The organism is Nocardia sp. NPDC051463 (genome assembly GCF_040681975.1).
In the GTDB taxonomy this organism is placed as follows: domain Bacteria; phylum Actinomycetota; class Actinomycetes; order Mycobacteriales; family Mycobacteriaceae; genus Nocardia.
Genome location: NZ_JBFBAB010000005.1, coordinates 1 through 57,671, shown reverse-complemented (window position 1 = coordinate 57,671; position 57,671 = coordinate 1). Strand labels below are relative to the sequence as shown.

47 protein-coding genes (1 of these 47 running past the window's edge) are annotated in these 57,671 nt (G+C 66.2%); 28 read left to right on the top strand and 19 right to left on the bottom strand.

The genetic code is table 11. The features are described 5' to 3' along the window. Positions 1 to 1,590: the 5' portion of an acyl-CoA dehydrogenase gene (locus tag AB0M74_RS10155; protein ID WP_364904272.1), read on the bottom strand. The gene continues 369 nt to the left of window position 1, outside the view; the window shows 1,590 of its 1,959 coding nt (coding positions 1–1,590); its start codon is at positions 1,588 to 1,590; the stop codon falls past the left edge of the window. Positions 1,591 to 1,700: 110 nt separating this feature from the next. On the opposite strand from AB0M74_RS10155, the gene AB0M74_RS10150 reads away from it, so the two are divergent. From AB0M74_RS10150 to AB0M74_RS10135, 4 genes are all read left to right on the top strand, one after another. Continuing rightward, positions 1,701 to 2,351 (top strand): TetR family transcriptional regulator, encoded by a 651-nt coding sequence (locus AB0M74_RS10150; protein ID WP_364904270.1) that lies wholly within the window; start codon positions 1,701 to 1,703, stop codon positions 2,349 to 2,351. Continuing rightward, on the top strand, positions 2,351 to 3,286 hold the full coding sequence (locus tag AB0M74_RS10145) for an ABC transporter ATP-binding protein (RefSeq protein WP_364904267.1): 936 nt from the start codon (positions 2,351 to 2,353) through the stop codon (positions 3,284 to 3,286). Before AB0M74_RS10150 ends, AB0M74_RS10145 begins: the two co-directional genes overlap by 1 nt. Then, on the top strand, positions 3,283 to 4,917 hold the full coding sequence (locus tag AB0M74_RS10140; protein ID WP_364904264.1) for an ABC transporter permease: 1,635 nt from the start codon (positions 3,283 to 3,285) through the stop codon (positions 4,915 to 4,917). The genes AB0M74_RS10145 and AB0M74_RS10140 overlap by 4 nt, the downstream gene beginning before the upstream one ends. Positions 4,918 to 5,099: 182 nt before the next feature. Further along, complete coding sequence (locus AB0M74_RS10135) at positions 5,100 to 7,022, top strand: VWA domain-containing protein (RefSeq protein WP_364904261.1); 1,923 nt, start codon at positions 5,100 to 5,102, stop codon at positions 7,020 to 7,022. Positions 7,023 to 7,092: 70 nt separating this feature from the next. On the opposite strand, the gene AB0M74_RS10130 is transcribed toward AB0M74_RS10135, so the two are convergent. Next, positions 7,093 to 7,947 carry a TIGR03619 family F420-dependent LLM class oxidoreductase gene (locus AB0M74_RS10130; protein ID WP_364904794.1) on the bottom strand — a complete coding sequence of 285 codons (855 nt, stop codon included), beginning with the start codon at positions 7,945 to 7,947 and terminating at the stop codon, positions 7,093 to 7,095. Between the two features lie 148 nt (positions 7,948 to 8,095). Between AB0M74_RS10130 and AB0M74_RS10125 the strand changes: the two genes are divergently transcribed. Together AB0M74_RS10125 and AB0M74_RS10120 are read left to right on the top strand one after the other, a co-directional pair. Further along, on the top strand, positions 8,096 to 9,670 hold the full coding sequence (locus AB0M74_RS10125; protein WP_364904258.1) for a threonine/serine exporter family protein: 1,575 nt from the start codon (positions 8,096 to 8,098) through the stop codon (positions 9,668 to 9,670). Positions 9,671 to 9,721: 51 nt separating this feature from the next. Next, positions 9,722 to 10,384, top strand: coding sequence for a biliverdin-producing heme oxygenase (locus tag AB0M74_RS10120; RefSeq protein WP_364904256.1), 663 nt, complete (start codon positions 9,722 to 9,724; stop codon positions 10,382 to 10,384). Positions 10,385 to 10,394: 10 nt separating this feature from the next. Here the strand turns inward: AB0M74_RS10120 and AB0M74_RS10115 are convergent, their stop codons facing one another. Continuing rightward, positions 10,395 to 11,906 (bottom strand): sugar transferase, encoded by a 1,512-nt coding sequence (locus AB0M74_RS10115; RefSeq protein ID WP_364904253.1) that lies wholly within the window; start codon positions 11,904 to 11,906, stop codon positions 10,395 to 10,397. 491 nt (positions 11,907 to 12,397) lie between these two features. Here AB0M74_RS10115 and AB0M74_RS10110 point away from each other — a divergent pair, with 491 nt between their 5' ends. Genes AB0M74_RS10110 through AB0M74_RS10095 form a run of 4 tightly spaced genes read left to right on the top strand, consistent with a single transcriptional unit; the run spans position 12,398 to position 16,144 of the window. Further along, complete coding sequence (locus AB0M74_RS10110; RefSeq protein ID WP_364904251.1) at positions 12,398 to 13,672, top strand: class I SAM-dependent methyltransferase; 1,275 nt, start codon at positions 12,398 to 12,400, stop codon at positions 13,670 to 13,672. Further along, positions 13,669 to 14,451: a glucose-1-phosphate cytidylyltransferase gene (locus tag AB0M74_RS10105; RefSeq protein ID WP_364904248.1), complete on the top strand. Its 783-nt coding sequence runs from the start codon at positions 13,669 to 13,671 to the stop codon at positions 14,449 to 14,451. Before AB0M74_RS10110 ends, AB0M74_RS10105 begins: the two co-directional genes overlap by 4 nt. Next, positions 14,448 to 15,098, top strand: coding sequence for a PIG-L family deacetylase (locus tag AB0M74_RS10100; protein WP_364904246.1), 651 nt, complete (start codon positions 14,448 to 14,450; stop codon positions 15,096 to 15,098). Before AB0M74_RS10105 ends, AB0M74_RS10100 begins: the two co-directional genes overlap by 4 nt. Positions 15,099 to 15,100: 2 nt before the next feature. Then, complete coding sequence (locus tag AB0M74_RS10095; protein ID WP_364904792.1) at positions 15,101 to 16,144, top strand: SDR family oxidoreductase; 1,044 nt, start codon at positions 15,101 to 15,103, stop codon at positions 16,142 to 16,144. Here AB0M74_RS10095 and rfbC read toward each other — a convergent pair. Next, entirely contained in the window at positions 16,128 to 16,682 is a 555-nt protein-coding gene (gene rfbC, locus AB0M74_RS10090; RefSeq protein ID WP_364904244.1) for a dTDP-4-dehydrorhamnose 3,5-epimerase, read from the bottom strand. The two genes, AB0M74_RS10095 and rfbC, sit on opposite strands and share 17 nt — an antisense overlap. Positions 16,683 to 16,711: 29 nt before the next feature. Between rfbC and AB0M74_RS10085 the strand changes: the two genes are divergently transcribed. Beyond that, positions 16,712 to 17,815 carry a methyltransferase domain-containing protein gene (locus AB0M74_RS10085; RefSeq protein ID WP_364904241.1) on the top strand — a complete coding sequence of 368 codons (1,104 nt, stop codon included), beginning with the start codon at positions 16,712 to 16,714 and terminating at the stop codon, positions 17,813 to 17,815. Positions 17,816 to 18,013: 198 nt separating this feature from the next. After that, a complete protein-coding gene (locus AB0M74_RS10080) occupies positions 18,014 to 18,652 on the top strand; it encodes an MspA family porin (RefSeq protein ID WP_364904239.1) in 639 nt (212 codons plus the stop codon). An 85-nt stretch (positions 18,653 to 18,737) separates the two neighbouring features. Here AB0M74_RS10080 and AB0M74_RS10075 read toward each other — a convergent pair whose 3' ends face one another. The 3 genes from AB0M74_RS10075 to AB0M74_RS10065 all read right to left on the bottom strand — a co-directional run bounded on the left by AB0M74_RS10075 (position 18,738) and on the right by AB0M74_RS10065 (position 21,766). Next, entirely contained in the window at positions 18,738 to 19,571 is an 834-nt protein-coding gene (locus tag AB0M74_RS10075) for a glycosyltransferase (RefSeq protein ID WP_364904236.1), read from the bottom strand. A 12-nt stretch (positions 19,572 to 19,583) separates the two neighbouring features. Next, positions 19,584 to 20,945, bottom strand: a complete 1,362-nt coding sequence (locus AB0M74_RS10070; protein ID WP_364904234.1) for a polysaccharide pyruvyl transferase family protein — start codon at positions 20,943 to 20,945, stop codon at positions 19,584 to 19,586. A gap of 125 nt (positions 20,946 to 21,070) precedes the next feature. Further along, positions 21,071 to 21,766, bottom strand: coding sequence for a TetR/AcrR family transcriptional regulator (locus AB0M74_RS10065; protein WP_364904231.1), 696 nt, complete (start codon positions 21,764 to 21,766; stop codon positions 21,071 to 21,073). A gap of 103 nt (positions 21,767 to 21,869) precedes the next feature. Here AB0M74_RS10065 and AB0M74_RS10060 point away from each other — a divergent pair, with 103 nt between their 5' ends. The 11 genes from AB0M74_RS10060 (at position 21,870) to AB0M74_RS10010 (ending at position 36,825) form a co-directional block, all read left to right on the top strand. Next, positions 21,870 to 23,705 (top strand): FAD-dependent oxidoreductase, encoded by a 1,836-nt coding sequence (locus AB0M74_RS10060; protein WP_364904229.1) that lies wholly within the window; start codon positions 21,870 to 21,872, stop codon positions 23,703 to 23,705. A gap of 247 nt (positions 23,706 to 23,952) precedes the next feature. Beyond that, entirely contained in the window at positions 23,953 to 25,050 is a 1,098-nt protein-coding gene (locus AB0M74_RS10055; RefSeq protein ID WP_364904227.1) for a glycosyltransferase family 4 protein, read from the top strand. After that, positions 25,047 to 26,270: a glycosyltransferase family 4 protein gene (locus AB0M74_RS10050; protein WP_364904225.1), complete on the top strand. Its 1,224-nt coding sequence runs from the start codon at positions 25,047 to 25,049 to the stop codon at positions 26,268 to 26,270. Before AB0M74_RS10055 ends, AB0M74_RS10050 begins: the two co-directional genes overlap by 4 nt. Further along, positions 26,263 to 27,666 (top strand): lipopolysaccharide biosynthesis protein, encoded by a 1,404-nt coding sequence (locus tag AB0M74_RS10045; protein WP_364904223.1) that lies wholly within the window; start codon positions 26,263 to 26,265, stop codon positions 27,664 to 27,666. Before AB0M74_RS10050 ends, AB0M74_RS10045 begins: the two co-directional genes overlap by 8 nt. Further along, on the top strand, positions 27,663 to 28,763 hold the full coding sequence (locus AB0M74_RS10040) for a glycosyltransferase (protein ID WP_364904220.1): 1,101 nt from the start codon (positions 27,663 to 27,665) through the stop codon (positions 28,761 to 28,763). The genes AB0M74_RS10045 and AB0M74_RS10040 overlap by 4 nt, the downstream gene beginning before the upstream one ends. Continuing rightward, positions 28,760 to 30,157 carry a hypothetical protein gene (locus AB0M74_RS10035; RefSeq protein ID WP_364904218.1) on the top strand — a complete coding sequence of 466 codons (1,398 nt, stop codon included), beginning with the start codon at positions 28,760 to 28,762 and terminating at the stop codon, positions 30,155 to 30,157. The genes AB0M74_RS10040 and AB0M74_RS10035 overlap by 4 nt, the downstream gene beginning before the upstream one ends. Next, complete coding sequence (locus AB0M74_RS10030) at positions 30,148 to 31,425, top strand: protein tyrosine kinase (RefSeq protein ID WP_364904216.1); 1,278 nt, start codon at positions 30,148 to 30,150, stop codon at positions 31,423 to 31,425. Before AB0M74_RS10035 ends, AB0M74_RS10030 begins: the two co-directional genes overlap by 10 nt. A gap of 2 nt (positions 31,426 to 31,427) precedes the next feature. After that, positions 31,428 to 32,783 (top strand): glycosyl hydrolase family 28-related protein, encoded by a 1,356-nt coding sequence (locus AB0M74_RS10025; protein WP_364904213.1) that lies wholly within the window; start codon positions 31,428 to 31,430, stop codon positions 32,781 to 32,783. Positions 32,784 to 32,786: 3 nt separating this feature from the next. After that, positions 32,787 to 34,148, top strand: a complete 1,362-nt coding sequence (locus AB0M74_RS10020) for a GNAT family protein (protein WP_364904211.1) — start codon at positions 32,787 to 32,789, stop codon at positions 34,146 to 34,148. A gap of 81 nt (positions 34,149 to 34,229) precedes the next feature. Then, on the top strand, positions 34,230 to 35,597 hold the full coding sequence (locus AB0M74_RS10015) for a glutamate-1-semialdehyde 2,1-aminomutase (protein ID WP_364904209.1): 1,368 nt from the start codon (positions 34,230 to 34,232) through the stop codon (positions 35,595 to 35,597). A gap of 112 nt (positions 35,598 to 35,709) precedes the next feature. Further along, on the top strand, positions 35,710 to 36,825 hold the full coding sequence (locus AB0M74_RS10010; protein WP_364904789.1) for a glycosyltransferase: 1,116 nt from the start codon (positions 35,710 to 35,712) through the stop codon (positions 36,823 to 36,825). A gap of 22 nt (positions 36,826 to 36,847) precedes the next feature. On the opposite strand, the gene AB0M74_RS10005 is transcribed toward AB0M74_RS10010, so the two are convergent. From AB0M74_RS10005 to AB0M74_RS09985, 5 genes are all read right to left on the bottom strand, one after another. Further along, positions 36,848 to 37,387 carry a sigma-70 family RNA polymerase sigma factor gene (locus AB0M74_RS10005; protein ID WP_364904787.1) on the bottom strand — a complete coding sequence of 180 codons (540 nt, stop codon included), beginning with the start codon at positions 37,385 to 37,387 and terminating at the stop codon, positions 36,848 to 36,850. A 209-nt stretch (positions 37,388 to 37,596) separates the two neighbouring features. Further along, complete coding sequence (locus AB0M74_RS10000) at positions 37,597 to 38,295, bottom strand: GAF and ANTAR domain-containing protein (RefSeq protein ID WP_364904206.1); 699 nt, start codon at positions 38,293 to 38,295, stop codon at positions 37,597 to 37,599. Between the two features lie 699 nt (positions 38,296 to 38,994). Continuing rightward, the gene (locus AB0M74_RS09995; RefSeq protein ID WP_364904204.1) at positions 38,995 to 39,711 is read right to left on the bottom strand and encodes a GAF and ANTAR domain-containing protein; all 717 of its coding nucleotides are present in this window, start codon (positions 39,709 to 39,711) and stop codon (positions 38,995 to 38,997) included. 169 nt (positions 39,712 to 39,880) lie between these two features. Continuing rightward, on the bottom strand, positions 39,881 to 40,288 hold the full coding sequence (locus tag AB0M74_RS09990) for a hypothetical protein (protein WP_364904202.1): 408 nt from the start codon (positions 40,286 to 40,288) through the stop codon (positions 39,881 to 39,883). Further along, positions 40,285 to 40,557 carry a hypothetical protein gene (locus AB0M74_RS09985; protein WP_328400034.1) on the bottom strand — a complete coding sequence of 91 codons (273 nt, stop codon included), beginning with the start codon at positions 40,555 to 40,557 and terminating at the stop codon, positions 40,285 to 40,287. Before AB0M74_RS09985 ends, AB0M74_RS09990 begins: the two co-directional genes overlap by 4 nt. 73 nt (positions 40,558 to 40,630) lie before the next feature. Here AB0M74_RS09985 and AB0M74_RS09980 point away from each other — a divergent pair, with 73 nt between their 5' ends. Both AB0M74_RS09980 and AB0M74_RS09975 read left to right on the top strand, forming a co-directional pair. Continuing rightward, entirely contained in the window at positions 40,631 to 42,337 is a 1,707-nt protein-coding gene (locus AB0M74_RS09980) for a bifunctional metallophosphatase/5'-nucleotidase (RefSeq protein WP_364904199.1), read from the top strand. A gap of 340 nt (positions 42,338 to 42,677) precedes the next feature. Then, positions 42,678 to 44,726, top strand: a complete 2,049-nt coding sequence (locus tag AB0M74_RS09975) for an SDR family oxidoreductase (RefSeq protein WP_364904197.1) — start codon at positions 42,678 to 42,680, stop codon at positions 44,724 to 44,726. An 84-nt stretch (positions 44,727 to 44,810) separates the two neighbouring features. Here AB0M74_RS09975 and AB0M74_RS09970 read toward each other — a convergent pair whose 3' ends face one another. From AB0M74_RS09970 to AB0M74_RS09960, 3 genes are all read right to left on the bottom strand, one after another. Then, positions 44,811 to 45,473, bottom strand: a complete 663-nt coding sequence (locus AB0M74_RS09970; protein ID WP_364904195.1) for a cutinase family protein — start codon at positions 45,471 to 45,473, stop codon at positions 44,811 to 44,813. Between the two features lie 644 nt (positions 45,474 to 46,117). Further along, positions 46,118 to 46,780: a cutinase family protein gene (locus tag AB0M74_RS09965; RefSeq protein ID WP_364904193.1), complete on the bottom strand. Its 663-nt coding sequence runs from the start codon at positions 46,778 to 46,780 to the stop codon at positions 46,118 to 46,120. Between the two features lie 224 nt (positions 46,781 to 47,004). After that, positions 47,005 to 48,018, bottom strand: a complete 1,014-nt coding sequence (locus AB0M74_RS09960) for a zinc-binding alcohol dehydrogenase family protein (RefSeq protein WP_364904784.1) — start codon at positions 48,016 to 48,018, stop codon at positions 47,005 to 47,007. Between the two features lie 216 nt (positions 48,019 to 48,234). Here AB0M74_RS09960 and AB0M74_RS09955 point away from each other — a divergent pair, with 216 nt between their 5' ends. Together AB0M74_RS09955 and AB0M74_RS09950 are read left to right on the top strand one after the other, a co-directional pair. After that, complete coding sequence (locus AB0M74_RS09955; protein ID WP_364904192.1) at positions 48,235 to 48,894, top strand: TetR/AcrR family transcriptional regulator; 660 nt, start codon at positions 48,235 to 48,237, stop codon at positions 48,892 to 48,894. Further along, the gene (locus tag AB0M74_RS09950) at positions 48,891 to 50,582 is read left to right on the top strand and encodes an FAD-binding dehydrogenase (RefSeq protein ID WP_364904190.1); all 1,692 of its coding nucleotides are present in this window, start codon (positions 48,891 to 48,893) and stop codon (positions 50,580 to 50,582) included. The genes AB0M74_RS09955 and AB0M74_RS09950 overlap by 4 nt, the downstream gene beginning before the upstream one ends. A 19-nt stretch (positions 50,583 to 50,601) precedes the next feature. On the opposite strand, the gene AB0M74_RS09945 is transcribed toward AB0M74_RS09950, so the two are convergent. From AB0M74_RS09945 to AB0M74_RS09930, 4 genes are all read right to left on the bottom strand, one after another. Then, positions 50,602 to 51,537, bottom strand: coding sequence for an expansin EXLX1 family cellulose-binding protein (locus tag AB0M74_RS09945; protein WP_364904188.1), 936 nt, complete (start codon positions 51,535 to 51,537; stop codon positions 50,602 to 50,604). Between the two features lie 174 nt (positions 51,538 to 51,711). Continuing rightward, a complete protein-coding gene (locus AB0M74_RS09940) occupies positions 51,712 to 52,965 on the bottom strand; it encodes a bifunctional 3,4-dihydroxy-2-butanone-4-phosphate synthase/GTP cyclohydrolase II (RefSeq protein WP_364904186.1) in 1,254 nt (417 codons plus the stop codon). 73 nt (positions 52,966 to 53,038) lie between these two features. Then, a complete protein-coding gene (locus tag AB0M74_RS09935) occupies positions 53,039 to 53,674 on the bottom strand; it encodes a PadR family transcriptional regulator (RefSeq protein ID WP_364904184.1) in 636 nt (211 codons plus the stop codon). A 342-nt stretch (positions 53,675 to 54,016) separates the two neighbouring features. Then, entirely contained in the window at positions 54,017 to 54,421 is a 405-nt protein-coding gene (locus AB0M74_RS09930) for a hypothetical protein (RefSeq protein WP_364904181.1), read from the bottom strand. A gap of 54 nt (positions 54,422 to 54,475) precedes the next feature. Here AB0M74_RS09930 and AB0M74_RS09925 point away from each other — a divergent pair, with 54 nt between their 5' ends. Then, positions 54,476 to 56,110, top strand: a complete 1,635-nt coding sequence (locus AB0M74_RS09925; RefSeq protein ID WP_364904179.1) for an MFS transporter — start codon at positions 54,476 to 54,478, stop codon at positions 56,108 to 56,110. Positions 56,111 to 57,671 lie beyond the last annotated feature (1,561 nt).

Below are 57,671 nucleotides of genomic sequence, written 5' to 3'. Positions count from 1 at the left end.
GTTGTTGAAGGCCTCGAACGGTCCGGTCTCCCCGGCGCGGGCGCGCAGCCGGTGGCCTGCGGTGCGAACCAGGTAGTCCTCGCGATCGGCGAACAGTTGCAGCTGCACCTCGCGCCGGGACAGGTCGCCCTCGTCGAACGAATCGTCGTTGCGATCACGCAGGGTCTGAATCAGTTGGCGCACGCCGGATCGCTTGCGCACCACGTCACCGGCCATGGTCGCCGCGAAGCGCACCCAGCCCAACGCGTCCAGGTCGCGGATCTCGTCGGAGTACGCGGTGAGCAGCTCCTTGGCAACCAATTGGGTGAGCACCACATTGTCGCCCTCGAAGGTGGTGAACACGTCGGTGTCGGCCTTGAGCGTGACGATCCGGTTCTCGGTGAGATAGCCTGCGCCGCCGCAGGCTTCGCGACATTCCTGGATGGCCCGGGTGGCGTGCCGGGTCTGGGCGACCTTCAGACCGGCCGCCCGCTTCTCCAGCGCCCGCTGCGCGCCGGGATCGAGGTCTTGGCCTGTCTGCACCAGATGCATCCGGCGCACCAGATCGTTCTGCGCAAAGGCGAGGGCGTAGGAGCGGGCGATGAGCGGCAGCAGCCTGCGCTGATGGCTGCGATAATCCAGCAGCAGCGTTTCGCTGCCGTCGTCCGGGTCAGCGAACTGGCGGCGCTTCAAGGCATAGCGCGTGGCGATGCTCAACGCGACCCGCGCACCTGCCGCCGCGGCGCCGCCCACGCTGACCCGTCCACGCACCAGGGTGCCGAGGGTGGTGAAGAACCGGCGGCTCGGGTTCTCGATATCGGAGCTGTAGGTACCGTCCGGTGCGACGTCGGCGTAGCGGTTCAGCAGGTTCTCGCGCGGAATCCGGACGTTGTCGAACACGATGCGGCCGTTGTCGACACCGAGCAGACCACCTTTGAGCCCGTCGTCGAAGGTGGTCACGCCGGGCAGATCGACGCCGTGCTCGTCACGGATGGGCACCAGCAGGCAATGCACACCCTGGCTTTCGCCCTCGGTGATCAGCTGTGCGAACACCGCCGCCATCCTGGCATGTTCGGCGGCGCCGCCGATGTAGTCCTTGCGCGCCGACGGCGTCGGACTGTGCACCACGAATTCCTGGGTTTCCGGGTCGTAGGTGGCGGTGGTTTCCAGATTCGCGACATCGCTGCCGTGCCCGGATTCGGTCATCGCGAAGCAACCGAGCAGGTCCAGGGAGATCAGCTGCTTGATCACCTCCCGATGGCGTTCGGTGCCGAGGTTCTCCACCGCGCCGCCGAACAAACCCCATTGCACACCCGATTTCACCCACAACGACAGGTCTGCGTAGGCCAGCATCTCCAGCCCCACAACGGCCGCACCCGGCTCGCCGGTACCGCCGTGCTCTCGCCGAAATCCGCGCTCCGCGTACCCCATCGTCGCGATCTTGCGCATCTGGTCGAGGACCCGCGCCCGCGCGGCCTGGTAGTCGAGGGCGGGATTACCGGTGAACTCGACACCGGCCAGTTGGATTCGAGCCTCTTGCCGGACGGTCTCCCAGGGTCCGTCCAGCGCCGTACGTAGGTGATCTGCCGTCGTCGAGCTGCCGGTAGTCATGCCTCGACCATAGCCCGCCTGCCCGGTGCCACCGGGCGACAAACCCACGACACGACATTCCTCACCCAAGCCTTGCTGGACATTGAACGCTCGTTTAGTATATTGAACATGTGTTTAGCCAACAGCCCGTACCGCAAGGATCCTCCGCGGATCTGAACACGGCAGCCCGCATCCGGGACTCCGCTATCGATGTTTTCGGTGAGCACGGATTCCAGGTCGGCGTCCGCGCTATTGCCGCTGCCGCCGGCGTCTCCCCGGGATTGGTCAACCATCACTTCGGCTCCAAGGACGGCCTGCGCGCCGCCTGCGACGAACGCGTGCTGGAAATCATCCGGATCGAAAAAGCCAAGACAATCGCCGAACCCGGACCGGGCGGGATGCTCACCGCGCTCGCCGAAATCGAGGTGTACGCACCAGTGGTCGGCTACATGCTGCGCAGCTTTCAGGCCGGCGGACAGCTCGCCGAGGACCTGCTCGAACACATGATCTCCGATGCGGTGGTCTACACCCAGGCCGCCGTCGACGCGGGCCGAGCAAAGCCGAGCCGCGATCCGGAGGCCAGAGCCCGCTACATCACGCTCTGCCACGTCGGAGCCATGAATCTGTATCTGCAGATGCGCATGCACCACGAGAAGAAGATCGACTACCGCAAGGCAATTCGCGAAATTTCCGACCTGACGACCCTCCCGGCGCTCGAGCTCTTCACCCAGGGGCTACTGACCGACTCGACTCTGCTGGACGCACTCGAAGAGGAGAAGTGATGACCACCGTCATCGAAACCCATGACCTGCGTAAAACTTTCGGCCATGTGGCTGCACTCGACGGACTGAACCTGTCGGTGGCCGATGGCGAAATCCACGGCTTCCTGGGCCCCAACGGTGCAGGCAAGTCGACAACTATCCGGATTCTGCTCGGCATCCTGCGCGCCACCTCGGGACAGGTGCGACTGCTCGGCCGCGATCCATGGACCGACGCGGTCGCGCTGCATCACGACATCGCCTATGTACCCGGCGATGTCACGCTGTGGCCTTCCCTGTCGGGCGGCGAGACCATCGACCTGCTCGCCAGAATGCGCGGCAGCATCAACGAGCGGCGGCGCACCGAGCTGATCGAACGGTTCGACCTCGATCCGCGCAAGAAGGCACGCACCTATTCGAAGGGCAACCGGCAGAAGGTCGCGCTGATCTCCGCGCTGGCCTCCGACGTGCGGCTGTTGCTGCTCGACGAACCGACCTCCGGCCTGGATCCATTGATGGAACAGGTATTCCGCGAATGCGTGGCGGAGGCCAACCAGCGCGGCACCACAGTCCTGTTGTCGAGCCACATCCTCTCGGAGGTGGAGGCGCTGTGCGATCGGGTGACCATCATCCGGGCCGGACGCACGGTGGAGAGCGGCTCGCTGGTGGACATGCGACACCTCTCCCGCACCTCCATCACTGCCGAATTGATCGGCAACCCAGGCGATCTCACCCGCATCCCCGGTGTCGAGGACGTCGAACTCGACGGTTCGACACTGCGCTGTCAGGTCGAGGGCGAGCACCTCGGCGAGTTGATCCGAGTGCTCGGTGACACCGGAGTGCGCAGCCTCACCAGCGCGCCGCCGACGCTGGAAGAACTGTTCATGCGGCACTACCACGTCGACGGCAACGGCGCTCAGCCCGCCACCACGCATTCCGGAGAGAAGGTGCGGGCATGACCACCGCCATCGCGGGCAGGCACCACGCGGCCCCTGCCGTGCGCGGCTCGGCCGACTTCGCGGGTACCGTCCAGCTGCTTCGTCTCTACCTGCGCAGGGACCGAATCGTGTTGCCGCTGTGGGTACTCGCGTTCGGCTTGCTGCCCGCCTCCTACGTCGCGAGCACCAAGGGCGTCTACGACACGCAGGCCGAGCTCGACAACTACGCCAAGTCCATCACCGACAGTCCGGCCCTCGTCGCCATGTACGGGCCGGTGTTCAGCACCGAACTCGGCTCGATTGCCCTGTGGAAGGCCGGACCATATTTCGCGATCATCGCGATCGCGACGATCCTCACGATCATCCGGCACACCAGGGTCGAAGAGGAAACCGGACGCGCCGAGCTGGTCGGCGCGACCAGCATCGGTCGCTACGCCGGACTCACCGCGGCCATGCTGATGACCGCCGCAGGCTGCCTGGTCGCCGGCCTCCTGTGCGCACTGCTGCTCACCGCCAACGACCTGCCGGCCACCGGTTCGCTGGCCTTCGGGTCGGCGCTGGCCGCATCGGGTCTGGCCTGGGCCGGTGTCGCCGCGGTCGCAGCCCAGGTCAGCACCGGCGCGCGAATCGCACGCGGCATCGCGTTCGGCGCGCTCGGCGCCGCGTTCGCGCTGCGCGCGGTCGGCGATGCGGGAAACGGTGTGCTGTCCTGGTTTTCACCGCTCGGCTGGTGCATCCAGATGCGGCCGTTCGCGGATGAACGGTGGTGGGTGCTGATTCCGCTCGTGGCGGTTGCGGTGGTCACCACTGCGGCCGCCTATGTGCTGCTGAGCCGTCGCGACACCGGCTCGGGGTTGCTTGCGGAGCGCCCCGGCCCGCCGGTTGCGGCGCCGACGCTGTCCGGACCGACCGGGCTGGCATGGCGGCTGCAGCGCGGCTCACTGCTGGCCTGGTCCATCGGCTTCCTCCTCTACGGCATGTTGATGGGTGGCGCGCTCGACTCCGTCGGCAAGATGCTCGACGAGAGCAGGCAGCTGCGCGACATGCTCGCCCGAGTTGGCGGCACGGACGTCCTGCAGAACTCCTTCATCACCTTCGCCGTCGCCATGCTCGCCGTCGCGGCGGCCGCCTACTCCATTTCCGCGGTGCTGCGCCTGCACGAGGAGGAATCCAGTCAACGTGCCGAAGCGACCCTGGCCGGGTCGGTGAGCAGGGTGCGGTACGCGGTGAGCCACATCGGTTTCGCACTGCTCGGTCCGGCGGTCGTCCTGATGATCGCCGGGGCGGCGATCGGCCTCGTCTACGGCGCGATGGACGGCGACCTGGTCGCCACACTGGGCGACGGCCTCGGCGCGGCGGCGGTTCAGCTGCCCGCGGTATGGGTGGTGACCGGGATCGCGGTGGCCATCTACGGCATCGCGCCACGATTCACGCCGGTCGCCTGGGGCGTGCTGAGCGTCATGCTGGTGATCTTCTTCCTCGGCTCGCTCGACGGGCTGCCGCAGTGGTTGGTCGATCTGGTGCCGTTCGTCCATCCGCCGAAGCTGCCCGGCGCGCCCTTCCAGGCGGCCCCGGTGCTGTGGCTGCTCGGGATCGCAGGCGTGTTGCTGACGGCAGGCATCGTCGCCTTCCGGCGCCGCGACCTGCGCTGAGCGCGAGGCGACCCGCCGGGAGTTCCCGCTCCTGGCGGGTCGTCGCATGCGCCGAACTGGTGCGATAACCAGCAGCAATGGACGATTGTCATGCCGATCAGCTTGTGAACACGGGAACCGACTGGTTGCCGTCTGTAATGTCCGACTCGCAATACCGCAGGCGACACAAGCAGACGAGGACCATGTCCAGAGTTACCAAGCGACTGACCGAGTTCACCGCGGCGATAGCCATCGGGCTGACAAGCCTTTCCGTTGCCGCGCTACCCGCACACGCCGAGGAGAGCCCCGAGGCCCCTCGATACGCGCCGACCATGCTCATCCTGGACGCATCAGGTTCCATGCAGCGCCCCGACCCGGCGGGCACCATGATGGACGCGGCCAAGAATGCCGTGCGGACCTTCGTGGCCTCCGCGCCCGCCGAGTCCAAGGTAGGGCTGACTGTTTACGGCACAAGCACCGGCAACGCCGAGGCCGACAAGCCGGCCGGGTGCCGGGATGTGCAGGTGCTACACAAGCCGGACACGCTCGACAAGGCGGCACTGACCAGCGCGGTCGACGGCATCAAGGCGAGCGGCTGGACACCGATGGGCACCGCTCTGCGCCAAGCCGCAGCGACGTTGCCCAAGTCGGGACCGCGCTCGATCGTGCTGGTCTCCGACGGCGACGACACCTGTTCCCCGCCCGACCCGTGTGAGGTCGCAAGGGAATTGAAGCAACAGGGCCTCGACCTGGTGATGCACGCGATCGGTTTCGCCGTGGACGCCAAGGCCCGCGCCCAGCTGACCTGCATGGCACAGGCCACCGGCGGCACTTACACCGACGCGGCCGACGGCCCCACGCTGGAACGGACGCTGCCACGAGTCAGCGCGGCCGCGCTGCGCAACTATCAGGCGGCGGGGGTGCCGATTACCGGCACCGGCAGCTACGACACCGCACCGGTTGCCGCACCGGGTCAGTATCTGGACACCATCGGGCAGAAGGAAAAGCGCTACTGGGCGGTCGATGTCCCGACGGGTGCCACCGCCTACTTCAGCGGCACACTGTCGTTCCCGCGGCTGCCGAATATCTCCTCCACCGACGACATCAACACCCTTCACATGCGCGTCTACGGCGCAGACGGCCAGGACTGCAACGTCTTCGAATCCGAGATGACGACCAGCTCGAGCGACGGTGAAGCACTCACCGTCGCCAAAGCTTTCGACGGTGCGACCAAGGAACGTAAGGACGGCGGCAGCTCCGATAAATGCAAAGGTGGCGGCCGGTACTACTTCGCGCTGACCTGGGACCACGTGTCCACCGGTGTACCGGAACGACTGCCGATCGAATTGCTCGTCGGAATCGAGCCCGCCGCAACCGATCCCGGTCCGGTGGCCGTCCGCCCCGGGACGACCTTCACCGAACCGACCGGCGCACGCACCACGACGGCCGGCGGTGGGTCGTTCAATGTCGCCTCCACCCTGGCGGGCAGCGGCAGCTACGCCGACACCCTGCGGCCGGGCGAGTTCGTCTTCTACCGTGTGCGGTTGAACTGGGGACAAGGGCTGGCGTATCGGGTGCACTACGGCGAGAACGGCAACCGTGGCCTGAGCAACATCTCGAACATCCGCACCACCCTGTACTCACCCATCCGTGAGGAGATCGACGAAGACTTCGCGGCCTACACCGGGACCGACAACGTGCTGCCGTCCAACAAGCCCGCGCTGGCGACTGTGCCGATCCGATACAACAACCGCAAGGCCGACGACCTGAAGATTCGCAGGCAGGCGATCGCCGGCTGGTATTACATCGCGGTCAAAGTTGGCTCGACCTTCGAGGAAGGCGGAACCAAGCCGGTCCCGATTCGCCTCGACCTCACCGTGTCCGGTGCTCGAGAGGACGGACCGAAGTATTCGACTTCGGCCACCGACGGCGTCTTCGGCGAGAACACCACCCCCGCGGGCGGCGGAAAATCCACCGGTGGCCGCACTCCCGAGGCCGCGAGCGCGGCGAGCGCGACCGACACCAAGTCCTCGACGTTGATCGTGGTGGCCATTGTCGGGGCGGTGGGCGTCGGTGTGCTCGGTGCGGTCGGTGGCTGGTTCTTCGCACGCAGGCGACGCGACTAGCATGGGAGTCCGCCCGCCGCACCTGGTTTGCCGGTGCGGCGGGCGGAAGATCTGTGTGGCAGTGCCGATGTCAGTGGGCTGCTTCGATGCCCAGCTTTCCCGCCAGCCGAGTCAGATAGGCGCGTACGTCGTCCGCGTCGCGGTCCGGCAGGCCGAAAACCACCTCGGTGACACCGAATTCGGCCCACTGTGCGAGCTGGGTGGCATCGTGCCGTCCGGCCAGCGCGATGACTTCGGGGGTTCCCGTGCGGTCGTGTTCGCGCCAGACCCGGTGCAACAGTTCTATCTTGGTATCCAGACCGTCCTCGGTCGGTGTGGTGAGCCAGCCGTCGGCATTCTTCGCCAACCAGGTGAAGGACTGTTCGGTGCCCGCCGCACCGAGAATGACCGGGATGCGCTTGTGCACCGGCTTCGGCCACGACCAGCTCGGACCGAAGTTCACGAACTGTCCGGTGAAGCTTGCTTCCTCCTCCGACCAGATGGCCCGCATCGCGTCCAGATGTTCACGCAACACCGTCCGGCGTTTGCCGGCGGGCACCCCGTGATGGGCGAGTTCGTCGGTGTTCCAACCGAATCCGACGCCGAGACTGACCCTGCCGCCGGACAGGTGGTCCAGCGAGGCGAGGGTTTTGGCAAGGGTGATCGGATGGTGCTCAGCGGGCAGCGCCACCGCGGTCGACAGGGTGATCCTGCTGGTGACAGCGGCGGCGGTGGCCAGCGCGACCCACGGATCGAGCGTGCGCAGGTATCGATCGTCGGGCAGGCTCGCATCACCGGTGCGGGGATGCGCCGCGGCGCGGACCACCGGGATATGCGTGTGCTCCGGGACATAGAAGGCATCGAAGCCGGCCTGTTCGGCAGCAGCCGCCGCATCGGCGGGCGTAATGCCCCGGTCACTGGTGAACAACACAATTCCGTACCGCACCGTACGCGCTCCCATCGCCGAATTAGAACAAGTTCTACCACCTTTTCAGAACAGGACCAAGGCCGTTGCCACACCGAACAAGAACCGACACGCCCGCCGCGAACAGCGCGGATGACGCCGACACCGCGAGATGACTAGGTTCGCGGTCATGGGCTCTGACGCACTTTCGGGAGGAGAAGACGTCGATCCGCGGATCGACGAACTCGGCGGGCGACGCGCCCGATGGTGGCGTCGGGCACCGCGAATTCCGGTGGTGAGTCAGGCTGTCGGGCGCTTGGTCGCCGACCGGCAGGCCACCGCCGACACCATCGTTGCCGCCCCGACCCCACTGCAGCCGATCGATCTCGCCGACGACGCTCGCGTCGCCGAGGTGCTCGATCTTGCCGTTCGCGTGGGCGAAGTGGTGCTGGCGTCGGGCACCGGCGTGATCGACACGACCACTCAGGTGCGTTTCATCGCCGCCACCTACGGACTGTCGCGCTGCAGCATCGACGTGACCTACGACGCGATCAGGATCTGGGCCGATCGAGGTCCGGAACTGCCACCCGCGAGCACCATGCGGATCGTGCATTACCGGTCGCTCGACTTCACCAGGTTGGCCGCCGTGGATCGACTCACGCGCCGCATCCGCAACGAAGTGGTCCCCCCGGAGGACGCGCGGGCCGCGCTCGACGCCATCACCTCGGCCCCGCACCCCTACCACCGCTGGATGGCCACCTTCGGCTGGTCGCTGCTGGCCGCGGCCATCGCGGCACTACTCGGCGGCGGCGTGCTCGTCGCCGCGATCAGTTTCGCAACCACCCTGGCGATCGACCGGGCCAACCGGGTCCTCAATCGGTTCGGGCTGCCGTTCTTCTTCCAGCACATGGTCGGCGGCGCCATCGCGGCCGCACCCGCAGTCGTCCTGGCCACCCTGGCAGGGCCGCTGCATATCGATGTCGACCCGACGCTGATCATCGCGGCCGGAATCACCGTGCTGCTCAGCGGTTTGCAGCTGGTCGGCGCGGTGCAGGACGCCATCACCGGCGCACCGATCACCGCATCCGCGCGCATGCTCGAGGTCGTCATGATGACCGGCGGCATCATCGCGGGCATCACGGTCGCCTTGCGGATCGGCGACCTCCTCGGCGCCACGGTCCCGCCGGTGTATCTGGCCAGCCGCGACATCACCGACCTGGCGGTGAAGGTGCTCGCGGGCGCGGTCGCGACGCTGGCCTTCGCCCTCGCCTGCTACGCCGAGCGGCGTGCGCTTGCCGCCGCCGCATGCAGCGGTGCCGCGGGCACGATCTGCTATCTGCTCGTGCAGCAGACCGGTTTCGGACCGGTGGTTTCCTCTGGCGTAGCCGCGACCCTGGTCGGCCTGGCCGGTGGTCTGATGGCACGTCGGGCATTGACGCCGCCGCTGGTCGTCGCGGTCGCGGGCATCACTCCGCTATTGCCGGGACTCAGCGTGTACCGCGGCCTCTATGCGCTGCTCAACGACGAGTTGCTGATCGGAGCCAACCAGTTGCTCGCAGCCATCGGCGTCGGCTGCGCACTCGCCGCGGGCGTCACCCTCGGCGAATGGTTCGACCGCACCGTGCGCAGGCCCCGGATCCTGAGCCGCTTCGGTGCGCTGCGCAGACCGATCGTGCGACGCCGCCGAGCCGACCGCGGCTTCCGTGCCGCGTTGCGGGACTCCCGTGCGACTTCGGCGATGACCCGGTATCGTCGTACCAATTAGTTAGGGTAGCCATACCGCGGACGCCCGCGAGATAGCGAGGTGGTTTCGGACATGTCGGACACAATTCCGTTCTCGACGGCGATCCGTACCGCCACCCAGGAACAGCACACCGAGGCCGAGAACTCCCGGTTCATGAGCGACATGCTCGGCGGCGCACTCGGTGTCGACTCCTATCACCGCTACACCGGTCAGCTCTGGTTCATCTATCGCGCACTCGAAGGGCATTGGAACAACCTGTCCGACGATCCGGTCGCCGGCCCGTTCATCCGACCGGAGCTGGCGAGGACCGCGGAATTGGAACGCGACCTCACCCACCTGATCGGACCGGCCTGGCGCGAAGACCTGCGTCCGCTGCCAGCGACCGCCGCCTACGCCGCCCGCATCGTCGAGTGCGCACACCAATGGCCCGCCGGCTATATCGCCCACCACTACACCCGCTACCTCGGCGACCTGTCCGGCGGACAGGTCATCCGCGGCACCGCCGAAAAACTGTGGAACCTGCCACATCGCGGCGATGGCGTGCGCTTCTACGTCTTCGATGCCGTCGGCAACCCAGCCGCCTTCAAACGCGAATACCGGGCCCTACTGGACCAACTGCCCTTCGACGATCTCGAGCGCCGCAGGGTGCTCGACGAAGGCAAGCGCGCCTTCGCCATGAACACCGCGGTCTTCGAGGAGTTGGCCGCCGAATTCCCGGCTCGGCGGCCGTCCTGACCAAGGGCGTTCAGTACGCACCTTCGCCGCGGGCCACGGCGCCGATGGTCTTGGCGATCAGCAGCAGATCCAGCACCATCGACCAGTTCTCGACGTAGGAAAGATCCAGTCGCACCGAATCTTCCAGCGACAGATCCGATCGCCCGCTGACCTGCCACAATCCGGTGACCCCCGGCTTGACCAGCAGCCTGCGCCGCATGTTGCCGTCGTAGGAGTCCACTTCGCGCTGCACCTGCGGTCGCGGCCCGACCACGCTCATCTGCCCGCCGAGCACGTTCAGGAACTGCGGTAGCTCGTCGAGGCTGAACTTGCGGATGACACGCCCGATCGGCGTGATGCGTGGATCGTCCTTCATCTTGAAGAACACCGGGTTGCCGCCGTTGCGCTCGATGAGTGCGGCGACATTGCTGTCTGCGTCGACATACATACTGCGGAACTTGATCATCCGGAAAGGCTTACCGCCACGTCCGATTCGCTCCGACAGGTAGAACACCGGCCCCGGACTGGTCAGCTTGACCGCGAGCGCGATGGCGAGCATCACCGGCGCGATCGTCAGCAGCACCGCGCCGGCGAAGCAGGCATCGAACACCGCCTTGCCGGTCGACTTGGCACGGTCGTACTGCGGTTTCGCGATATGGAGCATCGGCATGCCTGCAACCTGACGGTTCGTCAGGCGGGTGCCCGCGATGTCCACCACGCCGGGAGCCACGATCAGTTCCACCCCGATCGGGTCGAGTTCCCAGGCCATGCGCCGCAATTCGACCGGGCCGAGATGGTCGGTCGCGGTGACTGCGACGGTGTCGGCGCCACTGCGGCGCACCGCCTCCAGCACCGACCGGTCGTCGCCGACCACCGAATAGGTGCGTCCCGATGCTTCGATGCCGTAGGCAATGCTTCCATCGACGCCGTCCGGAATGCATACACCGACCACCTGATAGCCGGAGTCCGGGTCCCGCGAGAACGCGGTCGCCATCGCCTGTGCCGCCTCGGCACCACCCACCACAAGTACCGATGTGCGGTACTCACCGATACCGCGGCGCCCACGCGCGTGCAACCGCCACAGCAACCTGCTGAACATCAGCCCGAGCAAGCCGAGCGGCAAGGCGATCGCCAGATAACCACGCGCGAACTCGATCTGAAAGATCAGCGACGCGATAGCAAGGAAACCGAACAATCGCAATGTGGCCGAGACCAACCGCCGGTATTCCTCCGAGCCGATGCCGACCACCTGTGGTGACCGGGTATTACACACGGCCAAAAAGGTTATCCAGGCCAAAGCTAATGTTGTAGAGACAACTATATAGCCCACCTCATAAGGCATCGGCCAGGCCAGGGGCGGTGCGACCGGCCCACCGAAGCGAATGACCTGCGCCAACCCGACAGCGACGGCGATGACCACAGAATCCGTTGCGGCCAACCGCCGTACATACTCGGCCTGCCAGCGCTCGCGTTCCGAACGCGGCGAAGTCAGCGGCGGTCCGGATACATCCAGATCGTCGCCATCGGTGAGCTCGAAGCTCATAAGAAGACGCACCTCCCCTTGGGAGAGAAACTCGTTGCCCCCGATCGACATCGATCGGTCCCCTCGGCTCAGCCTGACCGCCTGGGGTGTTCCATCAGTCGGTGACCAGAAGCCGATTGTTACAGAACACAATCTGTTTCACATATCGAATCACAAGGGCCGCAAAGCGTTCCACGCGATAGCCAACGGCCAGTTGGTCAGCTTCCCGCTCGCCACCCCAAGATGGTTGCAGCGACAACCGAGCAGGTGGCGCACGTGCGCCACCCACGATCGCGCTTCGCAATGAGGGTATTGCCCCGGACATCAGCGGTAACTGTTCGGATGCTGCCGATCGTCAATGGGAGAAATACGTCCAGAAACCGCCATCACCCAGACGATTTCATCATTGCCATGCAGGCGATTCGTTGTAACGTCTCACTGGATCACACCGACGTCTGGGGCGTGCCGGTAATACGCCGGGCGATCAAACTAGCCGCAGAAGTGGGGCCTGCATGCGTTGTCGACTCTGTGATTCCAATAAGCTATCAAGCGTTCTCGACCTCGGTGCGACCCCGCCGTGCGAGAAGTTCCTCGCCGCAGCCGAACTCGATCTCGCCGAACCCACCTTCCCATTGCATCTGCGCTTGTGTGACGAGTGTCTCCTTTTGCAAATTCCCGCATTGATCACACCCGAGGAAACATTCACCGAGTATGCCTACTTTGCATCGTATTCCGATAGCTGGGTTCGGCATGCCGAAGCTTTCGTGACCCACGCCATCGAAAAGCTCGGCCTCGGACCGGATTCGTTCATAGTGGAAGCTGCAAGCAACGACGGCTACCTGCTCCAGCACGCAGTCGCCGCGGGGATCAGGTGCCTGGGGATCGAGCCGTCGGTCAATGTCGGCGCGGCCGCCCGGCTGGCGGGCGTACCTACCGAAACCACTTTCCTGGACGAGGATTCCGCCGCGAAGGTCCGCGCCCAGCACGGGCCTGCGAACCTGGTTGTCGCCAACAACGTCTACGCGCACGTCCCCGACCTGCGTGGTTTCACCCGCGGGCTGCGCGAGCTCATGGCCGACGACGGCTGGCTTTCCATCGAGGTCCACCATGCGCTGAACCTGATACGCCTGGGCCAGTTCGACACGATCTACCACGAACACTTCCAGTACTACACGGTGCTCTCGGCCCAGCGGGCCCTCGCCACCGCCGGATTGACGGTGGTCGATGTCGAACTGCTTGCCACCCACGGCGGCTCGATTCGGCTCTGGGCACGACCCGAGGCGGTCGCCGACGAGCCGAGCGAGCGGATGCTCGAGGTACTACGCACCGAGGAAGCCGCCGGTCTCCACGACATCGCCGGCTACCGTGACCTGCAACCGCGTGCCGATGCGGTACGCCAGGAGCTGCTCGGCTATCTGCTCGAACAGCGCGCCGCAGGCAAGCGCGTGGTCGGCTACGGCGCACCGGGCAAAGGCAACACGCTGCTCAACTATTGCGGCATCCGACCAGACCTGCTGGACTATACGGTCGACCGAAACCCGTACAAGCACGGGAAGTTCACGCCAGGCACCAGGATTCCGATCCACGGGCCCGAGCGGATCGACAACGATCGGCCCGATGTCGTGCTGGTCCTGCCCTGGAATCTCGAAGCCGAGATCACCGAGCAGCTTCGCCACATCACCGAATGGGGCGCCCAGCTCGTCTATCCACTACCCACGCTGCACTTCGCCGCGCTGGACTCCGGCGCCGATCCGAGCAATCAAAACACCGAAAGGCCTGCGCGATGAAGGTTGTGCTGTTCTGTGGCGGCTACGGCATGCGGATGCGTGACGGCTCCGACGACGTGATCCCCAAGCCGATGCAGATGGTCGGCCCCCGACCGCTGCTGTGGCACGTCATGCGCTACTACGCACACTTCGGACACAAAGATTTCATCCTGTGCCTCGGTTACGGCGCCCAGCACATCAAGAACTTCTTCCTGAACTACCAGGAATCGGTGTCCAACGACTTCGTGATCCGCGACGGCCGCGTCGAATTGCTGCACAGCGACATCAGCGACTGGTCGATCACCTTCGTCGACACCGGCGTCCAGTCGGCGATCGGCGAACGGCTGCGCCGGGTGCGCCCCTATCTCGAGGGCGAAGAAACCTTCCTGGCCAACTATGCCGATGTCCTCACCGACGCGCCGCTGGACGAGATGATCGAGAAGTTCACCGCTTCCGGCGCCGCCGCATCGATGATGGTCGTACCACCACAGTCCTCGTTCCACTGCGTCGACATGACGGCCAACGGCGAGGTCAAAGAGATCATGCCCGTGTCTCGGATGCCGATCTGGGAGAACGGCGGCTACTTCGTGCTCACCCAGGAAGTTCTCGACCTGCTGCCGCCGGGCGGCGATCTCGTCGAAGACGCCTGCGGCGCCCTGGCCGGACAGGGGCGTTTGTTCGGCTACCAGCACGAAGGCTTCTGGAAGCCCGCCGACACGTTCAAAGAACGCGCCGAGCTCGACGCGGGCTATCGCACCGGTGTCCGTCCGTGGATGGTGTGGGAGGAGCAGGACGCATGATCGCGCTGACCACCGCGCCGCTGACCGAAATCGCTGTGCTCGGTGCGCATTGCGACGACATCGCCATCGGTATGGGCGCCACCCTGCTGACACTTGCCGGCAAGCATCCCGGTCTGCGGGTCCGCGCCCTGGTGATCTCCGGCGGCGACAGTGAGCGGGAGTTCGAGGAGCAGACGGCGCTGGCCGCATTCTGTCCGAATGCCGATCTCGATCTCACCGTGCTCGATGTTCCCGATGGCAGGGCGCCTGCGCACTGGGACCGAATCAAGAACGCCGTGCAGCACTTCCGTGGCAAGTCGGATCCGGATCTGGTCTTCGCCCCACAGCGTGGCGATGCCCACCAGGACCACCGGCTGCTCGCGGAGCTGGTGCCCACCGAGTTCCGCAACCACCTGATACTCGGCTACGAGATCCTCAAGTGGGAGACCGACACGCCACAGCCCACCGTATTCCACCCGGTCAGCACGGAATGCACGGAGGCGAAGGCCAGGCTGCTGCTGAAGCACTATCCGTCTCAGGCAGGCCGCGACTGGTTCGACGAGCAGGCGTTCACCGGCCTGGCCCGACTACGTGGTGTGCAGTGCCGGGCCGAGTACGCCGAGGCATTCGTGATCGATAAGGTTGTCCTCGATTTGGGAGGGAAATGAGCATGCGAGTTCTGGTCACCGGGCACCAGGGGTACCTCGGAACCGTGATGGTTCCGGTGCTGCGCGCCGACGGGCACGACGTGGTCGGACTCGATTCCGGGTTCTTCGCCGATTGCGTGCTCGGCACTCTGCCCGGCGATCCGCCCGGCATCGCCGTCGACCTCCGTGATGTGACCGTTGAGCAACTCGCTGGTTTCGACGCGGTGATCCACCTGGCCGCGCTGTCGAACGACCCGCTGGGCGCGCTGCATCCCGAGATCACCTACGACATCAACCATCACGCGTCGGTCCGGCTGGCCCGGCTCGCGAAAGCAGCGGGCGTCGCGCGCTTCTTGTATGCCTCGACCTGCTCGGTGTACGGTGCCGCCGGCGAAGAGCTGGTCACCGAGAACGCACCACTGAAGCCGATCACGCCCTATGCCGAGAGCAAGGTGCGCGTCGAGGACGACCTCGCAGCACTCGCCGACGCCGACTTCACTCCGGTCTTTCTCCGCAACGCCACGGCATTCGGTTTCTCGCCGCGGCTGCGCGCGGACATCGTGCTGAACAATCTGGTCGGGTACGCGGTGCTCACCGGGGAGGTCAAGGTGCTCTCCGATGGCACACCGTGGCGCCCACTGGTGCACGCGGCCGACATCGCGACCGCCTTCGCGACCTGCCTCACCGCGCCGACCGAGGCGATTCACTGCCGCGCGTTCAATATCGGCACCGAGGCCAACAACCTGACCGTCGCGGACATCGCGCAGGCGGTGGTGGACGCGGTGCCCGGTGCGCGCCTCAATATCACCGGGGAGAGCGGAGCCGATCCGCGCTCCTATCGCGTCGACTTCTCTGCCGCGCGCGAAGCCATCGGCTTCCATGCCGCATGGACCATCCCGGCGGGCGCGCACGAGCTGTATCGGGAATACACGGCCAGGGGACTCACCAGTGATGACTTCTTCCACCGGTTCACCAGACTTCCGCACCTCGAGAAGCTTCGTGACGCGGGGATTCTCGACGCTTCGATGCGACGGGTCGACGGTTCGGGTGTCAGCGCACTCGCATAACCAGGTGCTGCCAGCTGCCCGCGGCGCGGTCGCGGTCGGAGACGACGGTGACCGGCAACGGCCAGCCGATCGCGAGGTCCGGATCGTCGTAAGCGACACCGATATCCTCGGTCGGATCATGCGGGCGGTCGATGCGATAGCACACATCGGCCGTCGCAGTGAGCGCCTGGAAACCGTGCAAGAACCCGGGCGGGACATACAGGTGCCGGAAGTCGTTGTCGTCGAGCAGGAAAGCCTGCTGTTGCCCGAAGGTCGGCGACGAGGGCCGGATGTCGACGAGCACGTCGTGCACCGCACCGTTCGCGCACCGCACCAGTTTCGCCTCGCCGGGCCCGGAGCGGCCATGCATGCCCCGGATCACCCCGCGGGTCGAGCGCGACTGCGAGTCTTGCAGGAACGCTGCCGCGGCACCGGGCACACCCAGCGCGGCTTCGAACTCTTCGGCATCGAAAGTCCTGGTGAACAAACCGCGTTCGTCACGAAAGGGCTCCGGCGCCAGGACAAGGACATCAGCGAGTTCGGTCGGCTCGATACGCACGTGGCCATGGTGTCACGAATGTGGCCGTCGTGAACGCCGACGGTAGCCGTTGCCGCGGTTGCAGGAACGACCGGCTGACAACGGTGCTCGATCTCGGCGCCGTGCCCGCCGCAGACTACTTCCCCAGCGCCGACGCGGCAATCGGGATCGACGAGAACACGCATCCGCTCCGCATGGATGTGTGCGAGGCCTGCGGGCTCGCACAGCTGGCCGACGACGACACCCGCACCGAGGAGCCGCGCGGCGTCGAACCGCAGGCGCTGCGCGATCAGGCCGCCGATGCGATCGCCCGGGTCGCGCAGGCGGGTCTGCTGCGCGGGACCACGGTGCGTGAGTTCGGCAGCCCGCACGGTGGCACCTGGCTGCCGCTGCTCGCCGAACGCGGATTCCGCACCAGCGCTGAGCCTGCCGACATCGTGCTCGACTGCTTCGGCATCATGCACGAACCGGATCAGGCCGCGGCCGTCGCAGAACGTGCCGCCGCTACCGCACCGGACGGGCTGCTGCTGGTCCAGTACCACTCACTGGCCACCATTGTCTCGGCGGGTCAGTGGAACGCGCTGAGGCACGGACACTTTGCTTACTATTCGCTGGCCGCTCTCGTCCGGTTGCTGAAATCGGCAGGCATGAGCGTGGTGACGGCATGGGAATTCGACCTGTACGGCGGCACCGTCCTGGTCGGTGCAGTTCACGGTGCGGTCGAATCGGATCGCGCAGTGCAGGCCGTACTCGCCGCGGAGGCGGAAGCCACCAATGTTGCTGCTCTCTGTGGGCTCCAGCGCACGACCGACCAGCATGCCGAAATGTTGCGGGCATGGCTGGAAGCGATCACCGCACGCGGACAACGCGTGTACGCCTACGGCGCTGCCTCCCGCGCGGTGGCACTGTTCAGCCTGGCCGGTCTGCACCGTGGACTCGTCGCGGCGGTAGCCGACGCCTCGCCCGCCAAACACGGACGACGGATGCCCGGCACCGATATTCCGATCATCTCCCCCGCCGAACTCGTCGCGGCCCGACCGGATTCGGTGCTGCTCACACTGCGCGATCTGCTGCCCGAGGTTCGAGCCCAGTTCCCGGAGCTGGAAGGACGTTGGGTGCTCGACGACCCGGCGGGCCCTTCGGAGGGATGGTGAGATATTGCATTGAATTGGCTGTGCCGAAACCACATTGTTGCTGAATCAACCCACCGTAGTTGACATGACCAGCTTTATTTACCGCTGGTAGATCACCCTGGACGATTGAAGGGCTTGTCGCCCCCATGAGCCGGGGGTGGGGCGTCGAGCGCGCCAGCGCGCTCGGCAGTGCGAGGGGAATCCAAGGGGAAAAATCTGATGAGGGAAACAACACCGTTCCGTCGCGGTAGTCTGCGCATGCTCGCATTGGCCGCGGTCCTCGCGGCGGGCCTGATCTTCGCGAACGCCACCGCAGCCGCCGCCATCGACAGCAGCAATCAAGTCCTCGACCACAGCGACCGTTCGGTCGAGGCAATCCAATCCGATACCCGTATCGATTTCGTGGCACCGCTGGACGGAAACCCATTGACCCGCGAGTGGTTTCACACCGGTGCGGCGGCCTTCCAGATCTCCGGCCCGAACGCGCAGGACTGGACCGGCCACATCACCGTCGGCTATCAGGTCGGATTCCCGGCAACCCTCAATGGAAAACTGCGATTCGAGTGGTCGACACCGAGTCTCGGACTAGACCTCGGCGGCAGCGAAGGCGCGTTGCTGAAGCTCAACGACCTCATCCCGCGCGGTGGCATCCAGCTCGAGGTCGGTTTCGGCCCCGGCATCCAGACGGTCGAATGCGCCGGAGGCGACGTCTCCGGTTCTTCGGGATTCATCCGGATGTCCGGCTTCCACGGCACTGTCACCGGTGTCCTCGGTCCGACCAACATCCGTCCGTTCGTCCGGGTGGTCAGCTCCAGCGGCGACACGGTAATCACCTACGGCAGGCTCTGGACCATCTGAGCTCGGAAAGACCGAACGTGGCGTCCCCTGTCAAGGGGGCACCACGTTCGTCGTCGAGGAGCGTGTACAGCCGAGAGCGGGCCGTTCAGAGCAGATCTGGACGGTGCCGCACCGTCGCGACGGTGCGGATCCGCAACCGCTGCAGTGCCGCCCGCGCCAGTCGGGTGTCGCCGGCCAGCACATCGGCACGCTTCACCAACTCCGGGTGGTCGCCGGCGAGGCGGTGGTGGAATCGGAGCATATCGGTGAGCTTGCTCACCGTCGAGGTGCTGCTGCACAGGTTGAACGATGAATTCCGCCACGCGGCGGTGATTTCGGGCATTCCGTAGAACACCCCGAACGACGACACCCGTGCGAACAGGTCGACATCCATCGGGAACACCAGGTCGCCACGCAGCCCGCCGACCCGATCGAAATGCTCGCGATGGAACATCGCCGCCGCGGTCGGCCCGAAATCAGCGGGCCCGCGGCGCACGATCGTGCGGGCCAGCACCCGGGCCGGCTGCCTGCCCGCCAACCCGGCCAAACCGAGATCGGTTTCCAGCACCGCACCCGCCTCGTCGATCACCTCGAACCGGCTGGCGCAGATGGCGATCGACTCGTCGGCCATCACCGCCAACTGCGCGGTCAGCGCACCGGGTCGCAGCACGTCATCGGCACAGACCACCTTCACAAGCTTTCCGGTCGAGGCCCGGATCACGGTGTTCCAGTTGTCGCCGATCGGCAGCACGGAATCATTGCGGAGCACCCGGATGCGCGGGTCGTCGAAGGAGTGCGCGATCTCGGAGGTGGCGTCGGTGCTCGCGTTGTCGAGGACGACGAGCTCGAAATCCACATCTTGCTCCAGCACCGAGCGCAACGTCGTCGCGAGTGTGCGGGCCGAGTTGTAGGCCGGAACACATACCGACAGTGTTGTCATGACAGGTACCCCCTAAACGGTCGCGCGGCGTACCGGGCCGCTCTCCACCAACCGGAACACTCGCTCCAGGCCGGCCCGGCTGGCGTCGATCTGCTCGACGGCCTTCTGCCGCAACGAATCCCGGACAGCCGGCGCATTGTCCCACACCTCCCGGATCGCGCGGCCGAGATTGTCCTCGAGCTCCGCATCGTTCAGATGTACCACCTGCAGCCCGGCGCCGAACATTTGGGCCAGGCCGTGAAACTTGTCGTCGTAGTACTCCGAGGCGGTAATTCCGACCGCAGGAATGCCTTGCGACAGTGCGAATACCGCTAGATGATAGGCACTCGTTACAAGCAGCCTGCAACCGGCGACCTGACGTGCCACATCGCGCGCGGTGCCGCCGCGCCCGACCGGTGCCGTCGTCCGCGCCGCGCCGGCCAGCAGCGGCAAGGTCGCGAGTCGATCCTCCGAGGCGTATTCGGAGATGATCAGCGGCACCACACCGGCATCGAGCTCGGCGGCCTGGTCCCGGACCACACCGCCGAGTGTCACCTGGGCGGTCGCGCTGACCTTCGAATAGTCGGCCACCCGCAGGCACAGCCCGATATCGGTCCCGATCCGTGCGCCGCGCAACCGGTAACCGAACTCGACCGCGTCGTCACCGGTGACCATGACCCGTTCGGGCTCCACGCCGAAACCGCTCAGCAGTTCCGGGCCGCGGCGCGGCTCCCGCAGCGCGATGAAATCGGCGTCCGGCAGCACCTGCGTGGCGCGGCGCCGTAGCAGCGGATCCCGCAGCGGCCCCATGCCCTGCCCGACCATCGCGGTGGGAATGCCCAACGCGTGCGCGCGTTCGAGCAGGTTGAGGGTGCGATTGGCCTGGTAGCGATCCACATCCGTCATATAGCCGCCGCCGAGGGCGATGACCAGCGACGCCTGGGCGACCGCGGCTGGGATCTCGACAGGAAGCTCGGCGCCGACCGCCTCGACATCCGACTGGTGGTGATACCGGCGTAGGCATGCGCTGGAACGCAGGGCACGCAGCCGATCCTTCGGCCCGTCGGTCGCGGCGCGCCACCGCAGCGCCGCGGGGCCGATCAGCCTCGTGCCCGCGGTGCGCGACAGCCGTCCCTGCCAACTGTCCGATCCCCAGCACCACTCGGGTCCACAAATCGGTTCCGCCTCCGGCAGCAATGCCTGAAGCACGGCGGGCTGATGGGTCAGCACGCCGATGCGCGCATGTGGCCAGCGTTCCCGTAACCGCTCGATGGTGACGGTCATCATGGCGATATCGCCGCGATTGCGTAGCCAATACTCGCCGTTCTCGACAAGTACGCGAATGTCTTGTTGGTCGATGTCGGAATAATCTGCAACCGAATGCTCGGTCCCCACTGTGATTTCCTCCCGCCAGTCCCCCGCGGGTCGGTTCGTGTCCGGCACGAACTCGTTGTGAAATCTACCGCACCCGAGAGATGTCGGCCAGACTTGTGACCAACACTTCCGGTGGGTTTCGTTCCTTAATCCTTTGTGCGCTTATCGATTTCGCCCGTGTGGATGGCCCGCAGCGAAGCCCCGGCAAAGGCAGTGCAATAGTCGATGAGTTCGTCCATCGACACCGCCAGCCGACCGCCTTGTTTCTCCACAATGACCCGCTCCAGCATGCCGACCACCGACAACGCGAAAATATCGACGATCGGTGCGGGTGGGTGATCCGCCGGCCGTGCCTCGGTGGCGGTGGCCGCGACCAATCGCGCGAAGCGCCATAACGCATCGCGCAGGCGATGTTCCGCCCCCGCCGCGTTCGGCTCGACGAACACGATGCGAAGTTTGCGCGGATCCTGCGCCAGCGCCGTGAGATACGTACCGATCCCCGCCCGGAGCTTGCGCGTCCCCCGTGGCGGCGTCGCCTCCACCGCACGCGCCACCGAGGCGAACAACTCGTCGATGACGTGGTCGAAGACCGCCGCGAACAGCTCACGTGTCCCGGCGAACGACTCGTAGAAGTATCGGTCTGTCAGCCCTGCCGCTCGGCACAGGTCCTTGATGCCGGTCGCCGAATACCCGCGGGTGCCGAACAGCTCGAGCCCGGCGTCCAGCAGCTTTGCGCACCGGGCGGCAACCCGTGCTTCCGCGTCGACGCCGCCATAGGAGCGGACCGGCCGCCGTTGTCGCGGGGCGGCCGCGTCTGCCGTTCGCTCGCCACGCTCACTCACGACATGCGCGCCAACGTCGTTGTCATGCCTGCATTGTCTCCCATCCGCGGCGACCATCTGCTAAATATGACGATCAGGATAGTCAGAATTAGACAGGGTCTTCATGACAACTCGAGATTCATCGACACATCGCCCGCAGGACTCGGGCTTCAGCAGACGCTCGTTGCTGCGCGGCGCCGCCGCAGCGGCGGGAACCGCGGGTCTGGCGGCAACGGCGGCAATCACCTCGGGAGCGGCCGCCGCCCGAGCTCCACGCAGGCGAAATGGTCCGGCCCGCACCACCGTCGCGGTGCTCGGCGCAGGAATCGGCGGGCTCACCGCCGCCCACGAACTGGCCGAGCGCGGATTCCAGGTGACCGTCTTCGACCGCAAAGAACTCGGCGGCAAGTCGCGCACCATCCCACTGCCGGGCACCGGCGTGGACGGTCGCGCGCCGCTACCGGGTGAACACGGCGCCCGCGGCTTCACCTCGTTCTATCACCACGTGCACGACACGATGCGCCGCATACCGGTGCCCGGCACCGGCAGCACCGTCTACGACAATCTGATTCCCTTCTCGGTGAACGACCCGCGCTACCCGCGCGCGAACAACCTCCCCGACGGCTTTCCCTTGATGTTCGGGTTCTATTTCGATCCGCGCCAGGCGCTCACACCGGAGGGGATGCAGCGCATCCTCGTCGAGGTCTTCATGAAGAACAACCTCGTCCCGCTGCACGAGGCTATGTATATGGCCGGGCGGGTGATCACCTATCTCACCTCCAGCGAGGAACGCCGCTTCGGGCAGTGGGAGCACGTCAGCTGGTGGGATTTCGTCGGTGCGCGCACCCGTTCGGCACAGTTCCAGGCACTAGCGGCGACCGGCCTCACCCGCGCGCTCGTCGCCGCCAAGGAATACATGGCGAGCACCAGGACCATGGGCAACATGATGGAGGGCTTCTTCATCGCGCTGATGCAGGAGCTGACCGGCGGCCCGAAGGTATACGAGGTGCTCAACGGTCCGACCAACGAGGCCTGGCTCGATCCGTGGATCTCCCTGCTGCGCAGTATGGGCGTGCAGTTCCATCCCGGCCACGCACTGCAGGGCTTCGTGGTGGACGACGATCGGATCGGCGGCGCCCGCATCCAACGCCTGGACGGCTCCACCCAGGTCTTCGCAGCGGATTGGTATGTTTGCGCGGTGCCGACCGACCGGGCTCGCCGCCTGTGGTCGCCCGAGATCCGCGCCCTCGACCCAGCGCTGGGCCGGATGGACGCGCTCCATGTCGACTGGATGAACGGCATGCAGATGTTCGTCAGCGAGAAGCTGGAACTCGGCGCGGGATACAACATCTATCTCGATGCGCCGTGGCGGCTGACCTCCTATACCCAGCGCGCGTTCTGGGACGTCGACTACGCCGCGAAGTACGGCGACGGCAGCATCGTCGACGGTCTCACCATCGACATCGCGGACTGGGATACCCCGGGCATCCTCTTCGGGAAAACCGCCAAGCAGTGCACACGCGCGGAGATCTACCAGGAGACCTGGGCGCAGATGGCCGCGGCGCTCAACGATGACGGCAGGATTCAATTGAAGGAGGGCATTGTGCGCGAGTGGCTGCTCGACCCCGGCATCACCTGGACCGATGGGCACAACCACAACGACGAACCACTGCTGGTCAATACGATCGGGTCCTGGGCCGATCGACCCACCGCGCACACGCGGATTCCGAATCTCTTCCTTGCCGCCGACTATGTGCAGACGAATTTCGACCTGGCCACCATGGAGGGCGCCGACGAGGCAGGCCGTACCGCCGTCAACGCCCTGTTGGAGGCCGCTGGGTCGAGTGCACCGCGCGTCCGGCTGTTCACTCGCGACTCGATACCGGCTTTCGAGCCATTGCGCCGACTGGATGCGGCACGATATCGAGCGGGTCAACCGAACCTTTTCGACCTTGGTTAGATCCCGGCAAACATCCCGTCGCACTGTGATGTCGACTCGCAGTTCGCCGGGCGGTACCGTGCGCGCCCGGCAGTCGGGAGTTGAAACAGACTGTTCCAGCTACCTGTCGGTCTTCCTCGGGAGCCCGAAATGCTGGATGTCACTTAGACTGTTGCGCGGGAAGCGAGCCCGGTAGGAAGGCCCGCATCAAGATCACCAGCAACAGGGGGCAACGGTGACGGCACCGACCGGGCCGCTCCGCGTACATATGACAGGGTCCGAGTGGTTCGCCGCGGCGCCGGGTGGACTGAATCGGTACTTCACCGACCTGTTCGACGCACTCACCCGACAGCCGGATGTGGAGGTGTCCGCTGCCGCCTTCGGTGCGGCGTCCACGGACTTCGGCCCGGGCCTGCCGGGCGTCCGATCCTGGGGACCGCTCGGCGGATCCACCCTGCATCGGGCGCGCACGGCCTTCCTGGACCGCACCGAATTGCGTCGTGCAATGGTGCTCGACCGGCATTTCTGCCTGTACGGACCCGCCGCGATCGACCGACGCGGACGGGTCCCGCTCGTCGTGCACTTCCACGGTCCGTGGGCGGCCGAGAGCAGGCTCACCGGCCAGAGCGAACTGGGCGCAAAGGCGAAATACCTGGTCGAGCGCCTGCGGTACGCCGGGGCAGACCGATTCGTCGTGCTGTCCAACTACTTCCGCGACGTGCTCGCCAATGACTATCGGGTACCCGCTGAGCGGATCGAGGTCATCGCACCCGGCGTCGATCTCAGTCGATTCCGTGCGACACCGGTGCCGAACGCAGGATCCGCGGGGCGCACCGTCCTGTGTGTGCGCAGACTGGAACGCCGCATGGGCATCGCCAATCTGCTGCGCTGCTGGCCGGGCGTCCTCGACCAGCACCCCGACGCCCGTCTCGTCCTTGTCGGAACCGGCACGGCGGAGCAGGAATTGCGCGCTCAGGCCGCCGCGATGGACAGCAAGGCCGCCGAATCTATAGTCTTCGCCGGGCATATCGACGACACGCGACTCACCGAGCTCTACGAGCAGGCCGAACTGACCGTCGTCCCCACCATCGCCCTGGAAGGATTCGGCCTGATCGCGTTGGAATCGCTCGCGGCAGGCCGCGCGCCCATTGTCACCGACTGTGGCGGACTCCCGGATTCGGTCCGCGGGCTCGACCCTTCACTCATCGTGCGCGCCGGTGACGCCGAGGCACTCGGGGACCGAATTTCCGCCGCGCTGGGCGGCATCCTACCCTCCCCCGCCGAATGTCGCTCGCACGCAGAAACTTTCTCATGGGATGTCACAGCGGCGCGACATATGACGATGTACGAGGAATTAAGGCAATGACCAAAGCCCTCTTCCTCGCGCATACCGCCGCACCGTCCGGTGCCGAACTCGCCACGCTGCGGCTGTTGTCCGCACTGCGGGAGCTCGGGCGCGCCGAGGTCACGGCGATATTCACGGAGGATGGCCCGATGGTCGAGCGCATGCGGGCACGCGGGATCGAGACCCGTGTGCAGCGAAGCGGGTTCGACAGTCGTGCCATGACCATCGGATCCGGGCCCCTCCGGCTGCTCGCCGGGTTCCTCGCCCTGCTGCGCCTGGGCTGGGCGATCGGCGCCACCGCGAAACGCCTGCACGCCGAGGTGCTGGTCGCCGAGAGCAGCAAAGCGCTGGTGATGGGCGCGGTCGCCGCGCGCCGCGCGGGCATTCCGCTCGTCTGGCAGGTGCACGACCGCATCGCCGTCGACTACTTCGGTCGGGTGCCGACCCTCGTCCTGCAAGCCCTCGGGCGGCTGGTCGCGCACGGCTACATCGCTAATAGCAAAACAACATTGGCGACGCTGCGCACCGGTCGTCGCCCCGCCATCGTCGCCTACCCCGGCGTCGAATTGCACGCCGACGCCGCCGCGCACCGCGCCGACCAGCGCGTACCCGAGGAAACCGTGGTCGCCGTCGTCGGCCGACTCAGTCCATGGAAAGGCCAGGACGTCCTGCTGCGCGCCACCGCAGCCACGGCAGTCCGCCCGCACCGGATCTTTCTGATCGGTGGCACCTTCTTCGACGAAGAGCCCTATCGTGCCGAATTGGAGCAACTCGCGCGCGATCTCGCACTGCCGGTGACCTTCACCGGACACGTCGAGGACCCGAACCCCCACCTGCACGACGCCGACATCCTGGTGCACTGCTCGGTACTGCCCGAGCCGTTCGGGCAGGTCGTTGTGGAGGGCATGCACGCGGGCTGCGCGGTCATTGCCACAGGTCCGGGCGGTCCGGCGGAGATAGTCGAGCACGGCGTCAGCGGACTGCTCGTGCGCGGTGGTGACGAAAAGCAGCTCACCGCCGCGCTGGACACGCTGATCGCAGATCGCGCACTGCGTACCCGTGTGTCGGCCGCGGGCCGAGTCCGCGCGGAACACTTCGATATCGGGGCCTCGGCGCACACTGTCGCCGACTTCCTCGACACCCTCACCCGACGCACCGGCGCTGCGGGACACCCGAATCCGACCGAACGGACTCCGCCTGTCGAACGGACTCCGCCTGTCGAACGGAACCCGCATGTCTGAGCGCAAACATACGGCAGGCCACCCACCGCCGCCCGACCAACGGCCACCATCGACCACCGGCGGCGCCCACCGCAAACGCGACAGCGGCCGCAACGACAGCGGTGAACACCGCTCTCAGGGCATTGTCGCGGTACTGCGCGACATCGGCCTCGTCACCTTCGGTAAGTACGGGCAGTACGTCATCACCCTGGTGACGGTGCCGCTGATCGCCAGGGTGCTCGGGGCGCATGGTCTCGGGCTGCTCGCCATCGGCATGTCGTCGTACTTCATCGGATCGCTGCTCGTCGATCTCGGGATCACCTCCTTCCTGGCCGCGCGTGTCCACGATTCCCACGACCGCGATCGCATCGCGAACATCAACCAATTGCGCGGGGACTACCTCGCCATCCGATCCGCGATCCTCGGTCTCATCGGCGCCGCCCTCTTGCTGAGCCTGGCCGCGGGCGCGTCGGACCAAGTGGAAATGCTCCTGCTCGGGCTCTTCGCCGGCGGATTCTGGTCGGTCTCCGAAGACTGGCTGTTGATCGGGCAGGGCAGATTCGGTGCGTCCACCGGCTATCAGGCGGTCGGTAGGGTGGGCTATCTCGTGCTACTGGTCGTGGTGCTGCCGCGAATTCCCACCGCGGAGATCGCGATGCTGTGTCTGCTCGTCTCTTCGATTCCCACCGTGGTGCTGACCTGGTGGGACTCGCTGCGATCATTCGGGCCGCCCGCGCGGCCAAGGCATTTCCGCGAGGTGCTGCGCACGGGTGCACCGGTTTTCGCCTCACGCCTACTGGTCACCACCTACGGCCAGGGCGCCGCCGCGGTGTACGCCGCGGTGCTGGACGCGGTATCCCTCGGCCTGTACTCCGCGGGCGACCGGCTGGTCCGCGCCATCCAATCCACGCTCGATCCCATCGGTTTCGCACTGCTGCCGCGGATGGCCAAGCGCAGCGCCGAAGCCGGGTTCTGGCGCCGCGCTCTGCAGGCCCTTTCGGCCTGCGTGTGTCTGGCCTGCCTTGCCGTGGTCGCCGTGTGGCTGGCCGCTCCCGTGATGATCCATCTGGTCTTTGGTGACGAGTTCGCTTCGGCGGTTGGGCTGTTGCGCGTCGAGGTCTTCATGCTGCCCGCCACCACCATCACCTCGTTCATCACCACCGCGGTGCTTCCGGTGCGTCAGGACACCACCGGCGTGCTGATCGGTGCGATGCTCGGGACCTGCGTCGCGGCGGTCGCGTTGGTCATCGCCTTCCGCACCCACTCGGTGTGGACGCTGGTCTACGGCAGCGTGATCGTCGAATGGACGGTCGCGTTCTGGTATCTGGCGCGCGTCCGCACCCTCATCGGCCGCGAGCGCGCACTGTCGGCCGCCGATCCCGCGGTCGTGCTCTTGCGTGAGGAGAGACGCTCGTGAGAATCCTGTATGTCGGTGACGATTGGGTCGGCAGCAATGCCCGCTCGCTGGCCGACGGATTCCGGCAGGCCGGGCACGAGGTCGTCGTGATCGACTCCACGCCGGTCACCCTGCCCACGCGGTTGTCGCCGCCGTGGCTGTACGCCAAGGCCACGCACCGGCGCGCGCCGTGGGCTGTGGAGCAGGTCCATGCCGACATCGAGCGCGCTGCCGCCGATTTCCGGCCCGACCTGCTGTTCGCTTTCAAATCCGTACACCTCGACCAGCGGCGACTGCTGGACACCCCGGCCCGGTTGCACGTGCACTACAGCCCTGACGATGTCGCCAACCCCGAGAACATCAGTCCCGAGTATCTCGCGCACGAATCCGAATGGGACCTGATCGTCACCACCAAGCAGCACAATGTCGTCGAGTTGCGCGAGCGTGGCGCCCGCGCGGTGACTTTCGTGCGCAGCGCCTACGACCCGGCCTGGCATCATCCGGCGGCGCGACGCGGCGCCCGGCAATTCCTGCTCGGCTTCATCGGTGTGTGCCGCCCCGACCGACGCGACGACATGGTCGAGCTGGCCCGGGCCTACGGCGATCGGATGGTGGTCCGCGGTCCAGGCTGGCGTCGGGTCCCCGAATTGCGCGCCACCCGCGCGGTGGTGGCCGGACCGGTGTACGGACAGCACTATTCGGCGGTGATCGCGGACGTCACCGCCAATCTGGTGCTGCTCAACTCCGACAACCGCGACACTCACACCTGCCGCACGTTCGAAGTGCCCGCAGCGGGTGGCCTTTTCGTCGGCCAACGCACCGACGAGCACGCCGAGCTACTGCGCGACACCGTCGAATGCTTCCTGTTCACCGAAGCCGCGGAGCTCCACGAGATCGTCCGGTGGTGCGCGGCGCACCCGGAGCAGGCGGCCGCGGTCGCCGGGGCCGGGTACCGCAGGATCGTCGACGGCGGCCATCGTTATGTCGATCGCGCCCGCGAAATCATCGCCTCGCTCGCGCAACCGACGGTCGCAAGGCCCGTGAGCGGCATTGCCGTTGTGGGCAATATCGCGTTTCCAGGTAACACGGCGCACGGTGCCGACGAGTCACAGTCGTGAGTGCCTACACCGAGCTCGCGCTGATCGCGTGCGCGCTGGCCACCCTCGTGGTGGCCGCTGCATGGATTCCTGGTGTCGCACGAGTATTCGTCATCGCGCAGGCCGCATTCTGGTCGCTGTCATATGTCGCACGACCTGTCGTGCTGCTGGTGGTGAAACCGGATCCGCACTACGGCGACAACGTGCCCGATCCACGGCTGGCCGAATACGGCTACGACGACAGCATCGCGCTGGTTCTGCACCACGTCGTATTCGGCCTGTGGGTGTACGCGATGCTCATCGTCGGGTACGCGACCTGGTCGCGGCTTCGGTCCTCGATGCTGGGTGTCGCGCGCGAGCCTGCGATGATCGCCGACCCGGACTTCATCCCGGCACTGGTGGCCATCTATGCCGTCGGCGTCCTCGGACGCGGCGCGACCATTGCCGCAGGCGCCACCGGCCATGCCGGTGATGTCGACAGCGCGAACCCGATTCTCAACTTCGTCGCCATTCTCGGCACCATCGCCGCGCTCGGATTGATCATCTTCGCCAGGCCCGCGCGGCAGCTGACGACGGTACTGATGCTGGGTGGGCTGCTGGTCATGGAGCTCGGGTGGACCGTGGCCACCGAGTCCAAGACCCCGATCCTCGGCGCCGCGCTTGCGGTGGCTGTCCGCTTCGCGCTCGTCGGCTGGACCAAAGGCAAAGCCGTCGGTGTGATGGTGATCGCGGTCCTGGGCATCGGCGGCTTCGGTTGGCTGCAGTCGTTCAAGTCCACGGAATTCGCCAAAAGCGAATCGGCACTGACCAATTCGAGCTACCCCCCGATGGTGCAGCCGTTCCTCAGTATCCTGCGCCGCTTCGACCTGCTCGAGGCAGCCACCGACGCCTACTTTCACGGGCCCGGGTTCTGGGTGGCGCCCGACGAGGTGATCCGGCACGCCACCCTGACCCTGATTCCGGCTCAGTTGCTCGGCACGGAGAAGTTCCAGTCCGGCACCGCATGGGCCAACGACGTTCGCGGCGCGTCGGTGGACATGACGCGAGTCTCGGTGTCGCTGGCCGAAGGCAACGTCAACGAGGGCTATGTCCTCGGCGGCTACGCCGGTGTCGTGGTCTCGGTCGCCTTCACCTTCGGGCTGCTGCTGGCGTGGGCCAAATCGCTGTACTCCCGCTACTTCCCGATTGTGGTGCTCGGCCTTGCCATGACCGGCGCCTCCTCACTGTTCGAGCGCGGAATCCTGGGCAGCATGGAGGCACTGGGCAAGTTCGTGCAGTCCGCAGTGCTCGCATGGCTCATCTATTTGGCGGTCAAAGAGTATCGGCGGCGGGCCCGGCCCGGGCCGTCACCGCTGTCCCCGCCACAAGCAACACCAGTATTCATCGGGAAAAGAGGATCCGGGCAATGGGTTTGATCGACTACTGGCATATCGCGCGCAGGCGCTGGCTGATCATTGCCAGTGTGCTGCTGTTGTGTGTGCTCGCGGCGGTGGGGTACGCGCAAAGCCTGCCGACCACCTATGTGGCTTCCAGCAGCATGTATGTCACCATGGCCACCGGAACCTCGGTGAACGATTCCTACCAGGGCGGCCTGGCCGCGCAGCAGCGCGTGCGCTCCTACGTCGATCTCGCCAACAGCGCCACGCTGGCCAAACGCACCATCGACGATCTCGGCCTGAAGATGTCCATCGATGATCTCCAGGGCAAGATCACCGCCACCTCGCCGCCCGCCACCACCATGATCAACATTGCGGTCACCGACAGCACCCCGACGCGGGCGCGCGATATCGCCAACGGCGTGGTCGCCCAATTCCGGCGCCTCATCGGTGAACTCGAAACGATCGAGGTCGGCGCGGCGCCCGCGGCCCGCGTCGAGGTGATCGATCGTGCTGAGCTGCCCACCGGTCCGACCGGTCCGCAAACGACGCGGCTGCTCGCGCTCGGCGTGCTCGCAGGCCTCGGCCTCGGCTGCCTGGTTGCGTTCGTTCGCGATCGCACCGACCGTAGGTTGCGCACGTCCAACGAACTCGAGGCCGTGCTTACGGTGCCGATCCTCGGCATCCTCGATGCCGGCCGTCCTGGCGCCGAGGACGAAACCCGACGGCTACGCACCCGGCTGCTGCGCAATGGCGACGCCGCCGCGATCATGTTGACCAGTCTGACGACCACATCGGAATCGGACGTCACCATGGCGCTGGCGAAATCGTTCGCCGACACCGGCCGTCATGTGGTGCTCGTCGATGCCGACACGTCGAACGCGGGTCGTCTACAGCCCTACGCCTCGGACCAGTCCCCCGGATTGGCTCGTGTACTGCGCGGCTCGGCACAGGTTCCGGAATCGGTGACCTGGTGGCAGCAGACCGGTGTCTCGGTGCTGCCGCTCGGTGACACCGATCCGCAGACCTCCGATCTGCTGGCCTCCGATCGGTTCTCGGCCGTCATTGCCAAACTGCGCACCGACTTCGATCACGTCATCGTGCAGGTGGCCCCGATCACCGGCGCTGCCGATGCCATCGCTCTGGCCGGACTGTTCGATCAGACCCTGGCCGTCGTCCAGCTCGGCGGCACCTCCACCGCACAGGTGCGCGGCGCGCTCGCCACCTTCGGCGACGCCACGCTCACCGGTGTTGTCGCCCATAGTGTTCCGAGCAGCCGCCTGCAGCGACTGATGGGGAGGCCATGAGGATGGCCGAGGACGCCGTCGGTCGACGACGACTGCTCGCCGCATCGCTGGGCGCCGCCGCAGCGCTTCCGCTCGCGGCGTGTGCCTCTTCCGATCCCCCCGGTAACCCCTTCCGCTCGCCCAACGTCACCGACGCACCCGCGGCGCGCAATGTCCGTGACTTCGGCGCGGTCGGTGACGGCGTCGCCGACGACACCGCCGCGTTCGCTGCGGCGGCCGCGGTCGGCGGCACGCCGCTGGTGCTCTACCTACCCGCCGGGCACTACATGGTGCGGTCGTGGCCGGAAATGTCTGATTACGCAACGGTCCTCGGCGACGGCGCGGATGTGTCGGTTGTGGTCTGCGACGCGGACACCACCTTGATCAACCTCCGCAAGCGCAATCGGATCCGCTTCGCCCGCCTCGGCATCTTCATGACGGCGCCGCACTCCACCGCCGTCGTGCTCTCGGAATGCTTCCGCTGTTCGTTCGACGCCGTGGTGATCCGCGGCAACCATCTCAGCGACAACCATCCACGCTTTCTGGAGCAGCGCGGTGTCGTCCTCGAAAACAATTCCGGCGGTACCGCATTCATCAACTGCGACATCAATAATTTCGGCGTGGGCATCGTCACGTCGTGCATCCAGAACTACGTCACCTCCTCCAAGCTCACCAGCAACTACATCGGGGTGCTCGGGACCGGCAGCGACCACAATGCCGGACTTGCCCTGACGAATGTCGAATTCGTCTCCGATAACGACCCGCACACCACCGACAAGCACATCGCCATCGACGGCGCTGCCAATGACTGGTGGCTGACCAATGTCTGGTTCGAGGGCGCCGACATCGCGCTGTCGATCGGCCAGCGCGATCGGGGCGGACCCGCACAATTCGGCATGACCAACTGCAAGGTCGCCGCCCGCTCCGTCGGCGTCGACCTGGTCTACTGCCGTCAGCCCTATCTCGCCAATGTGCAATTCGACGCCGACCTCGACAAGCCGCCGATCGAGCTGCGCATTGATCCCGCGGGCTGCCCCGAGGGCACCGCCATCAACCTGATCTCCAGTTCCACCGATGAACTCAGTCCGACGATGTTCCCGGACGCCTGGCATGTGATGGGCCGCAACAGCGTGCATTCACCGCGGTTCACCGGAACGATCGTCGGCAGGGCCGGGCGCGGCGACACCGATATCTTCCAGGCCCAGACCGCAGACGGAGCCGTGCGCTCCGCTGTCCTCTCCAGTGGTACATGGCTTTCCGATCATCCGGGCAGCGGGATCGTGCTCAAGGATCCGGCAGGCGGCTATTGGCGACTCGCGGTAGCGACCGACGGTGCGGTGAAGACGACCTCGCTCGGTAGTCAGCGACCCCGGGAGTGAGCCGTGACCGATCACCCACCTTCGTTGTCCGGTATCGGACTCGGGCCGGCCACCCTGCACGGCGTCATCGTCGTACTGCGGCCGCCCCGGATCGCGGACTACGCACAGTGGCGTCGGATTCGGTTGCGCGATCAGCGGACCATCGAGCCGTTCTGGACCAGTTCACCGCTGAACTGGTCGGCGCGGCACAGCGGAAAGCAGTGGATTCGTGAATGTCTCATGGTCCGCACGCAGGCGCGTGCGGGTCGGCGGCTTTCCACGGTGATCGAGGTCGCAGGCCGCTTCGCCGGGCAGATCGAGCTCGTCTCGATCGAACCCGACGCCGGGTCCGCGGAGCTGGGTCTCTGGGTGGATACCGACGTGGCACGGCACGGTTTCGGCGGACTCGCGGCAGCGCTCATCCTGGACTTCGCGTTCGGGGCGGCAGGCCTGCAACGCCTCACCGCCCCGATCTCGCCCGCCAACATCGCGACCTCGCGCGGCGCGACATTGATGGGGTTTCGACGCGAGGCGATGATGACGCGATATTTCGATGTCGGCGGCGCCCGGCGTGATCACGAACTGTGGGCGATCACCAGGGATGCGGTTCCGCCGAACGGTTTCACGGCCAGCTGGATCACCCGCTACGACGGCCAGGAGTCGGCCGTAGCCGCACCGGCCCCGCCGAGCGCTCCCGAGGCGGCATCGATTCCGGCGACCACCGTGCTCGTCGCCACCGCCCGGTATTACGCGGGCCGCGCATTGCACATGCTGGATCCGCTGCGGACACCGAAACCGATCCGGCTCACCGACGCCGAACATCCCGCCCTGGTGCTGCGTAGCCGTCGGCGTGGAGACTGGGCGCAGTGGTGCTCGGTGCGCATGCACAGCAGAGACCGGCTCGATCCGGAACCCGGCGGCTCCGAAGCCGCCTGGGCGGCACGGCATTCCCGTTTCCGGTGGTGGCGCGAATTGCTGCGCGCCAGGGCGGGTCTGCATTCCCGGACCGGACTGGTGCTCGCCATCGAGGTGGACGGCGCGTACATCGGCGAAGGCCGACTGTTCGACCTCGACATGTTCGACCGCAATGCGAAGATGTTCGTCTGGACCGACACCGCCTGTGCTGAACCGACCCGACTCGCGGCCACCCAACTGCTGCTCGACTACGCCGTCGCCGAGCTCGGCCTGTGCCGGGTCGAGACGGCCATCGAACTCGACGATCTCGGTGCCGCCGAAGTCGCCGCTCGGGTCGGGATGCTCCGCGAGGGCAGGATGCACTCCTATGTCGGCGCTACCGGTCGGCGCGCCGATCACGACCTCTGGGCGGTAACCACATCGACCGACCAGTCCTCACGAGGACACGTCTCTGAGCCGGACGTACTGTGATGCCGAGATCCATCGCGCGCAAAACAGATTCGTGCCGACGGCTTTCTGTGTGCGTACCTCACGACCCATCGGGAGCCGACCATGGTCCATGTCTCGGGTAGCAACCCGTCGGCCGATCGCCGACCCTTCACCCGCAGCAACGAACTCCAAGCCCGCCTGCACGATCTGGTGCCCGGCGGCGCGCACACCTACGCGCGCGGCGCCGACCAATATCCCGAGTTCATGGCGCCGATTCTGGTCCGCGGCAGCGGTGCACGGGTGTGGGACGCCGACGGCAACTGGTATGTCGAATACGGGATGGGGCTGCGTTCGGTCACGCTCGGGCACGGGTTCCGGCCGGTGCTGGACGCGGTCACCGCGGCGATCGCCGACGGGGTCAGCTTCAGCCGCCCGACCGAGCTGGAAGTGCTTGCCGCACAGGATTTCCTGACCCTGGTGCCAGGCGCGGACATGGTCAAGTTCGCCAAGAACGGCTCCGATGCGACAACGGCGGCGGTGCGGCTGGCCCGCGCCGCGACCGGGCGCACGGTCATCGCGATGTGTGATCAGCCGTTCTTCTCGGTCGACGACTGGTTCATCGGGACCACGCCGATGGACAGCGGCATCCCCCGAGACGTGGCTGCGGGCACCATGAAGTTTCGCTACAACGACCTGCCCTCCCTCGCGGCGGTGCTCGACACCGGCGCGGTCGCCGCCGTCGTCATGGAGGCGGCCACCGCGCTCGCCGAACCGGAACCCGGCTTCCTCGAGGGCGTTCGCGAGCTGTGCGACCGCTACGGCACCCTGCTCGTCTTCGACGAGATGATCACCGGATTCCGCTGGTCGGCCGGTGGCGCCCAAGCGGTGTACGGCGTCCGCCCCGACCTGTCGTGCTGGGGCAAGGCCATGGGCAACGGCTTCCCCATCTCGGCGCTGGCAGGCAAACGCGAGTTCATGGAACTCGGTGGCCTGCGCACCGAGCACGACCGCGTATTCCTGTTGTCCACGACGCACGGCCCGGAATCGGGCTCGCTGGCCGCCTTCCGTGCCGTGGTCGACGAATATCGCACCGGTGACCCGGTTTCCCGTATGGAACATGCCGGGCAGCTGCTCGCCGACGGCGTGAATGCGGTCGCGGCCGAACTCGGTATCGCCGACTACCTGCAGGTGCTCGGCCGCCCGTCCTGCCTGATCTTCGTCACCCGAGATCCCGAGGGGAAGCCGTCCCAAGAGTTCCGCACCCTGTTTCTCCAGGAACTCCTCGAACGTGGCGTCCTCGGGCAATCCTTCGTCACCTCCGCCGCCCACACCGACGCCGACATCGCCCACACTGTCAGCGCGTGCCGGGAGGCAGCGGCGGTATATCGCAAGGCGATCGAGCAGGGTGGTGTGGACGGATTGCTCGAAGGCCGACCCGTCGCACCCGCATTGCGCCGACACACCGCACCCCGCAGGATCGACCCGACATGAATCCGCTCCTCGGTCCATCATGGACCGGCCCCGTGCTCCGACAGGAAGTCGAATGACCCATCGCCGCGCCGACGGCAACGACGCATGCACACCGATCACCGAGTCGGTGCGCATGAACGAGCCTCGCCTCGCGATCGTGCACGAACGTTTCACCGAGTTCGGCGGCTCCGAGGCCGTTATCGGCGAATTCGTCGAAACCTGGCCGCACGCAGAGGTATTCGCACCGATCATCGAGCCGGGCGGGGTTCGGACGCCACTGAAGACGGTGCATGACACGTGGCTCAGCCGGGCCCATGCCGCCACCGGTCGCCGTTCGCATGCCCCGCTGTTGCCCTTCGTACCGCGAGCCTTGCGCCGCCTGCCGCTGCGCGGCCGGTTCGACGCGGTTCTCATCAGTCATCACTCCTTCGCTACGCAGGCCGTATTCGCCACGGATGCACCGACCATCGTCTATGTCCACAGCCCCGCTCGCTGGGCGTGGGACGCCGAATTCCGCGCTCGAGAGGCGGGCGGGCGGGCGGGGCAGCTGGCCCTGACCGCCCTCGGCGGGCTCGCCCGGCGCGCCGAACTGCGGGCCGCACCACACCTCACCCACATCATCGCCAATTCCCATGCCGTCGCCGACCGCGTCCAGGATTGGTGGGGCCTGCCCGCCACGGTCGTCAACCCACCGGTGCAGGTCGAGCAGTTCACTCTGGATGCCGCGATCCCCCGCGAGGACTTCTTCCTGTTCGCGGGCAGGCTGGTTCCCTACAAGCGTCCCGATCTCGCCATCCGCGCCGCCCAACGCGCAGGAGTCCGCCTTGTCGTTCTCGGCGACGGCCGCTTCCGCAGCCAGCTCGATGCCATCGCGGGCCCCGAAACCACCTTCCTGGGCGCCACGTCCTTCGACATGCTGCTCGACACCTACCGGCGCTGCGCTGCGCTGCTCATGCCGGGCATCGAGGATTTCGGCATCGTCCCGGTCGAGGCAATGGCCTGTGGCACACCGGTTCTCGCCGTCGGACAGGGCGGCGCGCTCGATACCGTCCGCCCTGGTGTCACCGGTGCGTACGTCGACCACGGTAGCGACGAGCACGTCATCGAAGGTATGGCCGCGGCCATGCGTGCCTTCGATCCGACCGCCTACCACCCCACAACCATCCGGGACCACGCAATGTCCTTCTCCCCCAGCGCCTTCCGCGCTAACATCGCCGAAACGGTCGCCGCCGTCACGCAGCGATCGTGACGGCGGCTACCGCGACTGGGCGCTATTGCTCGGCGAGATCCGTTCTCAGGCGCCGCAACGCGGAGCGGATTCGGGATTTCGCGGCGGGCAACCCGATGCCGAGGCGGGCCGCGACCTGCGGGTAGGTCAGACCGCGATAGTAGGCGAGGGTGATGGATTCGCGTTGCAGCGAGCTCAGGCCGATCAGGCTCCTGCGGACGACGTCGCGGTCGTGGTTGCGCAGGGTTTGCTCGGCGACCACATCCATCGGCGGCTGATAGGCACGGGTGCCCCACTGGTGATTGTGGTCGACGGTCGCCCGCTCGTGCCGTACCCGGTCCACCGCCTGCCGATGGGCAAGCATACGCAACCACGTCAGTGCCGATCCGCGACGTTCATCGAAGCTGCCCGCACACCGCCACACTTCCAAGTAGACGTCCTGGCAGGTTTCTTCGGCATATCCGGGGTCGCGGACTACGGCGAGAACTCGCGCAAATACCAGGTTTCGCGTGCGGCGATACAACTGCGCAAATGCGTCACGATCGCCATTACCGATGCGGTGCACCAATTCTGCATCGAGCATGGTCACGATTGCCCCCTGACAAACAGTGATACGACAAGAAGGAGATACGTCGAAACACTCCGTCGAGGGCATGGACGGTGCTGTGCGGTAAACGAATCCGGCCGAGGACAGGGGCCATAGGATCCACCGGCCGCCAGACTACCGGTTGTTAGCGACGTGTCGCCGCGAATTCGTCGATACGGTGAATATCGAGAATTGCTGGGGCAGAATCAGATCCGAATCCCGAGCTCCACGATGGCTTTGGCGACCGCCTGCACCGGCACGCGATTGGTCCGCGCATGGGCCCGGATGAGCTCGTAAGCGGCCTCAGGTGTCGTCCGCCGGGCATTGGCGAGCACACCCTTGGCTTGCTCGACGATGATCCGGGTATCCAGCGCGTGGGTCAACTGCTCGGTCAGCTGTTGCTGGCGACGAATGACGGCCGACTGGACAATGTGCCCGGCCGCCATGCTGGCGAGCAACCCGCCCACCGAGAGATCTTGTTCGGTCCAGTCGCGTGGCTCGCGCGTGTACATACAGAGTGCCCCCACCGTGCTGTCTCCCGACCGCATCGGTACCGCCGCCACCGACGAAACCTGTTGCCGCACTGCCTCGGCGCCGAATTCCGGCCATACCGCACGACCGCCGATGTCGGTGACCGCGACGGGTTCGCCGTGCCGCAACACCGCCACGCACGGACCGCGCCCGGTGCGGTGCTGACAGAGCTCGACCTCCAGCAAGGCGTCGGGTGTCGCCGCAGTGAACCTCTCCGCCCCGTCCTGGGCGAGCGTCACCGTGCAGCCAGCCAGATCCAGCGCGTCCGCGGCGCTGTCCATCAGTTGCCGCACCATCCACGAGGTCTCGCCGACAACAGCGACCGCGTCCGCGAGCCGCGACACTGCCGCAACGAGCACCTGACTGTCCGACACCCGCACCACCCCGCACACGAAGACCGATCGCCCTGTCGAGTCCAACGCCGCACTCGCCGATATTTCCATGGTATGGCGTGTTGGCGAATTCCGTTGCTCTCGTACACAATCGGTGGGGCCGATACGCTCGGCCCGCTGGATGTCACCAGGGACGACATGGCTCGACCCGAACGAACACAGCGTCATGCACAGTCAGGGTATTTCGCTGAATTTCTTCCGCGTAAATGTGTCGAATCCGGGAGACTGCCATGGAATCCGCGTTCGGTGATCGGCGGCATCCGGAACCAGCAGAGCCGCTGCGACATTCATCCGCTTGCCCGGAAAACAGTGACAACTCCGGAGTTTCGGCTCCTTTATCGCGTTCGCCGATCCGATCCCTCGCGGGTCTCGATGAAGATCCGACGTGTTCGAGCTGTCCCAGCAAACTATTGGAGGCTTGCCTCGATTCGACCGGCGCCGACCAAGCCGGTCTACTGCTCGCCGATCAGCGCGGCGAGCTGCGCACACTCGCAGCCGGCAACGAACGACCGGCGCTGTTGCGCCTGCTGCAGTTCGCGGCCGTCGACGGACCGAGTCGCCATGCCTATCATCCGTGTAATGCCCGCACACCGACGCTCGCCTCGCCGACCTCGCCGAGGGCCGGATCGACACCGCCGACATCGTCGTCGAACCACCGGAATGCGCTCAGGTCGTCGGTGATCAGTCGACGTCGAATCGGATCCGGTCGGCGACCACCGACTCGGCCACCTCGGCCAGCGATATCCCGTGCGCGAAGGCATAGGCACGCAACCGCGCGTAGGCATCTGCCGCGCGAATACCCGACTGCCCGATAACTATTCCGGCCGCTTGATGGATCACGCCACTTGTCAACGGCTGATCCCACCACTGCTGCACGCCATGACCCGGTTGCGCAGTCCGCGCGACCAACTGTGCGATCACCAGATCTGCGATGTGCAGGCCCGCCGAGATCAATGCCGGCCGCGGCAGACCGGGATGCTCGCCGTAGAGATCGAGGGCACCCAACCAGACCGCGCCGAGGTGCAATGGCACCGCGACCATCGGCCCGCAAATTCTCTGGTGCCCAATCCTTTCGATGCGAGCGAGCTCCGCGGCGAAACCGGGCCACCGCTCACTGCTGGCCGCCAGGTCGGCCAGCGACACCGGGACACCCTCCGTGACTGCCTCCACCGCAGGCCCCTGGCCGAGGGTGGTCTGCACCGTCTCGACAAGGACGGCGACACCGTCACTCGCACACCAGGGTTGCAGCCCCGCATCGCGTTCCCGCATGAGAATCGCGGCGCGACGTACCGGCAACACCTGCACGCACGCATCGGCCAGCGCGGAGATCCCGCCACCGCCGATCGACAGCGCCGACAGGAAGCCATCGGTCAGGTGATCGAACCGCGCCACACTCATCCTACGAACTACTCACGACCATTGCCCCCTGCGAATTCGACGGTTCCTTCTCTTGGCATTCGTCACGCTTCCGGCAATGGACCCCCGATGCATCGCAAGAATACGAAACGTCAACTCTCCACACCAGGGCCGAAGGGCCCGCGAACCGAGGGGCGAGGCGTCGGTCCGTCTACGGAATGGTGTCGGCCTGCACCTCGGCGTGCAACAGCTGTAGCACCGGCGCGCGATCGGTCAGCACGGACCAACTCCGGGAGATGGCTTCGTACACCGCGTGCGCCGCCGAGACGAGCGCGTCAGCGTCGGTATGCCCGGTCAGCAAGCCGCCGATGTCGGCGGCGATGCCGACGTCGAGCACCGGCACCACCGTGTGCGGCATGCCGAGCAGCGCCGCGAGGATATCCAGCTGGTCGGCGGGCACCAGTGCCCTCGCCGCAGCGAGCACTGTGGCAGGAACGACGATCGTATTGCCGGATCCAGCTGTGGCCCAAGCGATCGCGTGCGGGTAGGGGTCCCGTCGGCACCAGCCGAGGACCGCGCCGAGATCGAGGACGACACCGGTCAGAGTCGGCGGGTTCACGCGGCGCCGGCCGCGTACTCATCCTCGGTCAGGGGCGGTAAGCCCAATAGCGCGCGTCCGTGATTGATCATCTCCAGCGGCGGCTTGCCGCCGTAGACGCGTTCGATAGTGGCCACCGACTGTGCGCGGTCCATGCGCTGGCGGACCGATTCGGCGACGAACTGCGAGACCGATTCGATCCGTCCGCCCTCGCGCCATTTGTCCAGGGTCACGGCGATTTCCTCGGGAACTGTGACCGTCACCTTCCGAGTCTTGCGCTCTCTCGCCATATCGGAAGTGTACTCGGATATGGCTTGCCGAGACCGGGTGCGTACCGGACTGCGACATGGGAAAGTCTCGGTTATGAGAGCGCACCGTCGCATCGCCGTGGTCATGGCCGGGTTCGTGAGCGTCACACTGGTGGCGAGCTGCGGCACCGGGTCGCCGCAGAACAGCGGCCCGACCACAGCCACCGTGTCCGGCGTGATTCCTTTGATCTCCACCGACGACCTGCGCGCCGCTCGACCCGACGAGGTGCACCTGTTCGGACTGAACGATCTGCACGGCAACCTCCAGCCGCCGCGTGGTTCGAGCGGAAAGATCGCCGGATACGAAGCCGGTGGGGCCGCGTACCTCGCTGCGCATTTGGCGCGGTTGAAGAAGGCATATCCGGCCAGTGCCGTGGTCGCGGCGGGTGACAATATCGGCGCGAGTCCGCTGCTGTCGGGGCTGTTCCACGACGAGCCGACGATTTCCTTCCTGAACTCCACCGGACTGGCCGCGTCAGCGGTGGGAAATCACGAATTCGACAACGGTGTCAGCGAATTGGCGCGCATACAGCAGGGCGGTTGCGCACCGGACGGCTGCTCGCCCGGCGCGCCGTTCACCGGGGCGAAGTTCCCATACCTGGCCGCCAACGTCACCGACGCCCAGGGCGGACTGCCGTCTGCGCTGCGCCCGTGGACCATGCTGGAAGTCGGCGGCCACCGGATCGGTATTGTCGGCACCGTCACGCCCGACACCGCGCATATTGTTTTTCCCGAAGGCATTCGAGGCTTCGAGTTCGGCGATGAGGCCGAAGCGATCAACGCCTATGTGCCCGAGATGAAGGCGGCGGGCGCCGAAACCGTCGTGGCGCTGCTGCACGATGGCGGCGTACAGAAGGCGGCGCCCGACGCGGCGATCGACTACAACGGCTGCGCGAACATCACCCCCGAGGTAACCGCGCTTGCCACCCGCACCGACCCCGCGGTGCGGGCACTGGTTACCGGGCACACCCATCAACCATATGTGTGCACGATCGGGGGCAAGGTGATCACCCAGGCCGCCTCCTACGGCAGGCTGATCACCGACATCACCCTGACATTCGGCACCGACCAGGTGCAGGCTTCGGCGGTGAATCGAGTGGTCACCCGCGAGGTCACTCCAGACTCGGCCACCGCTGACCTGGTCGCCTTCTATGCCGGCCAGGCCACACCGCGAGCAGCCCGCGTGGTCGGCACAACGGCGCAGACCCTCGCACACGAACCGGCGTCCTCCGGCGAATCACCACTCGGCGATGTCATCGCCGACTCCATGCTCGCGGCCACCTCGTCTGCGCCCGGCGCCGCGGTGGCGGCATTCATGAACCCCGGCGGCGTGCGCGCCGATCTGAAATCCGGCGAGATCACCTACGGCGATATCTACGCCGCCCAACCGTTCGGCAACCAAGTCGTCACCGTCACCCTCACCGGCAGCCAGGTACTGCGACTGCTGGAACAACAGTGGGACAACCCGGGAAAGCCCACCGTATTGTCGCCCGCCGGCCTCACCTATACCTATGTCGCCTCCGCCCCGAAAGGCAGCAGGGTGGTCGCCGACAGCATCCGCGTCGCGGGCCTGCCCCTCGACCCGGTCGCCACCTATCGGATCACCACCAACAGCTTCCTTGCCGCGGGCGGCGACGGCTTCACCGTCTTCACCGAGGGCATCGACAAGGCCGTCGGCCCCATCGACCTCGATGCCTTCGAGGCCTACGCGAAGGGCCGCCCACCGCTGCGGGCACCGGCCGCCCGTGCCGAAAAGCGTTAGCTCGCAACGCACCGGCAATCTCGCGTGTGCGGCCGATCACACACCAGCAGTGAATCTGGACAAGCGACCAGTCACTACTGCAAGTAACTGAAATTTTGTGTAACACATACCGTTTGACCTGCACATACGGTGACCAACCCCACAGACGACACGAGGCCCGGTAGCTTGCCTCGGCGACACCGCCCGAATTAAAGTTACTCACCAGTAGGACGAAGGTGTCACCTACTTCGGCCCGACCGCTATCGCGCGGGGGCCGACATCACCAGATGTCCGCATTCACTGCCGCATGCCGGATGAGCGTTGTCCGACAACATGGTTCGAACAAGAGCAGGAGATTGCGATGGCTACTACCTACATCGTCACGGGCGGTACCGGTTTTCTGGGGCGCCGGGTCGTGCAGGGACTCCTGGACGCGGATTCCGACGCCATTGTGCACGTGCTGGTGCGCGCCGCATCGCTGACGAAGTTCACCGAGCTCGCCGAAAACTGGCACGGCGGCGAGCGGGTCTTCGCACTGGTCGGAGACCTCACCACCCATAGGCTCGGCCTCGACAAGGACGCGCCGCAGGCCGATCACATCATCCACCTCGGCGCTGTATATGACATGACCGCCGACGAGGACACCGCGCACGCCGCCAATGTCGCGGGCACCCACTCGGTGCTCACGCTGGCCCGCGAGCTGGGCGCGGTGCTGCACCACGTCTCCTCGGTGGCCGTCGCAGGCGATCACAAGGGCAAGTTCTTCGAGGAGGACTTCGACCTCGGCCAGCGCCTGATCTCGCCATATCACCGCACCAAGTTCGCCGCCGAGCAGCTCGTGCGTGAATCGAGCGGCGTGCGCTGGCGGGTGTATCGACCCGCCATCGTGGTCGGCGATTCCCGCACCGGTGAGATGGACAAGATCGACGGGCCGTACTACTTCTTCCCCGCCATCGCCAAGCTGGGCGCGCTGCCCACCGATCTGCCCGTGCCGCTGCCCGATCTCGGCGCAACGAACATCGTACCCGTGGACTACGTCGCGGCCGCCATGGTCGAGCTGGTGCGCCGAAACGGCTTGGACGGACGCACCTTCCACCTCGTCAATCCCCAACCGCAGCCCTTCGGCGAGATCTACGCCGCATTGGCCACAGCCGCGGGCGCACCGACCGGGATCGGCACGGTGCCCGGCAGCGGGCTCGCACTCAACGGGCTCGCCCACCTCCCCGGCGTTCCCACCGTGCGCGATTTCCTGTTGGAGCAGCTGGGAATTCCGGCTGCCGTCGCGCCGCACACGTCCTTCTCCGCCGAGTTCATCTCCGACTCCACCCGCGCCCAGCTGCGCGGCACCGACTTGTCGGTGCCGTCCTTCGACAGCTACGCCGAACGGCTGTGGGCCTACTGGCGTGAAAACCTCGACCCGAACCGCGATCATGCCACTGACAACGGTGACCCGTTCGCCGGCCGCACGGTGCTGATCACCGGCGCATCGTCGGGCATCGGTCTCGCCACCGCGCACGCGGTGGCGCGGCGCGGGGCCACCGTGCTCATGGTCGCCCGTGGCCGAGAGGACCTGCTGGCGGCCGCCGCCGCCATTCGCGCCGAAGGTGGTGCGGCCCATGCCTATCCGTGCGACATCACCGATGCCGACGCCGTCGACGCGCTGGTCTCCACTCTGCTCGCCGACCATGGTCACGTCGACTACCTGGTGAACAACGCAGGTCGCTCGATCCGCCGCTCGGTGCTCAATTCCACCGATCGCATGCACGACTTCGAACGGACGATGGCGGTCAACTACTTCGGCGCGGTCCGGCTCATCCTGGCCTTGCTCCCCTCGATGCGGGCGCGGCGCTTCGGGCACATCGTCAATATCTCCTCGATTGCCGTGCAGACCAAGGTGCCGCGCTTCGCCGCCTATGTGGCGAGCAAATCGGCCCTCGACAATTTCAGCGAGATCGCCGCTGTCGAAAATCAGGATGCCGGAATCACTTTCACCTCGGTACGGATGCCATTGGTCCGCACCGCGATGATCGCGCCCACCGACCTCTACCGCTCGCTCCCGGTCCCCGACCCGGACCAGGCCGCGGCCATCGTCGTGCGAGCGCTCACCGACCGGCCCGACCGCATCGACACCCCCGTCGGCACCTTCGCCCAGGCTGTCGAACTGCTGATGCCGACGGTCAAACGCACCATCATGCACCAGGGCTTCCGGATGTTCGGCGAATCCCATGCGGCACAGGGCGTTCCCGCAACGGTCCCGGTCGTGCCGATCGCCGACTCCGACGATCGGCAGTCCGCGCCTGCGCCCAAGCGCAGCGCGCTGCTCGCCCTCGCACCGGTGCTGCTCCCGCTGATGGCGGTGCCGAGCCCCGCCGCACGGGTGGCCAGGGTGGTCCCCGGCCTGCACTGGTAGCGCGTACCGCTCGGACACGCACGGTCCACACACCGGCGGCGGGACCGACTCCAGTCGGTCCCGCCGCGCGGATTTCCCGGTGGTTTAGACCCGGCTCGCCGCGAACCAGGCGGCGGGCCACATGGCCCAGCCGTAGTTCGAGTGCTGGGTCGGATCGAATCCGCCGCCACATATCGGATCACCGCCCGCGCAGTAATTCGCGGTGCGCCAACCGAAATGACCGGGGACGCTCCATCCGATGAGCCGCAGCGGATCGCCGAACAGCAGCACCGCCGCCACCTTCCACTGCAGATCGCCGGGCAGCGGGTAGATGCCGGGCAGCGTGGTCACGATGCCGGTGCCGAGGACACCGTGCACGACAACCGCGCCCTGCGAGTAGCCGACCAGGATGAACCGCTGATCCGGACACACGGCCGACTGCCGGATGACGCGATCGGTCATGTCCTGGGTGCCGCGGCTGAGCGATGCCGGATCGAGCAGATCCGCAGGGTAGTTCACGCGGTACGCGTCCGCGCTCCCCGGAAGCGTTTGCAGGAGTGTGTCATACAGCGGATCGCCGATGACCGAACCGAGGAACCCTGGCTCATGGGTGCCCCTGGCGACGATCACCTCCACCTCGGCACAGTCATCCGCCGATGCCTGTATTCCGGGATTCGTCGTCGCCGTGACTCCGACTGCGAGCAATAGCACCGCGAATACCCGCGCCACACGCCGCTTTTCGAACAGAGAAACCTTCCGGTTGACCATCGTGATCACCTCTCACGCCGTTGTGAGAAGCCGAGTTTCTGACGATTGTCAGTGACAATTGCTCGGCTATATACGCGATGGTAGGGACGACCGGAGGTGCCGTCGAGCAACGGGACCCGAGCGATACCGAGTTACCGCACAATCGTGTCCTCGGTGGTCTCGCTGGAGTGACGAGAACCGCTGCGCCAGTGAAACGCCCGTGCGCGAGATCCGCGGAAGGGCGCGATCCGCCGTATCCGGGGAGTACCCGAGTGCGGTCCGGTATATGCGGTGTTCGCCTGCCGGTATGAGGAATTCACGTGCCTCGCCGCGGGTGTCGGTGGTCACCTAGCGAATCTCCCGCTCCTGGAACAGGTACCGCTGACGGTTCGGCGCCGGGAGGGTACGCGCGATGGCGAGCACGCCACCGCGTGCTAGTGCAGGCACCATGCGCACCCGCGACCAACGTCATCCACCAGAGGCTTCCGCCCGGTCGGTGAATTCCATGCCGCACAGCGAAAGGCAACGGGTGGCGGCACGGAAGAACAGCATCGCCGCAAGGCCAGGCCGCGGGCCCGGGAACGGTGTACTCGTTGCGCCTGCCCGGGTCCTGCTGCCGCGTACTGCCTTGCCGAGTCCCGTCGTGCAGATTTCCCGGCGGGGTCCTACACCTGGTTTGCCGCGAACTCGGCAGCGGGCGACATGGCCCAGCCGTAGTTCGAGTGCTGGGTCGGATCGAATCCGCCGCCACACACCGGATCACCGCCCGCGCAATAGTCCACGGTCCGCTCGGACAATCGACCGGGGACACTCCCGCCGATGGCACGGAGCGGATCACCGAACAACAGCACCGCCACCACCTTCCATTCCAAGTCGCCGGGCAGCGGGTAGATGCCGGGCAGCGTGGTCACGATGCCGGTGCCGAGGACACTGTGCACCACGACCGCGCCCTGCGAGTAGCCGACGAGGATGAACCGCTGGTCCGGGCAGTCGACCGACTGTTGGATGACGTGCTCGGTCAAGTCCTGGGTACCGCTGCTGAGCGATGCCGGATCGAGCAGGTCCGCAGTGTAGTTCACACGGTACGGACTGGCGCTCATCGGAAGTGCTTGCCGGAGTGTGCCATACAGCGGGTCTCCGACTATCGAGCCGAGGTACCCCGATTCCTGGGTGCCTCTGGCAACCACCACATCGACGTCTGCACAGGATTCGGCCCATGCGGGCAATCCCCGGTTTGCCATCGCCGTGATCCCGACCATGAGCAAAAGCATCGCGAAGGCCCGGATCACCCGCCCCTTGTCAGGCAGATATACCTTCCGGTTGACCATCGTGATCGCCTCTCACGCCATGGTGAGAAGCCGAGATTCTGACGATTGTCAGTGACAATTCTTCGGCTGCATGTCCCATTGTAGAAACGCCCCGAGAAACCGTCGAGCACCGAATGCGTGCGGCAGCGGGTCATCTCCCCGTGCCCGCGCCCTCAGGTCTGCGGCCGCGCCGACGCGCGGCGCGATAAACGCCACGCACGACCCGGTTCGCGAGCTGTGCCCACTCAAGGGACAAGAACCGCCGCGCCGGCGAACCGTCCGTGCGCTAGATCGGCGAGCGCCTGATCCGCGGTGTCGAGGGGGTAGCCCCGCGTGGTCAGGTGTATCCGGTGTTCGCCTGCCAACGCCAGGAATTCACGCGCGTCGGCGCGGGTGTTGGCGGTCACCGACCGAATTTCCCGCTCTTGAAACAGATGCCGCTGATAATTCAGGACCGGGATGTCGCTCAGATGGATGCCGGCGACGGCGAGCACGCCGCCGCGATCGAGCGCCGCCAGTGCGGGCAGCACCAGATCCCCGACCGGCGCGAACAGAATCGCCGAATCCAGTGGGACCGGTGGCCGATCCGCGGCACCCTGCACCGACGCGGCGCCCAGATCCCGCGCCAGCTCGCGGGCGGCCGGATCCCGAGTCATCACATGTATCTCCGCACCACGCGCGAGCGCCACTTGGGCGGCGATATGCGCACTGCCGCCGAAGCCGTAGATCCCCAGCCGACCGCCCCGTGGCAGCGCGGCCCGCTGTAGCGCGCGATATCCGATTATTCCCGCACACAGCAGCGGAGCGGTGTCGATGTCGGAGTAGCCCGCGGGCAGTCGCAACGCGTAAGCCGCTGGGACCGTGGCGAACTGGGCGTATCCTCCGTCGGCATCCCACCCGGTGTACTCCGAGTGCGGGCACAGATTCTCAGCGCCACGCAGACAGTACCTGCACACCCCGCAGGTGTGCCGCAGCCACGCGATTCCCACCCGATCGCCGACCTCGAAGGTATCCTCGCCGCCCCGACCAACGTCGCGGCCCAGCGCCACTACTTCCCCGACGATTTCGTGCCCGGGCACCACGTTCGGCCGATGCACCGGCAGATCCCCTTCGGCCACATGCAAGTCGGTCCGGCAGACCCCGCATGCCAGCACCCGCACCAACAGCTCACCGGCCATGGGCTGCGGTACGGGCGCGCGAACGCGGTCCAACGGACCGCCATCGATAGGTCCCGGCCGCCGCACCCGCCAGCCGATCATCGACGCGGCGCCTGAAACCTCGCTCATATCGATCACCCCTCGCCGCCCGCAGGAAGGTCGTTTGGGGTCCCGGCACGCGCCGGGACAACGGTCTGTGCTCGACCCTACCCACTCGATTTCTCGAATTCGCGGCACCGGCTTCTGATACATTTCCGTATCGGATACATTTGTGTATCCAGGATCTACTCAGCCGGCCCAGCCAGAAGGAGGTTCACCTTGGCATCGCCCACCGCTGCGGCGAACCCAGCGAAGCGGGTCACCCGCAGACGGTTCGAGACCAGAAACCGCCTGCTCACAGCCGCCTACGAGATCTTCGCCGAGGACGGCTTCGGCCGCTCCACCGTCGAGCGCGTGTGCGACCGCGCGGGATTCACCCGAGGCGCGTTCTACTCCAACTTCTCCTCGCTCGACGAGCTGTTCCTCGCGATGTGGGAGCAGCGGTCCGCGGCCATGCTGGTCGGTGTCCGAGCTACTCTCGACGAATTCTCGGTCGAGGGCGTGACCGACCTGCGCGCGGCGGTCGAACGCCTCGATCGCGCGGTGCCGATCGACGAGGCCTGGTACCGCATCACCGCCGAGTTCACCACCCACGCACTGCGCACCCCAGCGCTGCGACAGGTGATGGCCGCCCGCGAAGAATCGATCGTCGCGGCGCTGATGCCGACCATCGTCGCCGCACTGGCCCGCGTCGGGCGCACCGTCCCCGACCCGGTCGCACTCGGGCAGGCCCTCGTCGCCGTCCACGACGGCACTACCGTGCAGGTCCTGATGGAACCGCGCAGTCGTCGGGTGCGTCGGCGACGCACCGAACTCCTGTACCACGTCGTACTGGCGTACAGCACCGCATCCGAACCCAGCACCGCAACCGAAGGATGAACATGGCCAACCGCAGTCCCGAATTCGCGCAAGAGGCAGATGTCATCGTCGTCGGCGCGGGCCTTGCCGGGCTCGTGGCGACCCACGAACTGGTCAAGGCGGGCCGCACGGTACATGTCCTCGACCAGGAGAACCGCAACAACCTCGGCGGACAGGCATTCTGGTCGCTCGGTGGACTGTTCTTCGTCGACAGCCCGGAGCAGCGACGCCTCGGCATCAAGGACTCCTACGAGCTGGCCTTGCAAGACTGGCTCGGCTCGGCGGGCTTCGACCGTGACACCGAGGACCACTGGGCCCGCCGGTGGGCGCAGGCGTACGTCCGATTCGCCGCCACCGAGAAGCGGGATTATCTGCATGACTTGGGTTTACGGGTGACACCGCTGGTCGGCTGGGCCGAACGCGGCGGGGCCTTCGCCGACGGTCATGGCAATTCGGTGCCCCGCTTCCACCTGACCTGGGGCACCGGCCCTGAGGTGGTGCGGGTGTTCCAGGAACCGGTGCTCGACGGCGAACGCCGCGGCCTGGTCGGCTTCAGTTTCCGCCATCAGGTCGATGAGCTGATCGTCGAGGACGGCTCCGTTGTCGGCGTGCGCGGCAGTGTGCTGGAAGACACCGACCTGGAGCGCGGCAAGGCTTCATCGCGAAACGTGGTCGGCGACTTCGAGTTCCGCGCGAAAGCGGTGATCGTCACCTCCGGGGGCATCGGCCACAATCACGAGCTCATCCGCCGTAACTGGCCGACCGACCGCCTCGGCCCCTGCCCGGAGACCCTCATCTCCGGTGTGCCCGCGCATGTCGACGGCCGGATGCTCGGCATCACCGAGTCCGCGGGCGGCGCTATCGTCAACCGTGACCGCATGTGGCACTACACCGAGGGCATCATCAACTGGGACCCGATCTGGCCCGACCACGCCATCCGGATCATTCCCGGCCCCTCGTCATTGTGGTTCGACGCCAATGGAAAGCGTTTGCCCGCACCGTGTTTCCCGGGTTTCGACACCAATTCCACGATGAAGGAGATTCTGGCCACCGGCCACGACTACTCCTGGTTCGTACTCACTCAGTCGATCATCGAGAAAGAGTTCGCGCTCTCGGGTTCCGAACAGAACCCGGACATCACGGGCAAGGATCTCAAACTCACGCTCAAGAGCCGCGTGGCCAAGGGCGCACCGGGACCGGTCGAGGCGTTCAAGCAGCACGGTGTCGATTTCGTGGTCGCCGACACGCTGCGCGAATTGGTCGACGGCATGAACAAGATCGCGCGCGGCCCGCACCTCGACCACGACGAGTTGGAACGCCAGATCGTCGCACGCGACCGCGAACTGGCCAACAAGTACTCCAAGGACGCGCAGCTGATGGCGATCACCAACGCGCGCCAATACTTCGGGGACAAGGCGGGCCGGGTGGCCAAACCGCACCGCATCCTCGATCCCGCGCACGGACCGTTGATCGCGGTGCGGCTGAATATCCTCACCCGCAAGACACTCGGCGGCCTACAGACCAACCTCGACTCGCAGGTGATGCGCGCGGACGGCACCGTCCTGCCCGGGCTGTACGCGGCGGGCGAGGTCGCCGGGTTCGGCGGTGGTGGCGTGCACGGCTACAACGCGCTCGAGGGCACGTTCCTCGGCGGTTGCATTTTCTCCGGTCGGGCCGCCGGTCGCGCGTTGGCCACGAAACTCGGCTGACCCGTACCCTTTCCGCCCGTCAGGTCTGGCAGCCCCAGGCCCGGCCGGTTGTCTGACCGGTCCGGGTGGTCGGTGCCGGTGCTGCTGCGACGGGAGCCGTCGACGGCGCGGCCGAATACAGCCGCATACCGGTGAACCGCTGCCCGGGCTCCAGCGAGATCCCCGACACCTCCACCTGATGCCCGTACATATCGATAACCCGCGCCGAGAACGGGCCCGGTCCCGCACCCGAGATCGTCCAGTAGTTGTCTGTGCCGTGGTTGAGTTCCTGCCAGCCACCGCCGGTGGCCGGCCGGATCGCGACGCGCTGGAGGGGATTTCCCGATCCGCTCACCAGGATGGCCAGCCACTGCGCCGAGGAATCCGGTTTCACCTCGTAGAACAGTTCCGGTGCGGGATCCGGGTCACGAACGACCGCGTAACCGACCTGCGCGACGCCATCGGACCGCTCGGCGATCTGCTCGAAGGCGGCGGCACTCAGATCCAGTTGCCCTGGAGCACATCCGGGGCAGCGATCGGCGATAAGCACGCGGACATCGCCGCGCGGGCCGTGCACATCGAGGTAGGCGCCGCACAGGTCGGCGTTGCCGTACTCCTGCGTGGACATCCCGGCGTAGAAGCCGTCCACGGGCAGTCTCGGAAAAGAACAGGCCACACCCTGACCGAACGCGTAGTACCGCGCCTCGCCGGATCCGCCGGGATCCGGCGGATCCTGCGGGTACCACGCTGCGAAGCCGGAACTACTGGTAGCCATCGGAATTCGGTCCACCGTAAGGTTTTCGCCGACAGTGTGCGTGGTATCGCACGACGCGGGTCCGGGAAGTGTCACCCAGACCACCACCCCGGCCACCGTCACCATCGACCCGAGGGTCCACCACAGCCAACCCGAGCGGAAATGTGCTTGCTTGATAGGTACTCGGTGCACCGCTGTGTCCCCGGCTTCCGGCTCACCCAACTTGACGGACTGTCCATCCTGACTGCACCAGGAAAGCAGTTGAAACGGCAACACAGGTCTCGAACGAAAATCTTCGCGGGGAAGCACCCGACACCGCGGCAATCTTGTCGCAAATAGCCAGCGTTCATCTCAGTGACAACGATGCGAGCCGAAAAAGATCCGGAGCAACACCGTTTACGATGTAGCCCGTTCCGGCACCGCATCGACGTCGGAGAGCTGGTGTTCCATCCGATCCCGCTTGGCGCGCAGGTAGCGGATGTTGTGTTCGGTCGGGGTCGACTGGAGAGGCAGTCGCCGCACGACCGTGATGCCGTGCTCCACCAATCCGGCCGCTTTGGCCGGATTGTTGCTCAGCAGCCGGACCGATCGGATGCCGAGATCGGCGAGCACCTGTGCACCCGCCGCATACCGGCGGGCATCCACCGGCAACCCGAGCGCGAGGTTGGCCTCGACGGTGTCGGCGCCACGATCCTGTAATTCGTAGGCACGCAACTTGTTCAGCAGGCCGATGCCGCGTCCCTCCTGGCCGCGCAGGTATACGACCACACCGCTACCCTCCGCCGCGACCGCACACATCGCGGCGTCGAGCTGATCGCCGCAGTCGCAGCGCAGCGAGCCGAGCGCGTCGCCGGTGAGGCACTCCGAATGCAACCGCACCAGCGCCGACTCGCGGCGCGGCTCGCCGAAAACCATAGCGAGGGTTTCGGTTCCGGTGAGGTCGTCGCGGTAGCCGAGCACCCGGAACTCACCGAACCTGGTAGGTAGCCGGGTCTCCACGACCCTGGTGAGGGTGCGCTCGACGCGGCGGCGATAGTCGATCAGATCGGCAATAGAAATGATCGGCAGACGGTGCGCAGCGGCGAAGTCGAGCAGGTCGGGCAGCCGCGCCATCGATCCGTCGTCCAGCACGATTTCGGCGATGACACCGGCGGGCCGCAGCCCCGCGAGCCTGGTCAGATCGACAGCAGCCTCGGTGTGGCCGGCCCGGCCGAGCACACCGTCGGGGTGCGCGCGCAGCGGGAACATATGCCCGGGCCTGGTCAGCTCGTCGTAGCCGGTGCACGGATCGGCGAGCAGCCGCACGGTGCGAGCCCGATCGGCGGCCGAGATGCCCGTTGTCACACCGGAAGACGCATCGACCGACACGGTGTACGCCGTGCCCTTGGGATCCTCGTTGACCGCTGTCATCGGTGGCAGCCGGAGCCGATCGAGGTCCGCGCCCGCCAGTGGCGCGCACAGCACACCGCTGGTGTGGCGCACCATGAAGGCGATGGTCTCCGGCGTCGCCAATTCGGCGGCAAGCACCAAATCGCCTTCGTTCTCCCGGTCTTCGTCATCGACGACGACGACCATGCGGCCCGCCGCGAGCGCGGCGAGCGCCGCCTCGATCGTGTCCAACGACCGCTGCCGCACGAATTCGGTATCCATGACCACCTCCTATATGACTAGTAGATATATATCTGTTAGTCATAGAAAGCGGCGGTCCCGCTGAGTGGACAGCTCAGGAAGCGCGTTTGCCCTTGGCCTTCGGCACCCGCTTCCGCGGTTGCCCGGCGGCAAGCTTGTCGACATCGGCGAGGAGCTCCTGCGCGAAATCACGCTCCGCCTCGTAGTGGCGAACACACCACCGCAGCACCGCACCCGGGTAGGCCCAGTCGGGATTCTCGTCGGCGCCCTCGGCATCGATCTCGGCCAGCTTGCGCATTTTCTCGGCGTAGCCGATGTGCTCGGTCAGGATCCCGCGCAGCCGCTCCGGTTCGGCGAGATGGCCGAGCCAGGCCCGCAACATCACGCTGTGCTTGAGCACGGGCGCTTCCACCGGCGCGTGATTCACCCACTGCGCTGCCGCGGCGCGGCCGGCGTCGGTGATCGCGTACATCCGCTTGCCACGCACGCCGTCGTCCTGCAGGACGGTGCGCGAAGTCGCGTAGCCGTGCTTCTCCAGACGCTTGAGCTCAGCGTAGATCTGGCTGAACGACGGGCTCCAGTAGAAGAATTGCAGGCTCCAGTCGGCCCATTTCTTCAGGTCGTAGCCGGAGAGTTCGTCGGCGTGCGAGAGCATGCCGAGCACGGCCCAGCTGGTCGTGGGCAGATCGGGAATCCCGGCCTCTGCGGAGGCAGGCTTGGCATCGGTCACGGTAGGACTATATCTCTTAGGCATATTTCGGGTGCGAGGACACTATTACGCAGCGCATTCGCCCCACACAATGGGCAGCTCCACCGTCGTCGCACTCGGCGAGTCCGACTCTTCCACTTCCGCTCCGCGATCGTCGGCCCCGCCATCAACCCCGACGACCCGGACCTGAAATACGGGCCGAGGGTTCCCGCGGTCAGCGTGACCGCAACGAACCCTGAGGACGCTGACTACATCCTGGGCCAGGTACTCACCCTCTTCCCTTGAACGAACCTTCGCTGAATCGCGGATGTGCCCGATGTGATCTGGTCCCCTCTTTTGTATGCCCGTCCACTCTGCTATCGGCTACCACGCGCTGATAGTGGCGCTGGGCGTGAAGCGGTACCACGGGCCGTCGTGGGGTGGGTAGGTGAATGAGTAGGAGATGGTGTCTCGGGCGGTCTCTCCGGGACACCGTTGGGCAGAGTTGAAGCCGATTCCGGCCTGCGCCCACAGTGACATGTCGGTTCCCGTAGTGCTCATACGGAACTGGCATCCGCCGTCGACCGGCTTGATGTCGATGACGAGATCTGTGCCGAATCGCTGATCCTCGGTGCTGGATGTGCAGGTGGCCGCCGCGTCCACCAGTGCCGACTTCCCGATCCCCGCCGCACCGTGAATCAGGATCCCGGTGCGCTTCTCAGAAGGTGAAACATCTCGTTGAGTGGGATTCGCCAGGTCCGGATACCCCAACCTTGTGACAGGTTTCACAACACGCAATTCCTGCGCACCCGAACGTAGTTCCCGAACACCGGAGCGTGGCCGATGTCCACCATTCCCAAAAATCCGACGACTGCCGAAAGTCCAGGCAGCAGAATCGAATCCGATGCCGACACCGGCAGACTCGACGGCGCGTCGCGTGCCAGGATTTTCGCTGTCCTCGCGGTCATCGTGCTGTTCACCGAGGTCGCGCCGATGCAATACACCATCGTTGCTGCCGCGTTGCAGAAGATCGCGCCCACCTTCCCCAGCGTCGGCGCGAACATCAACTGGGCGATCATCGTCTTCGGCCTCATCGGCGCTGCCGCTTCCCCGCTCATCGGCAAGATGAGTGATGTCTGGGGCAAGAAGCGGATGTTCCTGGTCTGCGGGGTGCTCTTCATGCTCGGCTGCGTATTGGACGCCGTGACCGACAGCTGGGCAATCTTCCTCATCGGGCGTGGCCTGCAGGCCACGGCTATCGCCACCGCGGTGATCGCCTATGGCCTGATCCGGGATCTGATGCCACGCAAGTATGTACCGCTCGGCCTGGGTGTCACCGCCACCGGTCTCGGCTTCTCCGCGATCGGCGGACCCCTACTCGGCGGCTATCTCGTCGACAACTACAGCTGGCGTGCCATCTTCTGGGTGCTCGCCGGATTCACCCTGCTGATGCTTCCACTGGTGTGGTTGGTCGTGCCGGAGTCCAAGCTGCGGGTTACCGAACGCATCGATGTGCTCGGCGCCGTCCTGCTCTCGGCAGGCGCCGGACTCACCCTGATCTACCTCGACAAGGGTCAGGATTGGGGGTGGAGCAAGCCGCTCACGCTGGCCTGGTTATTCGGTGGCATCGCGCTGCTGGTGGTGTTCGTAGTGGTCGAGCTCAATGTCGCCCGCCCGATCATGGACATGAAATTGCTGTTCCATCCCCGAGTCACGCTGGTACTCGGCGGTGCGCTGTTCGCCTCGTTCCTCATCGGCGTCCAGTCCTACGCGCTCGGCTACATGACGCAGACCCCGAACTCCGACACAGTCACGGCAGGCGTCCAGCAGGCGACCCTCGCCCAGATCCAGCAGCAGACCGGCCAGCCCATGCCCGCCGTCGCGGTTCAGGTCGCCCTCGACCCCGGCTACAGCTACGGAAACGGTTTCACCCTCCTCGAATTCGCGGTCCGCATCGCGCTGCTGCAAGCCGTGCTCGCCATGATCTGCGGCGCCGCCGCAGGCGCGCTGGCCCGCAAGATCGGCGCCCGCGTCCCCCTGGTCTTCGCCCTCGTCCTGTTCGCGAGCGCAGGCGTCTGCTACGCGGTACTCCCCCACACCTGGGTCGTCTTCCTCTGGGTGAGCGCGGCATTCGGCATCGGCTTCGGCTTCTATTACGCCTCCATGCCCATCCTGATGGTCGAAGCCGTCCCCCAGGAACAACAGGGAATCAGCCTCGGCATGCTCGGGGTCATGCAATCCATGGGCGTCGCCATCGGCCTGGCCATCATCACCGCCTACCTCAACGCCAGTCCCATCACCGCCCAGGTCAGTGTCGCGGGCCAACCCCCACAAGGCAGCGTCATCCCCCAAGTCTTCGCCGACCACGGCTACGAAATGGGCTTCTGGTTCGCCGCGGGAGCATCGGCAATCGCCCTGATCATCGCCGTGATCATGCGTCACGGCCGCACCCCCGCCACCGGCGGTACCGCCTACTGATCCCCCTCGGAAACAGAGAGACGGCGGCCGCCCCGTCGGCGGCCCGCCATCTCCCTACCTCCACCCAACCCAACGCCCACACCTGCCGAGTTGCGCAGCGCCCCATCGAGCGCAGTGAAAGGGTGACTCAACTCCGCTTATCAGCCACCATTTCTCTCACCGGCGCAACCTCAACCAGGTGGCAGCTGGACGCCCACCAGATGGGTGCCCGGTCGCCACACGGGTGTGGGTCGGGCGGGGTACCGGGGATGTTGGTCGGCACCGGCGTGGCGGGCGATGAGACCGGGCATCAACCATCGGATGCCGGGGTCGAAAAGGGTCCGAAAACGCAACCCAACCAGTCTCCACGCTGGCAGCCGTGTGCCTGCCTACCCGAGTCGCGGAAGAGAAGGCCGGGTACCCCACCCGCCGCGCCCACTGCCCGGTGAAACCCTGGACCGCCGCCCAAACGGACCGCATACCTTGATATCGACACGGAGAAGCCTGCTCGGGCGGAAGTGCTGGATCGACAAGCGGTGTCGCAGCCACGAAATCGGGCAGTGACCGATCGGATGCCAGGGTCGAAACGGTCCGAAAACGCAACCCAACCAGTCTCCACGCTGGCAGCCGTGTGCCTGCCTACCCGAGTCGGAAGAGAAAGCCGGGTACCCCACCCGACGCACCCAGCACTGCCCGGCAAAACCCCTGGACTGCAACCGAAACCGGACCGCACACCCTGGCGTTCGAAATCCGAGCCCACCCTCCCAGAACACAGCCGTGAACCGGGCCGGAGATCCTGCCTGGTACCTCCCCGATACGACAGACAAGCCCCCACAACAGCACCGTGCACCCCGTCAGCCGAAGCCGATCGGATCCCTCGCTTCAACAAGTGAGCTCACCCGAGAGGGTAGCGTCGTGCACCAGCAGGCCGGATCCGGTGGCGTGCCCTCCGGTGCGGAAATCGAGCCCACCTCCCGATGTAGCGCTGAGCACTGACCAGCCGAGCTGGGTCGGATGCCCCGGTGTGGAAGTCGAGCGCACCTCCCGATGCCGCTGTGCGCACTGGTAGCCGAAGCCGAGTGGGGCTCGTTACCAGGCTCGACAAGCACACTCGACTCCGAACAGTGCTGGGCACGCCGTATGCCCCGATGTGGAAGTCGAGCACACCCCCCAATGCCGCTGTACGCACTGGCGAGCCGAAGCCGGGTGACGTGGCCCCGGCTCGACAAGCACACTCACCTCCCAGCGAGCAATGCTGGGCACGCCGGGTGCCGTACCCGACCTTCTCTGCCGCAACCTGGGCAGACAGGCACACAACTTCCAGCGTGAGGACTGGCTGTGGTTACGCTCCAAGCATTTTCGGTGACGAAGGCACTGAGGATGTTGCTCCACAGCGTGAGCACCCACCCACCGCGCCCAACCCGAGTACTGGCTGCCTTCGAGGCGCTGACGGCAACGGCGGTAGTGGAATGGTTGTTTTCGCATGGGGCGGATTCACGTGGTCGATGCAACAGGGGCAGTGTTGGACAGTACCTGGTCGAGGATGTAGGTCGGTGTTCGGAAGCCGTGGCGTTTGCGGGGT

What these genes read in the sequence shown, in the direction of transcription:
- AB0M74_RS10145 (WP_364904267.1), top strand. Translation starts at nt 2,351, where the DNA reads ATGACCACCGTCATCGAAACCCATGACCTGCGTAAAACTTTCGGCCAT.
- AB0M74_RS10140 (WP_364904264.1), top strand. Translation starts at nt 3,283, where the DNA reads ATGACCACCGCCATCGCGGGCAGGCACCACGCGGCCCCTGCCGTGCGC.
- AB0M74_RS10135 (WP_364904261.1), top strand. Translation starts at nt 5,100, where the DNA reads ATGTCCAGAGTTACCAAGCGACTGACCGAGTTCACCGCGGCGATAGCC.
- AB0M74_RS10125 (WP_364904258.1), top strand. Translation starts at nt 8,096, where the DNA reads ATGGGCTCTGACGCACTTTCGGGAGGAGAAGACGTCGATCCGCGGATC.
- AB0M74_RS10120 (WP_364904256.1), top strand. Translation starts at nt 9,722, where the DNA reads ATGTCGGACACAATTCCGTTCTCGACGGCGATCCGTACCGCCACCCAG.
- AB0M74_RS10115 (WP_364904253.1), bottom strand. Translation starts at nt 11,906, where the DNA reads ATGAGCTTCGAGCTCACCGATGGCGACGATCTGGATGTATCCGGACCG.
- AB0M74_RS10110 (WP_364904251.1), top strand. Translation starts at nt 12,398, where the DNA reads ATGCGTTGTCGACTCTGTGATTCCAATAAGCTATCAAGCGTTCTCGAC.
- AB0M74_RS10105 (WP_364904248.1), top strand. Translation starts at nt 13,669, where the DNA reads ATGAAGGTTGTGCTGTTCTGTGGCGGCTACGGCATGCGGATGCGTGAC.
- AB0M74_RS10100 (WP_364904246.1), top strand. Translation starts at nt 14,448, where the DNA reads ATGATCGCGCTGACCACCGCGCCGCTGACCGAAATCGCTGTGCTCGGT.
- AB0M74_RS10095 (WP_364904792.1), top strand. Translation starts at nt 15,101, where the DNA reads ATGCGAGTTCTGGTCACCGGGCACCAGGGGTACCTCGGAACCGTGATG.
- AB0M74_RS10080 (WP_364904239.1), top strand. Translation starts at nt 18,014, where the DNA reads ATGAGGGAAACAACACCGTTCCGTCGCGGTAGTCTGCGCATGCTCGCA.
- AB0M74_RS10075 (WP_364904236.1), bottom strand. Translation starts at nt 19,571, where the DNA reads ATGACAACACTGTCGGTATGTGTTCCGGCCTACAACTCGGCCCGCACA.
- AB0M74_RS10060 (WP_364904229.1), top strand. Translation starts at nt 21,870, where the DNA reads ATGACAACTCGAGATTCATCGACACATCGCCCGCAGGACTCGGGCTTC.
- AB0M74_RS10055 (WP_364904227.1), top strand. Translation starts at nt 23,953, where the DNA reads ATGACAGGGTCCGAGTGGTTCGCCGCGGCGCCGGGTGGACTGAATCGG.
- AB0M74_RS10050 (WP_364904225.1), top strand. Translation starts at nt 25,047, where the DNA reads ATGACCAAAGCCCTCTTCCTCGCGCATACCGCCGCACCGTCCGGTGCC.
- AB0M74_RS10045 (WP_364904223.1), top strand. Translation starts at nt 26,263, where the DNA reads ATGTCTGAGCGCAAACATACGGCAGGCCACCCACCGCCGCCCGACCAA.
- AB0M74_RS10030 (WP_364904216.1), top strand. Translation starts at nt 30,148, where the DNA reads ATGGGTTTGATCGACTACTGGCATATCGCGCGCAGGCGCTGGCTGATC.
- AB0M74_RS10025 (WP_364904213.1), top strand. Translation starts at nt 31,428, where the DNA reads ATGGCCGAGGACGCCGTCGGTCGACGACGACTGCTCGCCGCATCGCTG.
- AB0M74_RS10015 (WP_364904209.1), top strand. Translation starts at nt 34,230, where the DNA reads ATGGTCCATGTCTCGGGTAGCAACCCGTCGGCCGATCGCCGACCCTTC.
- AB0M74_RS10010 (WP_364904789.1), top strand. Translation starts at nt 35,710, where the DNA reads ATGAACGAGCCTCGCCTCGCGATCGTGCACGAACGTTTCACCGAGTTC.
- AB0M74_RS10005 (WP_364904787.1), bottom strand. Translation starts at nt 37,387, where the DNA reads ATGCTCGATGCAGAATTGGTGCACCGCATCGGTAATGGCGATCGTGAC.
- AB0M74_RS09995 (WP_364904204.1), bottom strand. Translation starts at nt 39,711, where the DNA reads ATGAGTGTGGCGCGGTTCGATCACCTGACCGATGGCTTCCTGTCGGCG.
- AB0M74_RS09985 (WP_328400034.1), bottom strand. Translation starts at nt 40,557, where the DNA reads ATGGCGAGAGAGCGCAAGACTCGGAAGGTGACGGTCACAGTTCCCGAG.
- AB0M74_RS09980 (WP_364904199.1), top strand. Translation starts at nt 40,631, where the DNA reads ATGAGAGCGCACCGTCGCATCGCCGTGGTCATGGCCGGGTTCGTGAGC.
- AB0M74_RS09975 (WP_364904197.1), top strand. Translation starts at nt 42,678, where the DNA reads ATGGCTACTACCTACATCGTCACGGGCGGTACCGGTTTTCTGGGGCGC.
- AB0M74_RS09970 (WP_364904195.1), bottom strand. Translation starts at nt 45,473, where the DNA reads ATGGTCAACCGGAAGGTTTCTCTGTTCGAAAAGCGGCGTGTGGCGCGG.
- AB0M74_RS09965 (WP_364904193.1), bottom strand. Translation starts at nt 46,780, where the DNA reads ATGGTCAACCGGAAGGTATATCTGCCTGACAAGGGGCGGGTGATCCGG.
- AB0M74_RS09960 (WP_364904784.1), bottom strand. Translation starts at nt 48,018, where the DNA reads ATGATCGGCTGGCGGGTGCGGCGGCCGGGACCTATCGATGGCGGTCCG.
- AB0M74_RS09950 (WP_364904190.1), top strand. Translation starts at nt 48,891, where the DNA reads ATGAACATGGCCAACCGCAGTCCCGAATTCGCGCAAGAGGCAGATGTC.
- AB0M74_RS09940 (WP_364904186.1), bottom strand. Translation starts at nt 52,965, where the DNA reads ATGGATACCGAATTCGTGCGGCAGCGGTCGTTGGACACGATCGAGGCG.
- AB0M74_RS09925 (WP_364904179.1), top strand. Translation starts at nt 54,476, where the DNA reads ATGTCCACCATTCCCAAAAATCCGACGACTGCCGAAAGTCCAGGCAGC.